General features: G+C 66.4%; 55 protein-coding genes (1 of these 55 running past the window's edge). 48 read left to right on the top strand and 7 right to left on the bottom strand.

Annotation, left to right across the window (positions count from 1 at the left end; all coding sequences use genetic code 11):
• The 14 genes from ffh to AD89_RS0103940 form a co-directional block, all read left to right on the top strand.
• A protein-coding gene (gene ffh / locus AD89_RS0104005) for a signal recognition particle protein (protein ID WP_025777322.1) crosses the window boundary here: on the top strand, positions 1-694 show its 3' portion. 920 nt of this gene lie to the left of the window's left edge; only the last 694 of its 1,614 coding nucleotides appear in the window; its start codon lies off the left edge, out of view; the stop codon is at positions 692-694.
• A 157-nt stretch (positions 695-851) separates the two neighbouring features.
• The gene (gene rpsP / locus AD89_RS0104000; protein WP_025777321.1) at positions 852-1,295 is read left to right on the top strand and encodes a 30S ribosomal protein S16; all 444 of its coding nucleotides are present in this window, start codon (positions 852-854) and stop codon (positions 1,293-1,295) included.
• 1 nt (position 1,296) lies between these two features.
• Positions 1,297-1,527 carry an RNA-binding protein gene (locus AD89_RS0103995; protein WP_025777320.1) on the top strand — a complete coding sequence of 77 codons (231 nt, stop codon included), beginning with the start codon at positions 1,297-1,299 and terminating at the stop codon, positions 1,525-1,527.
• Between the two features lie 178 nt (positions 1,528-1,705).
• Positions 1,706-2,206, top strand: a complete 501-nt coding sequence (gene rimM, locus AD89_RS0103990; protein ID WP_025777319.1) for a ribosome maturation factor RimM — start codon at positions 1,706-1,708, stop codon at positions 2,204-2,206.
• A 101-nt stretch (positions 2,207-2,307) separates the two neighbouring features.
• Positions 2,308-3,123 (top strand): tRNA (guanosine(37)-N1)-methyltransferase TrmD, encoded by an 816-nt coding sequence (trmD, locus tag AD89_RS0103985; protein ID WP_025777318.1) that lies wholly within the window; start codon positions 2,308-2,310, stop codon positions 3,121-3,123.
• A gap of 173 nt (positions 3,124-3,296) precedes the next feature.
• Complete coding sequence (rplS, locus tag AD89_RS0103980; protein ID WP_025777317.1) at positions 3,297-3,638, top strand: 50S ribosomal protein L19; 342 nt, start codon at positions 3,297-3,299, stop codon at positions 3,636-3,638.
• A 31-nt stretch (positions 3,639-3,669) separates the two neighbouring features.
• Positions 3,670-4,293, top strand: a complete 624-nt coding sequence (gene lepB / locus AD89_RS0103975) for a signal peptidase I (RefSeq protein WP_025777316.1) — start codon at positions 3,670-3,672, stop codon at positions 4,291-4,293.
• 313 nt (positions 4,294-4,606) lie between these two features.
• Complete coding sequence (lepB, locus tag AD89_RS0103970) at positions 4,607-5,314, top strand: signal peptidase I (protein WP_025777315.1); 708 nt, start codon at positions 4,607-4,609, stop codon at positions 5,312-5,314.
• Positions 5,314-6,126, top strand: coding sequence for a ribonuclease HII (locus tag AD89_RS0103965; RefSeq protein ID WP_051505034.1), 813 nt, complete (start codon positions 5,314-5,316; stop codon positions 6,124-6,126). The genes lepB (AD89_RS0103970) and AD89_RS0103965 overlap by 1 nt, the downstream gene beginning before the upstream one ends.
• Entirely contained in the window at positions 6,123-6,440 is a 318-nt protein-coding gene (locus AD89_RS0103960; protein WP_025777313.1) for a DUF2469 domain-containing protein, read from the top strand. Before AD89_RS0103965 ends, AD89_RS0103960 begins: the two co-directional genes overlap by 4 nt.
• A 223-nt stretch (positions 6,441-6,663) precedes the next feature.
• Positions 6,664-7,029: a YraN family protein gene (locus AD89_RS0103955; protein ID WP_025777312.1), complete on the top strand. Its 366-nt coding sequence runs from the start codon at positions 6,664-6,666 to the stop codon at positions 7,027-7,029.
• Complete coding sequence (locus AD89_RS0103950) at positions 7,026-8,726, top strand: YifB family Mg chelatase-like AAA ATPase (RefSeq protein WP_081770323.1); 1,701 nt, start codon at positions 7,026-7,028, stop codon at positions 8,724-8,726. The genes AD89_RS0103955 and AD89_RS0103950 overlap by 4 nt, the downstream gene beginning before the upstream one ends.
• 2 nt (positions 8,727-8,728) lie before the next feature.
• Complete coding sequence (gene dprA / locus AD89_RS0103945; protein ID WP_025777310.1) at positions 8,729-9,973, top strand: DNA-processing protein DprA; 1,245 nt, start codon at positions 8,729-8,731, stop codon at positions 9,971-9,973.
• Positions 9,974-10,000: 27 nt separating this feature from the next.
• The gene (locus tag AD89_RS0103940; protein ID WP_025777309.1) at positions 10,001-11,089 is read left to right on the top strand and encodes a tyrosine recombinase XerC; all 1,089 of its coding nucleotides are present in this window, start codon (positions 10,001-10,003) and stop codon (positions 11,087-11,089) included.
• Positions 11,090-11,152: 63 nt separating this feature from the next.
• On the opposite strand, the gene AD89_RS18065 is transcribed toward AD89_RS0103940, so the two are convergent.
• Positions 11,153-12,223, bottom strand: coding sequence for a D-alanyl-D-alanine carboxypeptidase family protein (locus AD89_RS18065; protein ID WP_025777308.1), 1,071 nt, complete (start codon positions 12,221-12,223; stop codon positions 11,153-11,155).
• Positions 12,224-12,773: 550 nt separating this feature from the next.
• Here AD89_RS18065 and rpsB point away from each other — a divergent pair.
• The 9 genes from rpsB (at position 12,774) to AD89_RS0103885 (ending at position 21,124) form a co-directional block, all read left to right on the top strand.
• A complete protein-coding gene (rpsB, locus tag AD89_RS0103925; RefSeq protein WP_025777306.1) occupies positions 12,774-13,682 on the top strand; it encodes a 30S ribosomal protein S2 in 909 nt (302 codons plus the stop codon).
• Between the two features lie 33 nt (positions 13,683-13,715).
• On the top strand, positions 13,716-14,543 hold the full coding sequence (tsf, locus tag AD89_RS0103920) for a translation elongation factor Ts (RefSeq protein WP_025777305.1): 828 nt from the start codon (positions 13,716-13,718) through the stop codon (positions 14,541-14,543).
• Positions 14,544-14,755: 212 nt separating this feature from the next.
• Positions 14,756-15,508 (top strand): UMP kinase, encoded by a 753-nt coding sequence (gene pyrH, locus AD89_RS0103915; protein ID WP_025777304.1) that lies wholly within the window; start codon positions 14,756-14,758, stop codon positions 15,506-15,508.
• Positions 15,509-15,644: 136 nt separating this feature from the next.
• A complete protein-coding gene (gene frr, locus AD89_RS0103910) occupies positions 15,645-16,202 on the top strand; it encodes a ribosome recycling factor (protein ID WP_025777303.1) in 558 nt (185 codons plus the stop codon).
• A complete protein-coding gene (locus AD89_RS0103905; protein ID WP_025777302.1) occupies positions 16,202-17,224 on the top strand; it encodes a phosphatidate cytidylyltransferase in 1,023 nt (340 codons plus the stop codon). Before frr ends, AD89_RS0103905 begins: the two co-directional genes overlap by 1 nt.
• Before the next feature lie 168 nt (positions 17,225-17,392).
• Positions 17,393-18,697 (top strand): 23S rRNA (adenine(2503)-C(2))-methyltransferase RlmN, encoded by a 1,305-nt coding sequence (gene rlmN, locus AD89_RS0103900; RefSeq protein ID WP_308297929.1) that lies wholly within the window; start codon positions 17,393-17,395, stop codon positions 18,695-18,697.
• Positions 18,698-18,797: 100 nt separating this feature from the next.
• Positions 18,798-19,358, top strand: coding sequence for a DivIVA domain-containing protein (locus AD89_RS0103895; protein ID WP_025777300.1), 561 nt, complete (start codon positions 18,798-18,800; stop codon positions 19,356-19,358).
• Entirely contained in the window at positions 19,351-20,025 is a 675-nt protein-coding gene (locus tag AD89_RS0103890) for a hypothetical protein (RefSeq protein WP_025777299.1), read from the top strand. Before AD89_RS0103895 ends, AD89_RS0103890 begins: the two co-directional genes overlap by 8 nt.
• Positions 20,026-20,134: 109 nt before the next feature.
• Positions 20,135-21,124 carry a N5-glutamine methyltransferase family protein gene (locus AD89_RS0103885; protein ID WP_025777298.1) on the top strand — a complete coding sequence of 330 codons (990 nt, stop codon included), beginning with the start codon at positions 20,135-20,137 and terminating at the stop codon, positions 21,122-21,124.
• Positions 21,125-21,247: 123 nt separating this feature from the next.
• On the opposite strand, the gene AD89_RS0103880 is transcribed toward AD89_RS0103885, so the two are convergent.
• Positions 21,248-22,447, bottom strand: coding sequence for an acyl-CoA dehydrogenase family protein (locus AD89_RS0103880; protein ID WP_025777297.1), 1,200 nt, complete (start codon positions 22,445-22,447; stop codon positions 21,248-21,250).
• A 170-nt stretch (positions 22,448-22,617) separates the two neighbouring features.
• On the opposite strand from AD89_RS0103880, the gene dxr reads away from it, so the two are divergent.
• The gene (gene dxr, locus AD89_RS0103875; RefSeq protein ID WP_025777296.1) at positions 22,618-23,838 is read left to right on the top strand and encodes a 1-deoxy-D-xylulose-5-phosphate reductoisomerase; all 1,221 of its coding nucleotides are present in this window, start codon (positions 22,618-22,620) and stop codon (positions 23,836-23,838) included.
• Positions 23,835-25,370, top strand: a complete 1,536-nt coding sequence (locus AD89_RS0103870; RefSeq protein ID WP_025777295.1) for a M50 family metallopeptidase — start codon at positions 23,835-23,837, stop codon at positions 25,368-25,370. The genes dxr and AD89_RS0103870 overlap by 4 nt, the downstream gene beginning before the upstream one ends.
• A 30-nt stretch (positions 25,371-25,400) precedes the next feature.
• Here AD89_RS0103870 and AD89_RS0103865 read toward each other — a convergent pair whose 3' ends face one another.
• Complete coding sequence (locus tag AD89_RS0103865; RefSeq protein ID WP_025777294.1) at positions 25,401-26,801, bottom strand: serine hydrolase domain-containing protein; 1,401 nt, start codon at positions 26,799-26,801, stop codon at positions 25,401-25,403.
• A gap of 207 nt (positions 26,802-27,008) precedes the next feature.
• Here AD89_RS0103865 and ispG point away from each other — a divergent pair, with 207 nt between their 5' ends.
• Complete coding sequence (gene ispG, locus AD89_RS0103860; protein ID WP_025777293.1) at positions 27,009-28,172, top strand: flavodoxin-dependent (E)-4-hydroxy-3-methylbut-2-enyl-diphosphate synthase; 1,164 nt, start codon at positions 27,009-27,011, stop codon at positions 28,170-28,172.
• Positions 28,173-28,253: 81 nt separating this feature from the next.
• On the top strand, positions 28,254-29,135 hold the full coding sequence (locus AD89_RS0103855; protein WP_035319829.1) for a GNAT family N-acetyltransferase: 882 nt from the start codon (positions 28,254-28,256) through the stop codon (positions 29,133-29,135).
• Positions 29,136-29,292: 157 nt separating this feature from the next.
• Here AD89_RS0103855 and AD89_RS0103850 read toward each other — a convergent pair whose 3' ends face one another.
• Both AD89_RS0103850 and AD89_RS18060 read right to left on the bottom strand, forming a co-directional pair.
• Positions 29,293-29,709 (bottom strand): RNA-binding S4 domain-containing protein, encoded by a 417-nt coding sequence (locus AD89_RS0103850; protein WP_025777291.1) that lies wholly within the window; start codon positions 29,707-29,709, stop codon positions 29,293-29,295.
• On the bottom strand, positions 29,709-30,692 hold the full coding sequence (locus AD89_RS18060) for an NUDIX hydrolase (RefSeq protein WP_025777290.1): 984 nt from the start codon (positions 30,690-30,692) through the stop codon (positions 29,709-29,711). The genes AD89_RS0103850 and AD89_RS18060 overlap by 1 nt, the downstream gene beginning before the upstream one ends.
• Before the next feature lie 113 nt (positions 30,693-30,805).
• Between AD89_RS18060 and AD89_RS0103840 the strand changes: the two genes are divergently transcribed.
• Together AD89_RS0103840 and AD89_RS0103835 are read left to right on the top strand one after the other, a co-directional pair.
• Positions 30,806-32,653, top strand: coding sequence for a proline--tRNA ligase (locus AD89_RS0103840; protein WP_025777289.1), 1,848 nt, complete (start codon positions 30,806-30,808; stop codon positions 32,651-32,653).
• A 51-nt stretch (positions 32,654-32,704) separates the two neighbouring features.
• A complete protein-coding gene (locus AD89_RS0103835) occupies positions 32,705-33,472 on the top strand; it encodes a TSUP family transporter (RefSeq protein WP_035319841.1) in 768 nt (255 codons plus the stop codon).
• 68 nt (positions 33,473-33,540) lie between these two features.
• Here the strand turns inward: AD89_RS0103835 and AD89_RS0103830 are convergent, their stop codons facing one another.
• Positions 33,541-34,560, bottom strand: a complete 1,020-nt coding sequence (locus AD89_RS0103830) for an aminoglycoside phosphotransferase family protein (RefSeq protein ID WP_025777287.1) — start codon at positions 34,558-34,560, stop codon at positions 33,541-33,543.
• The gene (locus tag AD89_RS0103825; protein ID WP_025777286.1) at positions 34,557-35,552 is read right to left on the bottom strand and encodes a hypothetical protein; all 996 of its coding nucleotides are present in this window, start codon (positions 35,550-35,552) and stop codon (positions 34,557-34,559) included. The genes AD89_RS0103830 and AD89_RS0103825 overlap by 4 nt, the downstream gene beginning before the upstream one ends.
• 180 nt (positions 35,553-35,732) lie before the next feature.
• On the opposite strand from AD89_RS0103825, the gene rimP reads away from it, so the two are divergent.
• From rimP to AD89_RS0103730, 19 genes are all read left to right on the top strand, one after another.
• On the top strand, positions 35,733-36,197 hold the full coding sequence (rimP, locus tag AD89_RS0103820) for a ribosome maturation factor RimP (RefSeq protein WP_025777285.1): 465 nt from the start codon (positions 35,733-35,735) through the stop codon (positions 36,195-36,197).
• 137 nt (positions 36,198-36,334) lie between these two features.
• Positions 36,335-37,297, top strand: a complete 963-nt coding sequence (gene nusA, locus AD89_RS0103815) for a transcription termination factor NusA (RefSeq protein ID WP_025777284.1) — start codon at positions 36,335-36,337, stop codon at positions 37,295-37,297.
• Between the two features lie 9 nt (positions 37,298-37,306).
• Entirely contained in the window at positions 37,307-37,645 is a 339-nt protein-coding gene (locus AD89_RS0103810; protein WP_331279714.1) for a YlxR family protein, read from the top strand.
• A 130-nt stretch (positions 37,646-37,775) separates the two neighbouring features.
• Positions 37,776-40,691 carry a translation initiation factor IF-2 gene (infB, locus tag AD89_RS0103805; RefSeq protein WP_025777282.1) on the top strand — a complete coding sequence of 972 codons (2,916 nt, stop codon included), beginning with the start codon at positions 37,776-37,778 and terminating at the stop codon, positions 40,689-40,691.
• Between the two features lie 194 nt (positions 40,692-40,885).
• On the top strand, positions 40,886-41,320 hold the full coding sequence (gene rbfA, locus AD89_RS0103800) for a 30S ribosome-binding factor RbfA (RefSeq protein WP_025777281.1): 435 nt from the start codon (positions 40,886-40,888) through the stop codon (positions 41,318-41,320).
• A gap of 192 nt (positions 41,321-41,512) precedes the next feature.
• On the top strand, positions 41,513-42,388 hold the full coding sequence (locus tag AD89_RS0103795) for a hypothetical protein (protein WP_025777280.1): 876 nt from the start codon (positions 41,513-41,515) through the stop codon (positions 42,386-42,388).
• A gap of 12 nt (positions 42,389-42,400) precedes the next feature.
• Positions 42,401-43,369 carry a tRNA pseudouridine(55) synthase TruB gene (truB, locus tag AD89_RS0103790; protein ID WP_025777279.1) on the top strand — a complete coding sequence of 323 codons (969 nt, stop codon included), beginning with the start codon at positions 42,401-42,403 and terminating at the stop codon, positions 43,367-43,369.
• 100 nt (positions 43,370-43,469) lie between these two features.
• Entirely contained in the window at positions 43,470-44,090 is a 621-nt protein-coding gene (locus AD89_RS19195) for a hypothetical protein (protein ID WP_025777278.1), read from the top strand.
• The gene (locus AD89_RS0103780) at positions 44,080-44,451 is read left to right on the top strand and encodes a hypothetical protein (protein WP_025777277.1); all 372 of its coding nucleotides are present in this window, start codon (positions 44,080-44,082) and stop codon (positions 44,449-44,451) included. The genes AD89_RS19195 and AD89_RS0103780 overlap by 11 nt, the downstream gene beginning before the upstream one ends.
• Before the next feature lie 101 nt (positions 44,452-44,552).
• Positions 44,553-45,491, top strand: coding sequence for a bifunctional riboflavin kinase/FAD synthetase (locus AD89_RS0103775; RefSeq protein WP_025777276.1), 939 nt, complete (start codon positions 44,553-44,555; stop codon positions 45,489-45,491).
• A gap of 91 nt (positions 45,492-45,582) precedes the next feature.
• Positions 45,583-45,852 carry a 30S ribosomal protein S15 gene (gene rpsO, locus AD89_RS0103770; protein WP_025777275.1) on the top strand — a complete coding sequence of 90 codons (270 nt, stop codon included), beginning with the start codon at positions 45,583-45,585 and terminating at the stop codon, positions 45,850-45,852.
• A gap of 388 nt (positions 45,853-46,240) precedes the next feature.
• Complete coding sequence (locus AD89_RS0103765) at positions 46,241-48,463, top strand: polyribonucleotide nucleotidyltransferase (RefSeq protein ID WP_025777274.1); 2,223 nt, start codon at positions 46,241-46,243, stop codon at positions 48,461-48,463.
• Between the two features lie 62 nt (positions 48,464-48,525).
• Positions 48,526-49,839: a M16 family metallopeptidase gene (locus tag AD89_RS0103760; protein WP_025777273.1), complete on the top strand. Its 1,314-nt coding sequence runs from the start codon at positions 48,526-48,528 to the stop codon at positions 49,837-49,839.
• Between the two features lie 76 nt (positions 49,840-49,915).
• On the top strand, positions 49,916-50,521 hold the full coding sequence (locus AD89_RS0103755; protein ID WP_025777272.1) for a TetR/AcrR family transcriptional regulator: 606 nt from the start codon (positions 49,916-49,918) through the stop codon (positions 50,519-50,521).
• A 114-nt stretch (positions 50,522-50,635) separates the two neighbouring features.
• Positions 50,636-51,832 carry a Glu/Leu/Phe/Val dehydrogenase dimerization domain-containing protein gene (locus AD89_RS0103750; RefSeq protein ID WP_025777271.1) on the top strand — a complete coding sequence of 399 codons (1,197 nt, stop codon included), beginning with the start codon at positions 50,636-50,638 and terminating at the stop codon, positions 51,830-51,832.
• A gap of 4 nt (positions 51,833-51,836) precedes the next feature.
• Positions 51,837-53,939, top strand: a complete 2,103-nt coding sequence (locus AD89_RS0103745; RefSeq protein WP_025777270.1) for an acetate--CoA ligase family protein — start codon at positions 51,837-51,839, stop codon at positions 53,937-53,939.
• 2 nt (positions 53,940-53,941) lie between these two features.
• On the top strand, positions 53,942-55,576 hold the full coding sequence (locus AD89_RS0103740) for a thiamine pyrophosphate-binding protein (RefSeq protein WP_025777269.1): 1,635 nt from the start codon (positions 53,942-53,944) through the stop codon (positions 55,574-55,576).
• A gap of 70 nt (positions 55,577-55,646) precedes the next feature.
• A complete protein-coding gene (locus AD89_RS0103735) occupies positions 55,647-56,813 on the top strand; it encodes an acyl-CoA dehydrogenase family protein (protein WP_025777268.1) in 1,167 nt (388 codons plus the stop codon).
• A gap of 211 nt (positions 56,814-57,024) precedes the next feature.
• Positions 57,025-57,651: a superoxide dismutase gene (locus tag AD89_RS0103730; protein ID WP_025777267.1), complete on the top strand. Its 627-nt coding sequence runs from the start codon at positions 57,025-57,027 to the stop codon at positions 57,649-57,651.
• Positions 57,652-57,671 lie beyond the last annotated feature (20 nt).

The following is a 57,671-nucleotide window of genomic DNA, read 5'->3' as shown; positions in this document are numbered from 1 at the left end:
GCAGGCCGAGAAGAACTTCGACGAAAAAGAGACCGAGAAGCTCAAGAAGAAGGTCGAGTCCGGCGAGGACTTCGACCTCAACGACTTCCTCACGCAGATGGCGGGCCTGAAGAAGATGGGCTCGATGAAGAAGATGCTGGGCATGATGCCAGGCATGAGCCAGTACAAGGATCAGCTGGCGAACTTCGACGAGCGTGAGGTCGACCGGGTCGAAGCGATTGTGAGATCGATGACACCCCAGGAGCGCACCAACCCGAAGATCCTCAACGGCTCCCGTCGTGCCCGCGTCGCCAAGGGCGCCGGCACCACGGTCACCGCGGTCAACCAGCTCATGGAGCGCTTCACGCAGGCGCAGAAGATGATGCGGTCGATGACCCGTGGCGGCGGCGGAATGCCCGGAATGCCCGGTGGCGGCGGTATGCCGCAGATGCCCGGAATGGGCGGAATGCCTGGTGCCGTGGGTGGAAAGAAGAAGAAACCCGCGGGGAAGAAGAAGGGCCGCAAGGGCGGTCAGTCGGGCAACCCGGCCAAGCGTGCGCAGGAGGCGCAGGCGCTGGCCGATAAGAAGGCGGGCAAGACCCAGGACCCGGTCGGTTCGGCCTTCGGCGGTGTCGACCTCGGCGCCGATGAGGAATTCGACCCGGCGAACCTGCCCAAGGGCTTCGGGGGAATCTTCCCAGGTGGCAAGAAGTAGAGGCTTCTGGCACAATTGACTCTTGTACTTTTGCTCTCGGTCCGGGCCCTCTCATCCGCGCCGAAGTGATAGTCCGAGCCGCGGCTTCCAGCAGATCAACCCCACGATTCTTCTGGTACAGCTGTGCACACAGAACACAAAAGGAGACACCACTAAAGTGGCAGTCAAAATTCGTCTGACCCGCATGGGCAAGATCCGTGCACCCTTCTACCGCGTCGTCGTCGCTGATTCGAAGACTCGTCGTGACGGTAAGGCCATCGAGCAGATCGGCATCTACCACCCGACCCGTGAGCCTTCGGTCATCGAGATCGATTCCGAGCGCGCACAGTACTGGCTGTCGGTCGGCGCACAGCCGAGCGACCAGGTCAAGGCTCTGCTCAAGCTCACCGGTGACTGGCAGAAGTTCAAGGGCGAGGGTGAAGCGGTCAACACCGTCAAGCCGCAGCCGGAGAAGGAAGCCTACGTGGCCCCCAACGCCGAATCGGTGATCAAGGAAGCCATCACGCAGAAGGGCGGCAAGTCCGCTGACGCTGCCGAGGCTCCGGCCGAGGAAGCAGCCGAAGCCGCACCTGAGGCCGCTGAAGAAAGCGCTGAAGCCTGAGATGTTGCCTGATTCGCTCGAGCATCTGGTCCGCGGAATCGTCGATCATCCCGACGACGTCTCCGTTCGTTCGCGTTCGTCGCAGCGCGGCACGACCCTCGAGGTCCGGGTTCACCCCGACGACCTCGGCCGGGTCATCGGCCGTGCAGGCAGGACCGCCAAGGCCCTGCGCACCGTGATGAACTCGCTGGCCGGCCGTGAGTCGGTGCGAGTGGACCTCATCGAGGCGTAATTCCGACATCCGAGAGGGGATGCAGTGCAGATGCGCTGCATCCCCTCTCGTGCATTCATCCGCCGGTCGCCGACTACACTGGTGCCAGAGCACGGCGGTCCGCCGGCTGACCGCAAGAGAAGTCATCCGGACGCATGATCGGCCGGACAGGCAGTGACAGCACACTTCGAGGAGCAGTATGGACACGGTGATCGCCCGGCTGGGCAAGCCGCACGGAATCAAAGGCGAATTCACCGTCGAGGTGCGCACCGACCGACCCGAGGAACGGCTCAATCCCGGTGAGACCTTTGCCACCGATCCCGATATCGGAGTGCTGACGCTGAAGTCGGCGAGGTGGCACCGCGACCGCCTGCTCCTGGCCTTCGACGAGGTCCCCGATCGCAATCGTGCCGAGGAGATCCGCAATACCCTCATCCTCGCCGAGGCGGACGACGACGAGGACGAAGCCGATGCCTGGTACCTCGACGACCTCATCGGACTCCAGGTCTATGAGAACGACGCCCTCGTCGGCGAGATCGTCGACGTCACCAACGGCACCGCCCAGGATCTGCTCCATATGAAGCACGCGGACGGACACGTTGTGCTCATTCCCTTCGTCACCGAGATCGTGCCCGACGTCGATATCGACTCCGGCCGCATCAGCGTCACCCCGCCCGCCGGCCTCTTCGACGCCGAATGAGCGAATCGTCCCCGATGACCGACAGCGACACCCCCGCCGAAGCGACTGGATCGGACCCTGTGACCCAGGGTGCGACCCCCGCCGAGGCGGTCGGACCGCAGATGTCGATCGACGTCGTCTCGATCTTCCCCGAGTATCTTGCCGGTCTGCAGCTCTCGCTCATCGGCAAGGCCGTCGACCGCGGTCAGCTGAGCCTGGACGTCCACGACCTGCGGGACTTCACCTTCGACCGGCACAACACCGTCGATGACTCGCCCTACGGTGGGGGAGCGGGCATGGTCATGAAGGCCGAACCCTGGGCCCTGGCTCTCGAGCACATCCTGGCAGGTCGCAGCAGTGCGGAGGGCGAAGGCCCGGAAAGTGCTCAGAGTGCGGGTCCTGCAGCCGGAGGCAAGCCGACGCTCATCGTGCCCAGCCCTGCCGGGCAGGTGTTCGATCAGCGCATCGCCGAGGACCTCGCCGCCCGCGACCACCTCGTCTTCGCCTGCGGACGCTACGAAGGCATCGACCAGCGTGTCATCGATTGGGCGGGCGAGCACTTCGAACTGCTGCCCATGAGCATCGGCGACTACGTGCTCAACGGCGGCGAAGTCGCCTCGATGGTGATGATCGAAGCCGTCAGCCGCCTCATCCCCGGCGTCATCGGCAACCCCGAGTCGCTGACCGAGGAAAGCCACGAAGACGGACTGCTCGAATACCCGATCTACACGAAGCCGGCGAACTGGCGCGGACGTGACGTGCCCGAGATCCTGCTCAGCGGCAACCATGCCGCGATCGCCCGGTGGCGACGTGACCGACGTCTCGAACGCACCGCGGATGTCAGACCGGATCTGCTCGAGAGACTCGATGACCTGAGCAAGGACGACCTCGCGGCGCTTCAGCGGTTTGAGTCCGAGCGCTCAACCGTGACAGAATAGAGCGTCGCGTTTGTTGGCGCTCACCTGCTTCAGGGGGATGAGTGCCCACGGTGGCTCGCCGCAGAGATTCGGCGGGTCGACGGGGAGAGATCCCGACAGACGATCCAGCTACCGGTTCACCGGTCCGATATGCGTGTCCTCGACCTGAAGCAGAGGCCACAGGAGAAACCACAATGCAGAAGCTCGATGTTGTAGATGCAGCCTCGCTGAAGTCTGACGTTCCCGAATTCCGCCCGGGCGACACCCTCAACGTTCACGTCAAGGTGATCGAAGGTTCGCGCTCGCGTATCCAGGTCTTCAAGGGAATCGTCATCCGTCGCCAGGGCGACGGCGTTCGCGAGACCTTCACCGTTCGTAAGATCAGCTTCGGCGTCGGTGTGGAGCGTACCTTCCCGGTGCACTCGCCCAACGTCGACAAGATCGAGGTCCTCACCCGCGGTGCAGTGCGCCGTGCGAAGCTGTACTACCTGCGCGAACTGCGCGGCAAGGCTGCTCGCATCCGCGAAAAGGCCTGATTTGCCCGGCACTGTGGGCGATGATCACACGGTGCCGATCAGACATGAAGACGCGACCTTCGGGTCGCGTCTTCTGTCTTCGGCACGGTTCTGGAAGACGATTGCGGCGATCGTCGTCGTCATCATCGTCCTCGGCGGATCGGTCCGCGGGTTCGTCATCCAGCGCTTCACCATTCCGAGTGCTTCGATGGAGCCGACGCTCAAGGTCGACGATTCGATCACGGTGTGGCGTCCGGATGCGCTGCGCGGTGACCTCCAACGCGGAGACATCGTCGTCTTCGACGGTCGCGGATCGTTCGTCGACGATGCGCTGCCCACACCTCTGCAGAAGATCGGCTCCTGGGTCGGACTCGGCCCCCGGGACGTCTACTACGTCAAGCGCGTCATCGCCGTCGGCGGTGACAGCCTCGAATGCTGCGACGCGAAGGGGCGTCTGCTGCTCAACGGCAAACCTCTGCGCGAAGACTATGCCCCCACTCCCGCCTCGGCGGTGGAATTCTCCGTCGAAGTCCCCGACGGCACCATGTGGGTGATGGGCGACAACCGCAATGAATCCGCCGATTCCCGGTCGCTGCTGGGACGGCCCGGTGGGGGATTCATCCCCACCGATCGGGTCATCGGCCCCGTGATCGGGCACGGCTCCTCGATCGACTGAGCGCCGCCTCGGTGAGGGCGGGTCCAAAGTGCAAATGCAGTGATTTCGATCGGTGCGCATGATTTTCGAACCCGCGGGAGCTGACACGTGGTGCTCATACTCCCGTCCCGACCTCTCACACGCGAGGTCGGGGGCCCGCCTCGGTGAGGGGAATTCGGCGTCATCTGAGCCTTGCGCGGACGGCTGAGCGTTCGCACTCAACTGCACTGCGGCTGGGAGTGAGGCTCCGGTCGTGCTGATACGCTCGGTTCAGTCCACAGCCGCAGTGCTGGTCCGAACCGCCGCAGACCTGGTCCGATGTGAAAGCGAACGAATGACAAGCGAATCCGAAGCTTCCCCGCCGCCCGCCTCGAAACGGTTCGCGCGCGGGCTGCTGGAGACCCTGGCGATCATCGTCATCGCCCTGCTCATCTCGACGGCGCTGAAGACGTGGGTCGTCCGCGCGTTCTACATCCCGTCCGAATCGATGATGACCACCCTCCAGGTCGATGACCGGGTCCTCGTCAACCAGCTGGCTCACCGCTTCGGACCCGCCGACCGCGGCGACATCATCGTCTTCGACGACCCCGATCATTGGCTCTCGGCGGCCGAGACCGCCGAATACACGCCCAACCCGGTCCTCGAATTCATCGGCTTGGCACCCTCGGACGCGGGCAATCAGCTGATCAAACGCGTCATCGGCGTCGGCGGTGACACGATCAAGTGCTGCGACGCAGAAGGACGCCTGCTGGTCAACGGCGAACCGATCGACGAAACCTACCTCGATGAGGGCACTGCTCCCTCGGAGGTCGAATTCGAAGTCACCGTGCCCGAGGGCCACTACTGGGTGATGGGTGACAACCGCAGCAACTCCGCCGATTCCCGCTACCACATGGACACCGACCCCTATGTTGCCGAGGACGACGTGGTCGGCACCGTGTTCCTCATCAACTGGCCGTTCAAACACTTCAGCTGGGTCTCGACCCCCGACGAAGTCTTCGCGGACGTGCCGGACACCGCAGAGGGGATCACCGGGAACTGATGGCCGCACGTGGACTGACCGACCTCAGCGTCGAACGCCGACTGCTCAGCGAGGGATTCGACTACGTCATCGGGGTCGACGAAGTGGGCCGCGGCGCCCTGGCCGGGCCCGTCAGCGTCGGTGTCGCCCTGTTCGATCTGCGCGCTCTCACCGCCGCCGAGGTGCCCGCCGGCATCCATGATTCGAAGCAGCTGAGCGCACTGTCGAGGCAGGAGGCCACCGAGCGAGTGCGGTCGTGGGCGACCGCCGCGGCGGTGGGGTCGACGACTCCTGCCGAACTCGACGAGGTGGGGATGACGATGGCTCTCAACCTTGCCGGACGCCGCGCCATGATCTCGATGCTCAGCGATTGGGCGGACCCGCGTTCCGAGGGGCATGGTTCGGTCGGTTCCGAACAGAACGGTTCGGGCGGTGTCGATGTCGATGGCAGAGCCGCCTCGGTGGGCGAATTCCCCGACCGGACGATGGTGCTCCTCGACGGCCGCCACGATTGGCTCTCGGCCCCACTCACCCTCGATTGCCTGGGGATATTCGGAGACTGCGCCGACCTCGAACTGCCGCCGGTGCGCACCGTGATCAAGGGCGACGGCTCGGTACCGGCGATCGCGGCGGCAAGCATCGTGGCGAAAGTGGCACGTGACGAGACGATGATCACCCTCGCCGAGGCTCATCCGCACTATGGTTGGGAATCGAACGTGGGATACGGGACGGTGAAGCACCGACAGGGCATCGCCGAACTCGGCCCCAGCATCCACCACCGGAGAAGCTTCCGCCTGAGCGCGGACTCAAGAGCGAAGGAGGGCCTGTCATGAGTGCCGATGATCTTGACGACTACGAAGCGCAACTCGAGCTTGCGCTGTACAAGGAATACCGGGACGTCGTCGGTCTCTTCGCCTATGTCGTCGAGACCGAGCGTCGGTTCTACCTCGCCAACCATGTCGACCTCAAGGCCCACAACGACGCCGGCGACGTGTACTTCGAACTCACCCTGCGCGACGCCTGGGTGTGGGACAGCTACCGGTCGGCCCGGTTCATCAAGACCGTGCACGTGCTGACGTTCAAGGACGTCAACATCGAGGAGATCGCGAAGTCCGATCTCGAACCGCCGACGGCGATCCGCGGCTGAGGCGGCTTCCTCGCATCATCGTCGGCAGCTGGGCTCGACCACTCGCGCGCCGATCGCTGTGGACGCGGCTCTGACTTGACCGTCGTGGGCCTGTGGATGGTCGGGCACCGTCCACAGGCTCTTCTTCTGCTCTTCCGCAGAGCCATGGCGTCGTGGTCATCTGACGGACATGGGACGGATACGAACACCCGGTCGGACACGAGCGTCGAAGAGCACGCGGACCGTGAAGGGCCTGCGTAAGCGGGCGCTCGGCAGCAGGGGAGAGGACCTCGCGGTCGCGTTCTTGGAGGACGCCGGTCTGGTCGTTCTCGAACGCAACTTCCGGTGCGCACGAGGAGAGCTCGACATCATCGCCCGCGACGGTGACACTGCGGTCTTCGTCGAGGTCAAGACACGGCGCACCGCACTGCTGGGATCACCGCTGGAAGCCGTGACCCGAACCAAGCTCGCCCGCATCCGCACACTGGCCGGGATCTGGCTGAGCGGGCAGGACGAATATTTTCCGGCCACGCGCATCGATGCGCTCGGAATCATCATGGAACCGCGCGTCCAGTACTTCCACTGCCCGAACATCCAGGTCGACTCATGAGTGAGGAGACCCCGGGACAGGAGGAACCGGCGGTCGAGCCGGCCGAGCCGGACGAACCGCTCGAGCCGGACGAACCGCTCGAGCCGGCAGAACCGCGCGAGCCGGCAGAACCGCGCGATCCGGACGAGCGGGCCGTAGCCGACGATGTCGGACCCGCCGCCTCGGCGCAGATCATCGGACGGGCCTCCGCCGTGGCACTGTGGGGACTGATCGGGAAGATGGTGTCGATCGAAGCCGGCGTCAGCGCCGGACTGCCCGGAATCGACATCGTCGGACTGCCGGATGCCTCGGTGAGCGAATCGCGCAAACGACTTCGGGCAGCCCTGGCCTACCTCGGAGAACCCGTCGCCACAGAACACCTGACCATCAATCTCACCCCTGGGACAGTGCCGAAGATCGGCACCGCATTCGACCTCGGCATCGCCGTCGCCGTGCTCAGAGCGCTGTCGCTGATCACCACCGAGGACACCGGCAGCGTCATCCACTGCGGTGAGATCGGACTCGACGGCAGAATCCGTCCCGTCACCGGGGTGCTCCCGTCCCTGCACACAGCGCTGCAGGCCGGTTTCGACCGGTTCGTCGTCCCCATCGGCAACGCCGACGAGGCACGGCTCATCGGACGGGCCAGAGTCCTCCCGGTCGCCTCTCTGGCCGAGGTGGTCAATGCCTATGGCGGTTCGATGGCCGTACCCGCACTGCCGGCGGTCCTCGACATGGATCGGCCCGTCCCGGTGACCCCGGAGCTCCACGATCTCTGCGAAGTCCAAGGACAGGCCGAAGGGCGATTCGGCCTCGAAGTCGCCGCCGCGGGCGGCCACAACCTGCTCATGCGCGGCACACCGGGAGCGGGCAAGACCCTGCTCGCTCAATGTCTGCCCGGAATCCTGCCGCCGCTGAACGACGATGAAGCCGTCGAGCTCGCCGCTGTCCGCTCCCTGCGCGGGGAACTCGACGGCAGCGACGGACTCGACCACCGGCCCCCGTTCGAAGCACCCCACCACCGCAGCACCGCCTCGGCGCTCATCGGCGGACGCCGACCCGGAACGGTCGGAGTGCTCAGCCGTGCCCACCGCGGGGTGCTGTTCATGGACGAAGCTCCCGAATTCTCCCGCGATGTCCTCGAAGCCCTGCGGCAGCCGATGGAATCCCGTCGCGTCCACATCCACCGTGCGTGGGGATCGATGGTGCTTCCGGCGTCGTTCCAACTCATCATGGCCGCGAACCCCTGCCCCTGCGGGGTTGGGATGGCCGGGGTCGGTGCGGACTGTCGATGCACACCATTGGACAAACGCCGCTATCGCAATCGGCTGTCGGGGCCGCTGCTCGACCGAGTCGACCTGCAGCTCGAACTCTTTCCCGTCTCCCCGGCCGACCTCCGCCTCGGCGGGGATCAGGAGACGAGCGCCACAGTGGCGGCCCGCGTACTCGACGCGCGGAACCGGCAGGCCGAACGCTTCGCCGACTGCGACTGGAGGCTCAACGCCGAAGCGCCCGGAGCCTGGCTGCGCGACCACTTCGCACTCACACCGGCAGACCTGTCCGATCTCGACCGGGCGCTCGACACGGGCCGGATCACCATGCGCGGCTATGACAGGGTGCTGCGCGTCGCCACCACTCTGGCCGATCTGGCCGGGAAACCCGGACCCGACCCCGACACGATGAGAACGGCGCTCGCCCTGAGGACACAGGAGTCATAACCGTGAACACTGATGAGGACGTCCGCGCAGCCATCGCCTCACTGCTGCGCATCGGCGAGCCCGGCGACGGTCTGCTCAAACGGCTCGTCGACGGGATCGGCCCGGTCGCCGCCCGAGGGATCATCATGGCCGTCGGCCGCGGTGAGACCACGGCTCACGAAGCCGTCCACGGTCTGACAGTCACCGGCACCGAGGCAGCCGAACACGGGCAGATGCCCGAGGCCATCGACCGGTGGGCGGTGCGAGCCGGGGATGCCGCGACGAGAGGGAATGATCTGGACAGCATCGCGAGAATCGGCGGACGTCTGGTCATTCCCGATGACGATGAGTGGCCCCGAATGCTCGACGACCTCGGTCCCGCAGCACCCTTGGGTCTGTGGGTGCGCGGAGCTGCCTCCCTCAGCACCGTCCTGACTCGAGCCGCGGCCGTCGTCGGGGCCAGAGCCGCCAGCAGCTACGGAACCAAATGCGCCTCGGACCTCGCATGGGATCTTGCCGCTCGCGGAATCACCGTCGTGTCCGGAGGCGCCTTCGGCATCGACGCAGCCGCCCATCGAGCCGCCATCGCCAGGGAAGCGCCGACGGTGGCATTCATGGCCGGGGGAGTCGACCGCTTCTATCCGGCGGCGAACGCCGACCTGTTCGAACAGATCCTCGCCACCGGCGCCATCGTGTCCGAGACCGCACCGGGAATGACGCCGATGCGCCACCGATTCCTGCTGCGCAACCGACTCATCGCCGCCTCGTCGCAGGTCAGCGTCATCGTCGAAGCCGGTTGGCGCAGCGGAGCACTCAACACCGCGCGGCATGCCCTCGAACTCTCCCGGCAGGTCGCGGCCTTCCCCGGATCTGTGTATTCGGCGTCGTCGACCGGGGCCCACAAGCTCGTGCGCGAGCACGAAGCAGAACTCGTCACCTGCAGCGACGATGTCATCGCACTCATGGACGACGAGACTCCCGCGCTCTTCGACGAGACTCCGTCGCTCTTCGACGCGACCGGGGCGGGCGCCGCCGCAGAGAACGGAGAACGTCCGCCGCCTCCCGACCCCCGTGAAGCGCTTGATGAGCGGGAGAAGATCTGCCTGAATGCGCTGACCGTATCGAAACCGCTCGATGTCGGGACCATCGCCTCGCGGGCAGGACTGACGATCGCAGATGCGCTCAACTCGCTGACCGCACTCGACCTGGCCGGACTGGCCGAACGCCGCGACACCGGGTGGGTGAAACTGCGCACGTCCCGCGGCTGAGCCCGACCATCCACGTATCCTGGGGACGTGAGCACATCATCGACCGTCGCCGAGGTGGTGACAGGCTATGCCGACCACCTGCGGTCTCGTGACGTCTCCGAACACACCGCACGTGCCTACGTTGCCGACGTCTCCGACTTCCTCGACCACGCCGTGCACTCGACGAAGCTCCGGCGCGGAACCGAGGGAGGACACCGGTCGACGACGTCCGGCGCACGCATCGATCTCGCCTCCGTCGAACTCGATGACCTGCGTTCCTGGCTCATCGCCCTCGACGATGCCGGTGCCGCGAAATCGACGGTGGCTCGCAAGATCGCCGCCGTTCGCTCCTTCTTCGCCTACGGCGTGAGCAACCTGGGACTGTCGAACAACCCGGCCGCACGTCTGCGGACTCCGAAGAAGGACTCCCGGCTGCCCACGGTGCTCAAACCGCAGCAGGCCGCCGACCTCATCTCCGCTGCCGAAGGCCAGCGAACCGGCGACACCGGCGCGGGACGAAGGCCAGCGGACGCCGCACAGGGCGGCACGGACACGAGCGATTCGGCGGCTGGCGGCGCCACGACGGGCGACACCGCACAGGGCGACGCGGACACGAGCGACCCGTACGACGCGGCCAAACGCATTCGCGATGCCGCGATCCTCGAAATGCTCTACGCCACCGCGATCCGCGTCTCCGAACTGACCGGACTCGACCGCAGCGACATCGACGACCGCGCATCGATGATCACCGTGCTCGGCAAAGGCGACAAAGAACGTCGCGTCCCATTCGGCGCCCCGGCACGCAGAGCCCTCGACGACTGGCTCGCCACCCGCGACCTGTTCGCCGGTCCCCACAGCGGCGACGCACTGTTCCTCGGCGTCCGTGGGGGACGCATCGGTGCGCGACAGGTGCGCGAACTCGTTCACCGCTACGGCTCCGACGACCCCAGTGCTCCCGACATCGGACCGCACGGTCTGCGGCATTCGGCGGCCACCCATATGCTCGATCGCGGGGCCGACCTGCGACAGATCCAAGAGCTGCTCGGCCACTCCACGATGAGCAGCACGCAGATCTACACCCAGGTATCCATGCAACGTCTGCAGGACACCTACCGGCGAGCACACCCGCGAGCCTGAGACCCACCGTGACGCACTTGGCCGGCAGAGCCATGGCGGAAGCGTCGGCCTGACCGAGGCGCTCTACTTCCGGAATTCCCAATGCCACGGCTCGGGCAGCGACCCCGTTCGCCGCGCCCAACCGGGATGGATCCACCCGAACTTCGGCGCATTCGCCCGCATCCACTGATGCTGTGCGGTGCCGAAGGAATTGATCCCGCCGCCCAGGTCGACCGCCAGCGCCCACCCATGATTCGACGTCCCCGGTGTTGCCGCCATCCGCCCTTTCCGCCGTTTGAGGACCACCTGCGTGGCGTAGTCCCGGTAGGCGTCGGTGACCGAGATCGGGGCACCGAACCGAGCCTCGAACGCCGTCGAGAGCCGATCGAAAGCCGCTTGAGCATCGCAGCGCAGCATCTGCCCGGGAGCCGACTCCAACGCACACATCGCCGAGGCGGGAATCCGCCCATTGCTGTGACCACCCCACGCTCCGGCACCGGAGGCGGTCGAACCCCCACCTCCTCTCGGTTCTTTCGCAGGCTTCCGCGACAGCGGCAGCAGCGCCGACTTCTCCTGACCGAAGAACTTGCCCGGATCGACGTACCTCTTCTCGCTCGCGGCCGGCCATGCTCCGATATGCAAGCACGAACGCTGACAGTGGCCACCGCTGCCCACCGTGCCGATCTGCTCACCAGCTTTGAATTCTTCGCCCTTGACCAACGACGATTCGGCCGGTTGGAACGTGAGAACGTGATCGGATTCGGTGAGAATGCTGACGGTCGCAGTCCCCGCGACCGTGCCGGCGAAGCGGATCGTCCCTCCCGTCGGTGCCCGCAGCGGCTCGCCGACGACAGCGAGCACGTCGATTCCGCGATGGCCGGTCAGCCACGGCTGATCCGGAGGGTCGAAGGCTGTGATGATCTCCATCGCCGGCACCGGTGTGAGCCAATTGGTCGGTGCACTCCTGTGCGGGTCGTTGTGCGCAGGAATCGAGGCGGGTCCTGTGGCGGCGCTCGCCTCCGGGGGAGTGCCCGTGAGCACAAGAGCCGCTGCGACGATCACGGCAAGAAGCAGTGACTGCGGTGAGCCGAGGCTTGAGCGTCTCGCCCGGAGGCGGAACAGCAGGCGGAGGCGGTCGAGCGCGATGTGAGGCATGGGAGCATGCAACCCCGTCGTGCACGGTCGTGTCACCCGCGAGCATCACGCCTGTGGACGGGCCTTGTCCATCCACAAGGCGCCGACGTTCGAGTCGCACGCCAGTCCACAGGAAGCGGTGGTCGAGTGCACCGAGACCACTGTGATCCGGCGCCCCACGACGATCGGGACCGTGCGCTCCGGCGCTCGACTCGCCGAGCGATCCACACCCGTCGACGCACGAGTCGATGCGATGATCCGGATCGGTGGGCCGCCTCGGCGGGGGATCGATCGTGATTGGAAATGACTTGCCCAACCGGGATAGACTTAAGACCAGCAGAAGCGTGTCTTCTGACTACGCGTATCCGAATTCTTCTCCTTCCCGTGGTGCAGGCAACCGTCAGGTGTGCCTGTGGGGCGGACGAACCGGGTACCAGGAATCAACCGAAAATGTCATCGACGCATCCTGTCGATCGAATCGACGTGGACCATTCAAGGTTCGCTGTGAGAACGATCGACGCGCGCGTGACGTAAAAGCACCCCGAGGGTGCACAGAAAGGAGGGCGTCGGCATGGCCGTCGTCACCATCCGCCAGCTGCTCGACAGCGGCGTACACTTTGGACACCAGACCCGTCGTTGGAACCCGAAGATGAAGCGTTTCATCTTCACCGAACGCAACGGCATCTACATCATCGACCTGCAGAAGTCGCTGGGCTACATCGACAACGCCTTCGAGTTCGTCAAGGAGACCGTGGCCCACGGCGGCTCGATCCTCTTCGTCGGCACCAAGAAGCAGGCCCAGGAATCCATCGCTGAGCAGGCTCAGCGCGTGGGCCAGCCCTACGTCAACCAGCGTTGGCTCGGCGGTATGCTCACGAACTTCCAGACCATCTCGATGCGTCTGCGCCGGCTGAAGGAACTCGAAGAGATCGACTTCGACGACGTTGCAGGTTCCTCGCACACCAAGAAGGAACTGCTCATCCTGCGTCGCGAGAAGGACAAGCTCGAGAAGACCCTCGGCGGTATCCGCGACATGCAGCGCACCCCGTCGGCCGTCTGGATCGTCGACACCAAGAAGGAACACCTCGCGGTCGACGAAGCCAAGAAGCTGGGCATCCCGGTCATCGGCATCCTCGACACCAACTGCGACCCGGACGACGTCAACTACCCGATCCCGGGCAACGACGACGCCATCCGCTCGGTCTCGCTGCTGACCCGCGTGGTCGCCGACGCCGTGGCCGAGGGCCTCATCGCCCGCCACTCCTCGGACGACGCCAGCGGAGAGAAGAACGTCTCCGCCGTCGAGCCCATGCCCGAATGGGAGCGCGAGCTCCTCGAAGGCAAGACCGAAGAGAAGCCCGCCGAGGCTGCCGCTCCGGTTGCCGACGCCGCTGAGGCTGCTCCCGCGGCTGACGCCGAGAACGCTGAAGCTGCTCCTGCCACTGAAGCCGCCGACTCCACCGAGTCGACCGAGTCCTGATTTCGTTTAACTCCACCATCCTGAGGAGAAAGAATGGCAAACTACACTGCCGCTGATATCAAGGCACTGCGCGAGAAGACCGGCGCCGGAATGATGGACGTCAAGAAGGCTCTCGACGAGGCCGACGGCGACCAGACGAAGGCCATGGAGGCCCTGCGCATCAAGGGCCTCAAGGGCGCCACCAAGCGCGAAGGCCGCTCGACCTCCGACGGTCTGGTCGCGACCTCCGTCGAAGGCGGAGTCGGCACCATGATCGAGCTCAACTCGGAGACCGACTTCGTGGCGAAGTCCGAACCGTTCGTCAAGCTCTCCGAAGAGGTCCTCGAACTGGCCGTGGCGAACAAGGCCGATTCGGCCGAAGCGCTGCTCGCCGCCGAGACCGACGGCAAGCCCGTCTCCCAGTTCATCACCGAATCCGGTGCCTCGCTGGGCGAGAAGGTCGAACTGCGTCGCGTGGGCCGCGTCGAAGGCTCCAAGATCGCCTCCTACCTGCACCGCACCAACAAGGACCTGCCCCCGCAGGTCGGCGTACTGCTGGCATTCGAGGGTGACGACGAGACCGTGGCACACGATGTCGCCGTGCACATCGCCGCCATGGCTCCGAAGTACTTCTCCCGCGAAGACGTTCCCGCCGATCTCGTCGAGAACGAGCGTCGCATCGCCGAAGACACCGCGAAGAACGAAGGCAAGCCCGAACAGGCTCTGCCGAAGATCATCGAGGGTCGCGTCAACGGCTTCTTCAAGGAGAACTGCCTGCTCGACCAGGGATTCGCCAAGGATCCCAAGCAGTCCGTGGCCAAGGTGCTCGAGGCTGCCGGCGTCAAGGCCACCGCCTTCCTGCGCTTCCGCGTCGGAGCCTGATGCACCACTGACCGTGAAGCAGACTGATCTCTGCTTCCCAGGTTCACTGAGTGAGTGAGAACTCACCGGCGAAGCGGGGTCGGACCAATCGGTCCGACCCCGTTTTTCGCTAGACTGACCCAGACGCCCGAACACAGGCACCCGAAGACAGACGCCCGCACACAGTGACGATCCCACCGGGTACAGACCTGCCCGCACGGAAGAAGGACTCCATGACAAGCACCCCTGTTCACGAATCCAGCTATGCCAGCCGAGCCCTCCGGACGCACCGCCGCCGCGTTCTGCTCAAGCTCTCCGGCGAGGTCTTCGGCGGCGGCAAGATCGGCGTCGATCCCGACGTCGTGGCCGCAGTTGCCCGCGAGGTCGCACCCACCACCGAGGATGTCGAGGTCAGCATCGTCGTCGGCGGCGGCAACTTCTTCCGCGGAGCCGAACTCTCACAGCGCGGCATGGACCGCACCCGCGCCGACTACATGGGCATGCTCGGCACCGTGATGAACTGTCTGGCCCTGCAGGACTTCCTCGAACAGGCGGGCGTCGACACCCGCGTGCAGACCGCGATCCCGATGTCGCAGGTCGCCGAATCCTATATTCCCCGCCGCGCCATGCGGCACATGGAGAAGAACCGCGTCGTCATCTTCGGCGCCGGCGCCGGACTCCCGTACTTCTCCACCGACACCGTCGCCGCTCAGCGTGCACTCGAGGTGCACGCCGATGAGGTCCTCATCGCCAAGAACGGTGTCGACGGCGTCTACACGGCCGACCCCAAGGTCGACCCGAACGCCGAGAAGATCGCCGAGATCAGCTACCAGGACGCCCTGCAGCGCGGTCTCAAGGTCGTCGACGCGACCGCCTTCAGCCTGTGCATGGACAACAAGCTGCCGATGCACGTCTTCGGGATGGAAGGCGAGGCCAACCTGCGCAAAGCCATCATCGGTGAGAAGATCGGCACGGTCGTCCACTGACGCACGCCCCGATCGTGGCGGCAGGCCGACTGGCATCAACGCAGGTGAGAACATTCCTGTGATGGTGCGGTGCGGCATTTTTCAGTGTTGACCCATAGAATGAACCCAAAGCTTTAAGAGATGGAAAGAGGCAACCGTGATTGAAGAGACACTGGCCGAAGCCAGAGAGAAGATGGACAAGGCCGTCGAATTCACGCAGGAGGACTTCGCGTCGATCCGCACCGGCCGCGCCAATCCCGCACTGTTCGCCGATATCGAGATCGACTACTACGGTGCTCCGACGCCGCTGCAGCAGCTCGCCTCGTTCCAGACGCCCGAGGCTCGCACGATCCTCGTGACCCCCTACGACAAGGGCACGCTGACCGATATCGAGACCGCTCTGCGCAACTCCGACATCGGCGCGAACCCTGCCAACGACGGCAACGTCATCCGCGTCGTCCTCCCGGACCTCACCGAGGAACGCCGCAAGGAGTACGTCAAGATCGTCAAGGGCAAGGCCGAAGACGGCAAGGTCTCCATCCGCAACATCCGCCGTCACGCCAAGGAGGCGCTCGAACGCATCAAGAAGGACGGCGAGGCCGGTGAGGACGAGGTCACTCGCAGCATCTCCGAGCTCGACGATCTGACGAAGAGCAAGGTCGACAACGTCGACAAGCTGCTTGCGCAGAAGGAAGCAGAGCTGCTCGAGGTCTGATGATCGCCGTGACTGGGTCCGACAGCCCCGCGACTGATCCGGCTCCCCTCGGGGAGCCGGATCAGTCAGGCGAGGCCGCGCGGGTTGAGACCCCTTTCCCCAAACGACGAGACCTGCGCAATTCGGACAAGCCGTATTCGCCCGACGATCCGGAGTCGAATCCCACCGCCGAGGCGGCTGCCGCCGAAGCCGAACCGGAACCGAAGGACTACGGCCGGGCCGGACGCAACCTGCCGGCCGCAATCGGCATGGGACTGCTCATCGGCGGCGTGGTGCTCGCGTCCCTGATCTTCCTGCCGATCTCCTTCCTCTTCATCGTCCTCGTCGGCATCGTCGCCGCCATGTGGGAGCTGGCGAACGCGCTGTCACGGTCCGGCTCCCTGGTCTCCCGCGTACCCACCATGGTGTCGGCCGCCTGCATGGTCGTCGCCACCTTCATCGGCGGCCGTGAAGCACTCTGGGTCACCTTCGCCGCCAGCGCCGGAGCAGTCATGCTCTTCACGATGGTCGAGCGCCGGAAGAACGCAGTCAAAGACGTCTCGCTCTCCCTCTTCGCTCTCACCTACGTCGGCCTCATGGCCTGCTTCATCGTCTACATCCTCACCCAGCCGGACGGCAACTTCTACGTCATCATCTTCCTCGCCTCCGTCGTCGCCTCCGACACCGGCGGCTACGTCTTCGGCGTGCTGTGGGGCAGACACCCCATCGCTCCGCGGATCTCTCCGAAGAAGTCCTGGGAGGGCTACCTCGGCTCCACGGTCTTCGCCGCAGCGGTCGCGACGATCCTGGCGGTCACGGTCGTCGGCGCTCCGTTCTGGACCGGGCTGGTCATCGGCGCGGTGATTCCCGCGTTCGCCACCCTCGGCGACTTCAGCGAATCGATGATCAAGCGCGACCTCGAACTCAAGGACATGGGCACCCTGCTGCCCGGCCACGGCGGTGTGATGGACCGCCTCGACTCGATCCTGCCGACAGCCCCCGTCGCGCTCGTCCTCTTCTCGGTCCTGCCCGGCTACCTCTGAGCTGATCGCCGAGGCGGCTGATCGTGCAGGCGTCCTCCGGCCCGCTGGGTTCGGCACCGCCCGCCGAGGCGGCTGATCGACACCGCGCGAACCGAGCGATCCGAGCCGACCGCCCGACGTGGCGGCTCGCACACGACAGGCGCGCGGCGAACATGAGACAATGGCCGTGTGAGTTCTCAAGCAGGCAGAAGGCAGACCAGGCCCGTCGTCGAACATGCCGACGGCACGACATCGAAGACCCCGATGCGCGATGGCCGTCCCCTCCTCAACTTCAAGTCCGCACGGGTCAAGCAGCCGCCTCAGCATCTGGCCGATATGACGATGGACGAACGCATCGCCGCGGTCACAGAGATGGGGCTGCCCGCCTTCCGGGCCAAGCAGATCTCCACCCACTACTTCAGCCACTACGTCACCGACACCGAGGCGATGACGGACCTGCCCAAGGACAAGCGGGCAGAGATCCAGGAACGGTTCTTCCCGCACCTGCTCACCGAGGTGCGCCGCCTGCGCACCGAGAACGGCGACACCATCAAATTCCTGTGGCGGCTCTTCGACGGCGCTCTCGTCGAATCCGTGCTCATGCGCTATCGCAACCGTGTCACCCTGTGCGTGTCCAGCCAGTGCGGCTGCGGAATGAACTGCCCGTTCTGCGCCACCGGCCAGCAGGGCCTGACCAGGAACATGTCCACGGCCGAGATCGTCGAGCAGGTCGTCCGGGCCAACCAGGTCATCGCCGCCGGTGAGCTCTCCGAGGCTCCGACGTCGGATATGCCCGGTGCCGGCGAGACCGCGCTCGGTGCGGAAGCCGACGATGACGATGCGGCGGGGGAGTCCGCGTTCGACCCGGAGGCGACGGCCGCCTCGGCGAAGGGACCCGAACGGGTCTCGAACATCGTGTTCATGGGCATGGGCGAACCCCTGGCCAACTACAAGCGCGTGATGAACGCGGTTCGCCGGTTCGTCGGACCGAGCCCCGAAGGGCTGGGCATGTCGGCCAGGCGGATCACGATCTCCACGGTCGGGCTCGTGCCCGGCATCAACAAACTCGCCGCCGAGGACATCCCCGTCACCTTCGCACTCAGCCTGCACGCGCCCGATGACGAGCTGCGCGATGAGATGATCCCGGTCAACACACGGTGGAAGGCCGACGAGGCCATCGACGCCGCCTATAACTACTACCAGGTGACCGGACGGCGGGTGAGCATCGAATACGCGCTCATCAAGGATATGAACGATCACGCCTGGCGTGCCGAACTGCTGGCGAAGAAACTCAACGCCCGCGGACGCGGCTGGGTCCACGTCAACCCGATCCCGCTCAACCCGACCCCGGGGTCGGTGTGGACGGCCTCCGAACCGGACGTCGCCGACGAATTCGTCCACCGCCTCATCGATCAGGGCATTCCGACGACGATCCGCGATACCCGCGGCTCCGACATCGACGGCGCCTGCGGACAGCTCGCCGCAGCCGACTGATCGACGCCCGGATCGGCACCCGCCGACCGCGGCCACGCAATTTCTGCGGCTTCCATCTATCATGGTGGAAACACCACAGCCACTCGCTTCTGGAGGAGACATGGCGGACACGACTTTCCCTCGAATGTCCGGATGGAAGAACGGATACGACCCCAAGCAGGTCGACAGCTTCTTCAAACGTGCACGTGAGTCCTTCGAACGGCCGACGCCGCAGCCCGGCGACCTCGACTCCCGGGCGGTGCGCACGGTCGGCTTCGACCTCGTCCGCAAGGGCTATCACGTCGCCGTCGTCGATGCCGCGCTCGATCGTCTCGAAGACGCATTCGCCAAGCAGGCCCGCGACCGCCTCATCGCGCAGTCCGGTCAGGACGCCTGGGTCTCCGAACTCACCCGTGTGGCCGCGTCCCTGCGGGGACGCCTGGTCCGTGAGCCCGGGGAGCGCTTCGACAACCCGCCTCCCGGAGTCATCGGCTACGACATCACCCAGGTCGACGACATGTGCGACAAGGTCAATTCGTACTTCACGCAGGGCGTGGCGATGAGCGTCGACCAGGTCCGCCGCGTGCTGTTCAAGACCGCGAAAGGCAAGAAGGCGTACAACGAGGACCAGGTCGATGCGTTCATCGACCGTGTCGTCGAAGTGATGGCCTCCGTTGACTGATTTCCACTACTTCGCGGTTCCGACCGCGACCGATCCCGGCACGCTCAACCCGGTGTACGAACTCCTCGACTTCCCGATCGCAATGGGCCGGGCCGAGGACGTCGTGCTGACCGGTCCGGCACCGGAGAAACCGCTCGTCGACGGTCGTGAAGTCACCGATCCCCGCCTGATCAAGGCCCTGTCCGTTCCGGTCGAGCTCGACCGCGCCGAGGTGCTCGACCGCAGTTCGAAGCTCGCCGGAGTGCTGCGCGCCATGGGTGTCGTTCCCGAATCCGGAACCCGGCTCACCTTCGCCGAGGATGTCCCGCCGCTGGCGCGGGCGCTCGGTGTTCTTGCCGCCGCCCGGATCGGGCTCGTCGTGGATCTGCGGGCAGGGGCTGTGTCTGACTCTGCTTCAGACCTGGTGGTTCTCCACGCCATCGAAGACACACCGATCGAACCGGGGCGTGCCTCCGTGCGGGTCACCCGGTCGCGCTTCGAAGGCGTCGGAGTCACGATCGGGTCTGAAACCGCGAACCTCGACCAGGCGATGCGCGACTCCCGCGTCGAATTCGCCGCCGTGGTGCCGCTCGACCCGCAGCGCACGCTGGTGCTCACCGACGACGGTGATCTTGAGGCGAGTTCGAGCCTCGACTGGTACCGCACCGAGGTCCTCTCTGCTTCCTGAGCCCCGGACGTCTGGGGGCTTCGACACCGATGATGGTGTCGACGATCCGAACTCTGCGGACCCGCGGCCTGCGGACCCGCGGTCTGCTGATCTGCGTTCGGCTGAGACGGTGGCTGCCCAGACGGTGGCTGCCCTGCGCGCGGCCGGCTGTGTCTTCGCCGAAGACGAAGCGGCGATCCTCCTCGAGGCAGCGACCGCGTCTGCTGTCGACTCGCCCACGGTCGACGGGCCTGTCGGCGACGGGCCCGCTGTCGACGGGTCTGCTGGCGCTCATGCTGCGCCGAGACTCGGTGAGCTGGTGGCTCGTCGCGTTGCCGGCGAACCCCTCGAGCAGATCGTCGGTTGGGTCGATTTTGCGGGCTTGCGATTGAACGTTGAGCCCGGAGTGTTCGTGCCGCGGCAGCGGACCGCTCTGCTCGCGACGGACGCGGTGTCCGCGGTTCAGCGGATGGTGGACTCGCGAGGGAACAGGCCGGAGACCAACCGAGGGAACGGGGCAGAAGCAGAAGCCGGCGTCGCGGCAGTGCGACCTGTTGTGCTCGAAGCGTTCTGCGGGGTCGGACCGGTCGCCTCGGCGGTGGCCGCGTCCGTGCCGGGAGTCGATATTCACCTCGGTGATGCGCAGGCGGAGGCTGTGGGTTGTGCGGTGGGGAATGCCGAAAGCTGTGTTCACACGGGGGAGTTCGGCCGGGCAGGCGAATCAGTGCCGGCACTGGGGTCCGGCACCACCGTGACGGGGCATGTCCTCGACTGTCTGCACGGACTGCCCGACACACTGCACCGGTCGATCTCGGTGATCGCGGCCGTCCCGCCCTACGTTCCTGAAACGGCGGCCGATTTTCTGCCCCATGAGGCACTCGACTTCGAACCGCGCACCGCTCTTTTCGGCGGACCCGACGGACTCGGCCCCGTGCGCCGACTCATCACGGAGTCACTCGACTGGCTGGCCCCTTACGGTGTGCTGCTCATCGAACTCGGGCAGGATCAGGCTGCCGAGGCCACAGGGTTCGCCACCGAGCGGGGGCTGGCAGCCCGGAGCCACCTCGGCGAGGATGACCACACGGCCGTCCTCGAACTGCGCCGGGGCCACTGGAACTGACAACGGCCGGCTGCGTACCGACTGGCTCAAAGTGTCCGTGCAGTGCATTAGGGCCGCGCGCGCACTTTGAGCCAGTCGGTGGGTGGGTGCCGCCGGTACCCGGCCCACCCCAGGAGCTGAAGCTCAGTTCGCGAAGGCGTTGATTCCGGTCATCGTCCGACCCAGGGTCAGCTGGTGCACCTCATGGGTGCCTTCGTAGGTGAGCACGGTCTCGAGGTTCACCGCGTGACGCAGCGGCGGGTACTCGCTTGTGATGCCCGACCCGCCGAACAGGGCGCGCAGGTCACGGCAGACGTTCATCGCGGTATCGACATTGACCATCTTGCCCAGGCTGATCTGCTCCGGACGGACACCCTTCTCCGAGTCCTTGAGCTTGCCCAGATGCGCGGCGAGCAGAGTGATCTGCGAATACTGGCCGAAGGCCTTCGCCAGCTTCTGCTGAGTGATCTGGAACGAGGCCAGCGGACGATCGAACTGCACGCGGGTGCCGGTGTACTCCAGTGCGGAGAGCAGGGCATCACGGGCCGCGCCGGTGACACCGAAGACGATTCCGTAGCGAGCCTCGGACAGGCAGGACAGGGGGCCCTTGAGTCCCTTGGCCTTCGGCAGCATCGCATCCTCGGGCAGGCGGACGTTGTCGAGGACGATCTCACCCGTGATGGATGCGCGCAGCGAGATCTTGCGGTGGATCTCCGGGGTCTGCACACCCTCGGTGTTCGAGGGGACGACGAAGCCGCGGACGACGTTCTTACCCAAGCCATCGACCTCCTCGGTCTTGGCCCACACGACCATGACGTCGGAGACCGGGGAGTTCGTGATCCACATCTTCGCGCCGTTGAGGATCCAGTCGGATCCGTCCTTCTTCGCGGTCGTCTTCATCCCCGACGGGTCGGAGCCGACATCGGGTTCGGTCAGACCGAAGCAGCCGATGGCCTTGCCGGCGGCCATCTTCGGCAGCCATTCTTCCTTCTGCGCCTCCGAACCCCAATGGTGGATGGCGAACATGGCCAGCGACCCCTGCACGGACACGAGCGACCGCAGACCGGAGTCGACGGCTTCGAGCTCCCGGCAGGCCAGTCCGTACTGAGTCGCCGTCGAACCGCCGCAGCCGTAGCCGTCGAGGTGCATGCCGAGCAGACCGAGCTCGCCGAGTCCTTCGGCCAGTTCGCGAGCGGGGATGGTGGCGTCGAGGAAGTAGTCGCCGATCTTCTCCCGGACGTTCTCGTCCAGCCACTTCTTCACGATCGATGCGAATTCGAGGTCATCGGGTTCGAAGACCGAATCCAGTCCAAGAATGTCGTCAGGGCTCAGCGTTGTGCTCATATCCATCTCTTTCGCCATTGATTCTTCTCACTCACTGTTTTCACCGGAGCGCGGTGGACAACCGACGCATCCGAACCACAAGATTTCCGCGGCTCCCTGGGCGGAGATCGAAGCGACACACACGAACGTGTCGAGTCATTTCCCAGAGAACTTTGGCATCATCGGTTGGCGTGAGTAAACGTGGTTTCATTGTAGTCGGCTCAACCGGTTCGGTCGGCACCCAGGCCCTTGACGTCCTTGCCGAACACCGGGACGAGCACGCGATCGTCGGCTTGGCCGCCGGTTCCCAGCTCGACCTTCTGCTCGAGCAGGCCCTCGATTTCCACGTTCCCGTCATCGGGCTCACCACTCCTCCTGCCGGCGGCGAGACCGAGGTGCGTGCGCGACTGACCGAGTTGGCTGCCGAGCGGGGGATCACCGATCCCGTCGACGCCATCCACCTCGGTGACGACGCCGCCGAGGCGGTCGCACGTTTGGCCGCGGACATGGTCCTCAACGCGATCACCGGTGCCGCCGGTCTCGGCGCGACCCTGGCCGCCCTCGAACGCGGCACGGATGTGGCCCTGGCGAACAAGGAATCCCTCATCATCGGCGGGTCCATCGTCCTCGACGCCGCTCGTGCCTCCGGGGCGCGGCTGGTGCCGGTCGACAGTGAGCATTCCGCCATCGCCCAGGCGCTGCGCGCCGGCACGCACGGGGAAGTCAGCAAGCTCATCATCACCGCGTCGGGCGGACCGTTCCGCGGAATGACCCGCGATGCCCTGCGTCGGGTCACTCCCGCCCAGGCGCTCAACCACCCCACATGGTCGATGGGGGCGATGATCACCATCAACTCGGCGACCCTGGTCAACAAAGGCCTCGAAGTCATCGAAGCCCACCTGCTCTTCGACATCGACTTCGACCACATCGAAGTCGTCGTCCATCCGCAGTCGCAGATCCATTCGATGGTCGAGTTCAGCGATGCCTCGACGATCGCGCAGATCTCACCACCGGATATGCGCCTGCCGATCTCCTATGCTCTGGGCACCCAGGACGACGGGACGACGAAGCGACTGACCTCGGGAGCCGTCCCGCACAATTGGGGTCAGCCCATGCACTGGTCGTTCGAACCGGTCAACCATCTCGCCTTTCCCGCGCTCGGCCTGGCCATCGACGCCGGTAAGAAGGGGCGCAGCTACCCGGCGGTGCTCAACGCCGCCAATGAGGAACTCGTCGCCGCGTTCATCGCCGGTGACATCGCCTTCACCGGAATCGATAAAGGTCTGGCCCGGGCCCTGGCAGCCCACGAACCTGCGGCCGAACACACGGTGGAGACCGTGTTGGCCGCCGACGCCTGGGCCAGGGACTTCGCTCGCACTGATGTCGCCGAACAGAAGGGGGACCGCCGATGACCGTTGTGCTCTACATCGTCGGGATCATCCTGTTCCTCATCGGCATCTCGATCTCGATTGCGCTGCACGAACTCGGCCACCTCACTCCGGCGAAGAAGTTCGGGGTGAAAGTCACGCACTATATGGTCGGCTTCGGACCGACCCTGTTCTCCTTCCGGCGCGGTGAGACCGAATACGGCATCAAAGCGTTCCCCCTCGGCGGGTTCATTGCGATGCCGGGAATGTACCCGCCGGAAGAGGCCACGAAAGCTCGCCATGAGACAGCCGCCGCTGGAGGGAAAGGCGGTGCCGCCGGCATCGTCGCCGACGGCGGAGTCAACGGCGGAGTCAACGGCGGAGTCGACGGCGGGGTCGACGGAACGTCGGGCCGCCTCGGCGGGGGGATGGATGACGGTGATGCCGCACCGCTGCGCCGGGACCGGAAGAAACGGAAGGGGCGGCTGTTCGAGGACACGATGGCCGATGCCCGGGAGTTCTCGAATCAGGAGATCGAGCCGGGGGAGGAGCACCGGACGTTCTATGCGCTCAGCGTGCCCAAACGGCTCGTCGTCATGTTCTCGGGTCCCTTCGTCAACCTCGTTCTGGGCATCCTCATCATGGCGATCTCGCTGCTGGGCATCGGTGTGATCACTCCGACGACGACCGTCCAGACCGTCGTCGAATGTGCGGTGCCCGCTTCCGAAGCGCAGCAGCGTCCCGCCTCGGAACAGAACACCTGCCGTGACGACGATCAGCTCACTCCCGCGTGGGAGGCCGGGATCAAACCGGGTGACGAGATCACCGCGATTGCCGGCGTCGAGACGAAGGACTGGGACCAGCTGTCCTCGGTCATCAAGGACCATGCCGGTGAACGCGTCGACGTCGACTTCATCCGCGACGGTCAGGCCCAGACGGTGACGGTGCCGATCATCGCCACCGAACGGCCGAAGGTCGACGACGCGGGCAAGACCGTGCTCAACCCGGACGGGACCCCGCAGACCGAGACCCAGGGATTCTTCGGCGTCGGACCGGTCCAGGAACGTCAGTCCCTGCCGCTCAATGAGTTCCCCGGCGCCGTGTGGGACCAAGTCTCGGGAGTCTTCCATGCGATCCTGACGCTGCCGGTCAAACTCGTCGATATCGGCGAGGTGGCCGTCGGGACGAAGGACCGCGATGCCGAGGGACTCGTCGGCATGGTCGGCGTCGGCCGCATCGCCGGCGAGATCGTGTCCACCGACCAGATCGACGTCGTCGACAAGGCGCAGATGGGGCTGGGCATGCTCGGCTCGCTCAACATCTTCCTCTTCGCGTTCAACATGATCCCGCTGCTGCCGCTCGACGGCGGACACATCGCCGTGGGCCTCTACGAAGGCGCCCGCCGCCGGATCAACCGGTGGCGCGGGCGCGGGCTGGTCGGTCCCTTCGACACCGCGAAGCTGCTGCCGCTGACGTACGCGTGCATCGGACTGATGCTGTGCATGACGGCGCTGCTCGTCTACGTCGATCTCGTCAAGCCCATCACCCTCGACGCGATCTTCAACTCCGGCGGGTAGGTCGGGCCGTTCCGACGCGGGCTGTCGAACTCAGGAACTGAGGGTGATCGCCTGGACCTCGCCGAGGTGATTGAGCCCGACCATGATCGTGGACTTCGCCTCGGCTGTGCCCGGCACCGTGACCACTCCGCGCAGTGGGGAGACCATCTCGAGGTCCGCCTCGGCGAAGGGACGGTCGAGCTGCTTCTCCGCCCGCCACCGGGCGAAGCGCTCCCGCCGCTCGTCACGGGGTTCGTCGAGGTCCACGTTCACCCCGAAGATCTCCTCGGCGACGGTGTCGTCGAAGTCATTGACGAGGTTGGCCGCGGCCATCACGGTGTCGATCTGGGCTCGGCCCGCAGAGTAGCGGGGCACCGGCGCCGAGGTGGTCCGCCGTTCCAGCCGTATGCCCTGTTGTCCCGTGGCCGCCGCCCACCCGAGGTCGAGCGCATTTTGGACCACACGCTGCGCCGGATAGTACGTGGTGTTGCCGAGGACGACGAGGCTCAGCCCCAGGTCGGGGAACCAGCGCATATGTGAGCCGTACCCGGGGTAGCCGCCGGAATGGCAGACGACTCGGCCGAAGCGCGTGTCCAGTCGAGTCTCGAGCCCGTGCCCGTAGCTGAGCGACTCCGCGTGATGGTCGCTCGTCTGGATCTCCATGGTCCTTCGTGGCTGCTGGTCGTCGGTCAGTATCCGTGACAGGGACCCGGGAGCGTCGGAGTCAATGCGTTCGAGGGCGTCGAGATGCGCGCCCATCCATGTGCCGATGTCGTTGACGGTGGAGATGATCCCGCCGATGGGGGAGAAGACCCCGGGCCCGGTGAGTTCGGCCGGGTGGAGGCCACCGCCCAGATCGACTCGGTGACCGGGCGCCAGGTCCGGGAAGTCGGTGTGGTCGAAACCCGTGCGCGTGAGCGTCAGGGGTCCGACGATCTCCGCGGCCACGAGTTCGGTGAACGGTCTGCCCGTGACCGCCTCGGCGACCATGCCGAGAAGCGCATAGCCGAGGTTCGAATACTCATAGCCGGTGTCGGCTGGGGCGCAGGCGATGGCGCCGCGGTGCAGCCAGTCGGTGAGCTCGGCCGGAGTCATCGCCTCCATCCTGTCGGCCCACGGGTCGTCCTTGGTGAAACCGGTGCTCATCGTCAGGGCCTGCCGGCAGGTGCGGTCGGCGATGGCCGTACCTGCCAATTCGGGGAGCAGGGCAGAGAAGGGAGCGTCGAGGTCGAGTCCGTCGGCGGCGAGGCCCCCGATGGCCGCGGCGGTGAAGGACTTCGTCATCGAGGCGATCCGGTACGGCACGTCGGCGTTGACGGTTTGGGCAGGGCCGCCTCGGCGAAAGATTCCCCACGCCAGGGATCCACCCTGGTCGTCGAGCTGCTGTGCTGCGGCATCGAGAGCCGCAGACATCGCCTCGACATCGGGTTCGACGAATCCGGGTGTGCTCACAGGGCTGCTCCTTCGTGCCGATGGCAGGTCACCTTCACACTACCGTCAGCCGGTGACACGAAGGCGATTTCCGATTGCGCTCCGCGGACAGACAGCCGTGTGTCAGTGCGAGGTCCTACAATGGTGATGGTTCGCACAATCCGGGTCCCGCATCGGCGCCGGCTCGGACATTGTGGCTGGTCACCAGCCTGACTGAAGGGATCCTTCGTGACATCGGTCAATCTCGGAATGCCCGCGCCACCGCCTCCCGTGCTCGCTCCGCGGAGGAAGACGAGGCAGATCAACGTCGGAAAAGTGGGGGTGGGGTCCGAATCCCCGGTGAGCGTGCAGTCGATGACGACGACGCAGACGACGGACATCAACGGCACCCTGCAGCAGATCGCCGAACTCACCGCCGCCGGCTGCGATATCGTGCGCGTGGCCTGCCCGACCGCCGACGACGCCGCGGCGCTGCCGATCATCGCCGGCAAGTCCCAGATCCCCGTCATCGCCGACATCCACTTCCAACCCAAATACGTCTTCGCCGCCATCGACGCCGGCTGTGCGGGCGTGCGCGTCAACCCCGGCAACATCCGCAAGTTCGACGACCAGGTCAGAGAGATCTCGAAGGCTGCCGCCGCGGCGGGCGTGTCCATCCGCATCGGCGTCAACGCCGGCTCCCTCGACAAACGGCTGATGGACAGATACGGCAAGGCCACGCCCGAAGCGCTCGTCGAATCCGCCTTGTGGGAGGCGTCCCTGTTCGAAGAACACGGATTCTATGACTTCAAGATCTCCGTCAAACACCACGACCCGGTGATCATGGTCCGCGCCTACGAGCTGCTCGCCGAGCGCGGCGATTGGCCGTTGCACCTCGGCGTCACCGAGGCGGGGCCGGCCTTCCAGGGCACGATCAAATCCGCCACCGCCTTCGGCCACCTGCTGGCCGAGGGGATCGGGGACACCATCCGCGTTTCCCTGTCGGCTCCTCCGGCCGAGGAGGTCAAGGTCGGCAACCAGATCCTCGAATCCCTCAACCTGCGGCCCCGGAAGCTCGAGATCGTCTCCTGCCCGTCCTGTGGGCGTGCGCAGGTCGACGTGTACACGCTGGCCGAACGCGTCACCGCCGGACTCGAAGGCATGGAGGTGCCGCTGCGGGTGGCCGTCATGGGCTGCGTGGTCAACGGCCCCGGTGAGGCCCGAGACGCCGACCTCGGTGTGGCCAGCGGCAACGGCAAAGGGCAGATCTTCGTCAAGGGTGAGGTCATCCGAACCGTGCCCGAATCCGAGATCGTCGAGACCCTCATCCACGAGGCCAACCGCATCGCCGAGGAGGCCGCGGGGCAGCCATCCGGTGCTGCGTCGGGGCCGCCTGAAGTCACCGTCGGGTAGGTGCGATACCTTGTGAGGACGAACAGATACATGGTCCACTCATCGGCCCATGCTGACGGCTGAGAAAGAGTTCAGGGGCACATGGCGCTGAGGATCGCACGACTGGAACATCAGCACACCCGGTGGCTGACGGACCTGCTTGCGCGCAATCCCTGTGAGAACGTCTACCTCATCTCCCTGCTCGAAGTCACAGGTACCGCCCGTCTGGGCTCTCCGGCCGGCACGCTGTACGGAATCTTCGACGGTGACCGGCCAGTCGCCGCCTACTGGGTGGGCGGCAACATCATCCCGGTCGCGGCGACTCCGGCGACGAACGAAGTGCTTGCCCGCAAGCTCAATGCCGACGGTCGTGTGTCCTGCTCGCTCATCGGCAACCGGTCGGTCATCCTCGACCTCCAGCAGCGACTCAATTGGGGGCGTCCGCGGGGAGTGCGCGAACGGCAGCCTCTGCTGGCCATCAGTTCCGACCCGCAGGTCACCCCCGACGAGCATGTGCATCGGGTGACCCTCGACGACCTGGGCGCGGTGTTTCCCGCCAGTGTGGACATGTTCACCAAAGAGGTCGGATTCTCACCGATCGAGGACGGCACCGCCGGGTACCTGTCGCGAGTGCGCGGGATCATCCGCGGCAAGAACTGCTATGCCCGGATCTCTGCGCGCCTGCCCCAAGGAGGCGCGGTGCCGAGGTGGCCGGCGAGGGAGCAGGACGAACAGGTGCTGTTCAAGGCCGATATCGGCATCCGCGCTCGCCGCATCGTCCAGGTCCAAGGGGTGTGGGTCCATCCTGCAGTGCGCAATCAGGGGCTCGGGGCTGCGGGCATGGCCGCGGTCGTCCAGCGCACCCGCGACAAAGGCCATTCCACGGTGAGCCTGTATGCCAATGACTACAACGAGACGGCGCTGCGCATGTACGCCCGCGTCGGCTTCGAACAGGTCGGCACCTTCGCCACCGTCATGTACTGAGCGCTCGGACGTTCAGGTATTGGAAGATCTCACCGACCGCTCGAGTTGCCGTCGCTGTATCACGTTATGCGGTGAGCGGTCGGCGGCAACGTGAGCTCTCGGCGGGCAGGGGGAGTTCTGCAGTGAACGGTCGGCGGTGACGTGAGCGCTCGGCGAATCAGTCGCGGCGGTTGCGCGACCGGGGCTTGGCCAGATCGCCGAGGAACTTCTCCATCTCCCGGCGGTCCTTCTTCGTCGGACGCCCCAGCCCTTTGTCGCGCCGGGGCACGAAGCCGCGCAGCGCGGGATCGGGCGGGGGAGTGAGGTCCTCATAGCACTGTACGGCCACACTGGCCTGCATCCGGGTGGGGATGAACCCGGTGATCCTCCAGATGAACTCGGACCCGGCCTTGCGCACCCGCACCTCTTGGCCGATCGTCACTTTCTGCGCGGCCTTGACCCGCTGACCGTCGACCTGCACATGCCCGCCACGACACGCCTGAGTGGCGAGGTTGCGGGTCTTGAACATCCGCGTCGTCCACAGCCACACGTCGACGCGCATGTGCTTGGCCGCATCTCGGTTGATCTCGGTCATCAGCGATGACCGTCCGGAGAATTCGGGCCGGCAGGGCGGGTATCGGCAGTGTGCGTGCCCGATGAGTGCACGCCCGCATCGGCCCCATCGGGCGCCTGGATCCGGGTGTCGGCGCGCAGCGCCAGAGCCGAGCGCCGGGTGAATGTCTGCGCCGGACGACCTCGTCCCTGGCTGACGGCCTCCCCGGTGGGATCGAGCAGAGGCAGCATGGTGCGACGGAACGTATCGGCCTGCAGGCTCTCCCCGGCGACGATCTCATGGAGTTCGCGCAGCTGCCGCAGCGAGAACTCCTGCTCCAGCAGCCCGAAGGGATCCGGGGTGCGCTCGTGAAAGGCCCGCAGGCGGTGCACGGCCACGCGCACGATCTCCTGATGTTCGGCACTGAGCTCACCGACATCGTGGACGGGCACGAGCTTCCGGCTGTGGACGGGGGAGTCCGGGTGATCGGAATCCGACTCCGCAGACTCAGGGTCGGCGGCCTCGGGGAGGGCTGCCTCGGTGGGGGACGTCTGGGCTCCCTCGGTCGCAGCATCCGGCACGGCCGCCTCGGTGGGATCGCCCTCCTCGGCGAGTCCGACATCGGAGGCGGAGAGCACGTCGAGATGAGCCACGGAGATCACCCAGCCGCGATCATCGCGGTCGGGCTGGTCGAACACGTGCAGCTGGACGGGGGCGCGGTCGACCAACCGGGCCTTCTCGCGCAGACAGCGGGCGACCGCCTCGGCGAGGCGTTCCTGCGGACGCAGAATCGACCCGGGCAGCTGCCACACCCCGTCGCCGGGATGGGTCATGAGAACATGCAGGCCACGGCCGGGCACGGGGCAGAGGACCGCGGTGTCGACCGCGACCGAGGGCCGCGGGAACTGCGTGAGTTGGCTGGGATCAGGCATGCTCTTCGTATCGTTCGGACTCGTCTTCTCAGCGGGGACCGGGCGGGGGACAGGATGACCCCGCCCGATGCCGAGCTTCGGTGCTGCAGCCACCAGTCTAATTCTCTTCCCGCAGGTGACGAATCCGCACCCGCTCGGATTCCCTCCGGCTCGCCCGCGTGCGATAGTGTTCGATCTGAGTCTTGACAAGTTGAGGAGATTTACCCATGGCCCTGCGCATGTCGTCCCTGTTCGTGCGAACCCAGAAGGAGGACCCGGTCGGCGCCGAGGTGGCCAGCCACAAACTGCTCCACCGTGCCGGATACATCCGCAGGTCAGCACCGGGAATCTACACGTGGCTGCCGCTGGGACTGGCCGTGCTGGGCAAGATCGAAGCGATCGTGCGCGAAGAGATGGCGCTCGCCGGCTCCCAGGAAGTCCACTTCCCGGGGCTGCTGCCGGCCGACCCGTACAAGAAGTCCGGCCGGTGGGAGGCCTTCGGGCCCGACCTCTTCCATCTCAAGGACCGCCGCGAGAATGACTACATCCTCGCGCCCACCCATGAGGAGGTCTTCACCCTCCTGGTCAAGGACCTCTACTCCTCGTACAAAGACCTGCCGCTGTCGATCTACCAGATCCAGACGAAATACCGCGACGAAGCCCGCCCCCGCGCCGGCCTGCTGCGTGGACGCGAATTCATCATGAAGGACGCCTACTCCTTCGACATCGACGACGCCGGACTCGACGCCTCCTACGAGGCCATGCGTGTGGCCTACCTGCGTGCCTTCGCCCGCCTCGGCCTACCGTGCCTGCCGGTCAAGGCGACCCCGGGCGCCATGGGCGGCTCCGGAACCGAAGAATTCATCTACCCCTCCGAGGTCGGTGAAGACACGTTCGTGCGCTCCCCTGGCGGCTACGCCGCGAACGTCGAGGCCGTGACCTCGATCGTGCCCGAGGCGATTCCCTACTCGCAGTCGCCGGCCGCGCATGTCGAGGACACCCCGGACACCCCGACGATCGAGACCCTCGTGGCAGCGGCGAACGCCTCGCACCCGCGCTCCGATCGTGAGTGGACCGCCGCAGATACGCTGAAGAACGTCGTCTGCGCCGTCACCCATCCCGACGGCACCCGCGAGATCATCGTCATCGGCCTGCCCGGTGACCGCGAAGTCGACCTCGACCGGGCCGCCGGCACCGGAATGCTCGGCGACGGTGAGGTCGACCTCGAAGCCGCGACCGCCGAGGATCTCGCCGCCCACCCGGAGCTCGTCAAGGGCTACATCGGACCCGGCAACTCCCTCGATGCCCCGGTGCTCGGCATCGAATCGCCCTCGAAGATCCGCTACCTCCTCGACCCTCGCGTCGTCGATGGCACCCGCTGGATCACCGGCGCCAATGAGCCCGGCCGTCACGTCTTCGACCTCGTCGCCGGACGCGACTTCACCGCCGACGGCACCATCGAAGCCGCCCAGGTCGTCCTCGGCGATCCGGCACCGGACGGCTCCGGTCCGCTGGAACTGGCCCGCGGTGTCGAGATCGGTCAGATCTTCAAGCTCGGCCGCAAGTACGCCGAATCCCTCGACCTCAAGGTGCTCGACCAGAACGGCAAGGCGACCACCGTGACCATGGGTTCCTACGGCCTCGGCGTCACCCGTGTCATGGCCTGCATCGCCGAGGAGTACCATTCCGAGGACGGACTCCTGTGGCCGCAGCACCTGGCCCCGGCCGATGTGCACATCATCGTCGCCGGCAAGGGCGAGGAGATCGCCGCAGCCGCCGAGAAGATGACGACCGAACTCGAAGCCGACGGTGTCAGCGTCCTGCTCGATGACCGCAACAAGGTCTCGCCCGGGTTCAAGTTCGCCGATGCCGAGCTCATCGGCATTCCCACCGTCATCGTCGCCGGCCGCGGACTGGCCGACGGCGTCGTCGAGGTGCGTGACCGTCTGGCCGGGGAGAAGTCCGATCAGCCCGTCGCCGAGGTGGTCCCCGCCACCGTGGCACGGGTACGTGAGGCGTACGCGAAGGCCGCAGCCGCAGCCGATGCGGCGGTCAGCGCCGACCGGAACGCTTGAGCCGCCTCGGTGTTCGACGCCCTCGCCGGAGGCATCGACGTCACCTGGACGATGGTCCTGTGGCTGCTCGCCGCGGGAGTCCTGGCCGGCTGGATCGATGCCGTCGTCGGCGGGGGCGGACTGATCCAGCTGCCCGCGCTGCTGCTCGTGCCGGGGATGAGCCCCGTCCAAGCAGTCGCGACGAACAAGATCGGGTCGATTGCGGGCACGACCGCCTCGGCGATCACCTATCTGCGCACGATCACCCCGGACCGGTCGGCGACGATCCCGGCCGCGGCCTCGGCGTTCTTAGGCGCCGTGCTCGGGGCGAAGCTCGCGACCCTGGTGCCGGCTGAGGCGTTCACCCCGATCATCCTGGTCGCGCTCATCGGGGTCGGGATCTTCACGGTGCTCAACCCGAGCCTCGGGGCCGACGCCACCCTGCGGTTCGGGGAAACGTCGAAACGCCACCACGCGCTGTCGTGGCTGATCGGGTTCGTCATCGGCATCTACGACGGGGTGCTCGGACCAGGCACGGGATCGTTCCTCGTCATCGCCTTCGTCTCGATCATCGGATTCTCATTCCTGCAGGCCTCGGCGACGGCGAAGGTCATCAACTGGGCGACGAACTTCGGAGCGCTCGTCTACTTCATCCCCGACGGTCAGGTCGTCTGGCTGCTGGGCGTGATCGTGGCCATCGGCAACGTCACCGGTGGAATCTTCGGTGCCCGCACCGCGCTGGCGAGGGGCTCCGGGTTCGTCCGTGTCATCTTCGTCATCGTCGTCTCCGTGCTGATCCTCAAGCTCGGCTTCGACGTCATCGCCACCCTCATCCACTAATTGCTACCTGACGGGGGCCCAGCAACCTCGCGCGAGGTTGCTGGGCCCCCGTCAGGTAGCAAGTGGGGTCAGCCGATGGGTTTGAGGGCGTGGGCGTTGACTCCGGCGACATCGGCGCCGGACAGGGCGCGGGCCACCCACAGGGAACGAGCAGCATCGGCCAGGCTCGAATTCGACCCACCGGAGGCTGCGCGCAGGTACCAGAACATGTTCGTGATCTCACGAGCCACGGTCGCGCCCATCCCGTACTGCGGATCGACCCCGGCACACAGCGCCAGGTCCGTGGCGAAGCCGCGCAGCCACGCCGCCTGCGCCTGCGGATGGTCCGAGGGGATCTCGGCCAGACGGTTCCACAGGATCGGGGCCAAGGTGTACGCGGTCGGACCGGCCAAGGGCTGCGGATCGATGGCCTTCCATGTCGAGACGCCCGTCGGGTCGGGGTTGCCGGCGAGGATGTTGTAGTAGTGCAGATCGGCATGGATGAGCCAGTTCTCATCCGACGAGGCCAGGGTCTGCATCCAGTTGCGGGCGAACGACAACAGCAGGGAATCGTGCGGACCCGCCTCCGACCACCCGGTCAGCAGCGCAGCATCGGCATCGAACGAGTTCAGCCACCCGGCCACGACATCCTGGACGCGCAGGAACTCCGAGGTCGCCGGAATCTCCAGGGACCGCTGCAGGGCACCCCAGATCGGTGGCACATCGCCCAGAGGCAGCACGGAGAGATTGTCCTTCGTGCGCAGCCGCTCCTGCAGAGTGACCCGGAAGCTGCGATCATCCCGAATGACCCGCACGGCCCCGTGCCCGTTCCACATCTTCAGCGCCCGCAGCACCTGCGCATGCGCTGCCGTATGCGCCGAGGTGGGAGCCGCGAACCGCAGCACCCCCTGATAGTTCTCCTGCGTGAGCACCGGAATCACCAAGGACTCGCAGCCGGCCCATGGGGCCCCGGGCACATCGTCGAAGCGCAGCTTCCACCGGTCGAGGAGCTCATTGGCCATATAGTCGAGTGCTGCAACCCACGAATCGGTGCGGTATTCGCCGATGATCTCGCGCGTCGCACGGTAGAGAACCGGTGGAACCTTCACTTCTGCACCTCCGCCTGCCCGGGTTCGTCATAGGTGAATCGCAGCGGCTGCGGGTCGGCGAAGTCCGATCGGGTCCGGGCCGATTCCCACAGCCGCAGAATCGCCGAGGCGTCCGCCTTTAACCAGGGCAGAAGTGCCGACGCGATGCCGTCCTCGAGGGAGAGCGCGAGGTCCTTCGCGGAGTCCGCGTCCGTCGGGGTGGGGTCGAGCTTCCACGCCGAGGCGGCCGGATCGGCCGTGTGCTCACCGAGGCGTTCGAGCATCTCCCCGGACAGAGCACCCAGGGATTCGAGCCGAGCCAGCGCAGCCGTGCGTTCGCGTGACTTCGAGCCGAAGTTCACGGCGAGCCGCTCATAGCCGTACGCGGCCGCTCGCGACTGGTTGAGGATCGCGTTGTACATGTCTGCCTGCCCCGCGGTCTCCTCGCTTCCGGAGTCGTTCGACCCGGCATCCGCGTCGGCCTTGCCGGTGGCGCTGGGCGACGCCGTCGACTCAGCGCCGCGGTCCGAGCCGTCGAGCTCCTCACGCCCGGCACGGATGAGTTCGGCGGCGGTGGTGATGATCTCCGGCTTCTTCGCCCCGGCCACCAGGGCCAGCCCTGTGGCCACATCGGCCAGGACGGGAATGAGACCCGATCCCAGGGACGCCGAGGCCTCGAAGACGGCGCGGGAGGCCACCTCGGCGGCTTCGACGAAGGTCCGTTCATCCTCGGTCGGGGGTGCCTCGGTGGCGAACTCTGTCGGCGGATTCCACACCGGTCCGACCGCCGCAGCGAAAGCAGCGAGGTCCTCACCAGCGGTTTCGGGATCCCCTGTGCCGGGGGAGGCGAAGTCGAGGATGCGGGCGAGACGATTGCGCAGCTGCTGGGTCGCATCCAGCGTGGGGATCTCCGGATCCTGATCGAGTCGCAGACCGCAGGCGGTGAGCAGACCCACGCTCAGCCCGCCGACGCCGGCAGTCAACAGGCCGCGGCGACTGACGGGAAAACGCATACGGCAATCCTATCGGATGCCCGGTCAGCGCCGAGGTACGCCCGAACCGGGTCGAATGCTTAACCTCGACGGCGCCTGTCGCTTAGGGTGGGTGAGAACACGGCGGTCGCACACGGGCACGGTGCGCCTGCCCCCTCGCCCCGCCTCGGCGACGGGGACGCACAAGGATATGGAGGAGACATGGACGAAGACGTCGAGCGGATCAAGGGCCTGCTCGCCCTGCCCCTGCAGGAGGCGGGATTCCACCTCGAGACCGTCAAAGCGGTCGCGGCCGGTCCGCGGCGCACGCTCACCGTCGTCGTCGACCTCGACGAATCGAGCACCGACCCGATGTCGATGGAGAAGATCGCCGAATCGACGAAGATCGTCGGCGACGCCCTCGACGAGGTCGAGATCTTCCGGGACAAGCCCTACCAGCTCGAGGTCACGAGCCCCGGCGCCACCCGAAAGCTCGAGACCCCACGCCACTTCCGACGCGTCATCGGCCGGCGCCTGGAGATCACGACGAAGAAGGACACCTTCAAGCTCGACCTCGCCGAGGTGGGGGAGAGTTCGATCACGGGCACGGACCCCCAGCGCAAGGAATCGAAGACGGTCGACCTCGGTGAGATCCGCAAGGCTCAGGTGGAACTGAAGTTCCGCTGAGGCGAACCTCACGCTCGGACGGCAGCGAGATCGCCCCAGCACGGACAGAGTGCGGGCGCGGACTGGGATAGACTGTTACGCCTGCATAAGTGAACACAGACAATTCAATGCTCGGTTGAGCGAGAGAGGATTTAGACATGGACATCGACCTCAATGTTCTGCGCGTGATCGAACGAGAGCGTGAGATTCCACTGGAAACCCTCATCGAACTCATCGAACAGGCGCTCTACCTCGCCTACCAGAAGACCGAAGGAGCCTGGCCCGACGCCCGCGCCGAACTCGACAAGTCCACCGGCGAGGTGCGCATCCTGGCCGTGGAGTTCGACAACGACGACAACCCGATCGGCGAATTCGACGACACCCCCACCGGCTTCGGCCGCATTGCCGCCCAGACCGCCCGACAGGTCATCCACCAGCGGCTGCGCGATGTCGAGGACGAGACCCTGCTCGGCACGTTCAAGGGACGCGAGGGCGAGATCGTCTCGGGCATCATCCAGCAGGGCCGGGACCCGCAGATGATTCAGGTCGACATCGGCGACGTCGAGGCGGTGCTGCCGCCGCACGAACAGGTCCCCGGCGAGACCTACGCCCACGGCACCAGACTGCGCGTCTACATCGCCGATGTGCACAAGGGCACGAAGGGCACCTCGGTCACCGTCTCCCGCACCCATCCGAACCTCGTGCGCCGACTCTTCGCCCATGAGGCCCCGGAGATCGCCGACGGCACCGTCGAGATCGTGTCCCTGGCCCGTGAGGCCGGCCACCGGACGAAACTCGCCGTGCGCGCCACGAAGCCGGGAGTCAACGCGAAGGGATCGTGCATCGGCGAGCTCGGCTCACGTGTGCGGGCGGTGATGAACGAACTCGGCCAGGAGAAGATCGACATCGTCGACTACTCCGACGACCCGGCGAAGTTCATCGCCCACGCCCTGTCCCCGGCCAAGGCCAAGAGCGTCGAGATCCTCGACGCCGCCGCGCAGGAATCCCGTGCCGTCGTCCCCATCGACCAGCTGTCCCTGGCCATCGGCAAGGAAGGGCAGAACGCCCGCCTGGCGGCCAAGCTCACCGGGTGGAAGATCGACATCGTCGCAGGCGAGTAGCCTGTCGCAGTGATTCGCACCACTGGCCCCCTTGGCGCGAGCGGGGGTGCCGGTGCTGTAGAATCATTCATTGTGAATGTTGGTGATGGACCCGTAAGGACGTGCATCGCCTGTAGGCAGAGGGCCGGTCGGGACGAGCTGACACGCTTCGTGTTCCGCCCCGACCAGCATCCCGCCGTCGTCCACGACGTGTCAGCGACACTGCCGGGACGTGGTGCGTGGGTGCATCCCGATGAGAAGTGCCTGAACAGGGCCCTGACCACTGCCGCCTTCGCTCGATCCTTTCGAACGAAGATCACCGCCTCGGACCTCCCGAGGCCGGATACCGAACCCAACGAGAACGGGTAGCCGAATGGATGACAAGTTGTGAGTGTCGCACGATGACACCCAGACGGAATTCGAGAGAGCAGTGAAATGAGTACTGCTCTTCATTGATGAGGTTCTTTCCTGACCGGGAAAGAACCCGGACAGGAGAACTGTGGCAAAGCCCCGTGTCCATGAGCTCGCGAAAGAGCTCGGCACAACAAGTAAGAACGTCCTCGAAAAGCTCCAGGACATGGGCGAATTCGTTCGCTCCGCCTCTTCGACGCTCGAAGCGCCCGTCGTGCGCCGCGTGAAGGAGGCATTCGCCGATTCCGCTTCCGCCGACGGTGGGAAGTCGACCGGCGCGAAGAAGGCCGCCAAGCCGGCCGCGAAGCCCGGAGCCCCGAAGCCCGGTGCGAAGCCCGCACCCAAGCCCGCCGCGAAGTCGGCTGCGAAACCGGGTGCTGCCAAGCCCGGTGCTGCCAAGCCCGCCGGAGCGGCGAAGTCGGCCCCCGCCGAGGATGCCGCCCCCGCGGCGAAGTCCGCACCGAAGCCCGGCGCCAAGCCGGCCGCACCGAAGGCCGATCCGACCGAGGCTCCCGCAGCCAAGCCGGCTGCCTCCTCGGCGCCGAAGCCCGGTGCCCCGAAGCCGTCTGCCGCGCCCAAGCCCGGCGCCCCGAAGCCCGGAGCACCCAAGCCGGGTGCGGCAAAGCCCGGCGGTCGCGGTGCCGGACGTCCCGGAAACAACCCCTTCGCCTCCTCGCAGGGAATGCCGAAGCCCGGCCGCGGACCCAAGCCCGGCGGTCGCTCCGGCGGTCAGGGTGGCCAGGGCGGTCAGGGAGGCCAGGGCGGACGCCCCGGCAACAACCCGTTCGCGCCCTCGCAGGGAATGCCGAAGCCCGGTCAGAAGCAGCGCTCCGGCAGTGACGAGACCTCCGGCTCGCGTCCGGCACCTCGCCCGGGCGCACCTCGCCCGAACCCGTCGATGCTGAAGAACTCGGCACTGAACAAGCCCGCTCCCGGCCGCGGTCGCGGCGGCGGACGCGGAAATGCCCCCGGCGGTGCACCCGGTGCACCGGGCGGCGGTCCCGGCGGACCGCGTCGCGGACCCGGCGGCGGTCCCGGTGGTCGCGGTTCAGGTCGCGGTCGCGGAAGCACACAGGGTGCATTCGGCCGCGGCGGCGGTCCCCGTCAGAAGGGACGCAAGTCGAAGCGGGCGAAGCGCGCAGAGCTCGAGCAGATGCAGGCTCCGTCGGTCGGCGGCGTCACCGTTCCGCGCGGAGACGGCAACACTCCGCTGCGTCTGCGTCGCGGCTCCTCGCTGGCTGACTTCGCCGAGAAGATCAACACCGATCCGACGAACCTCGTGACCGTGCTCTTCCACCTCGGTGAGATGGCCACGATCACCCAGTCCCTCGACGAGGCGACCTTCGAGGTCCTCGGCGAAGAGCTCGGCTACAAGATCGAGATCGTCTCGCCCGAAGACGAAGACCGTGAGCTGCTGGAGACCTTCGACATCGACCTCGATGCCGAAGCCGCAGAAGAAGACGATGAAGACCTGCAGGCGCGTCCGCCGGTCATCACCGTCATGGGTCACGTCGACCACGGTAAGACCAAGCTGCTCGATGCGATCCGCTCGGCCAATGTCGCTTCCCGCGAGGCCGGCGGAATCACCCAGCACATCGGTGCCTACCAGGTCGAGGTCGACCACGAGGGCCAGGAGCGCAAGCTCACCTTCCTCGACACCCCCGGTCACGAGGCGTTCACCGCCATGCGTGCCCGTGGTGCGAAGTCGACGGACCTCGCGATCCTCGTGGTCGCCGCCGACGACGGCGTGATGCCGCAGACGATCGAAGCTCTCAACCACGCTCAGGCGGCCGATGTGCCGATCGTCGTGGCCGTGAACAAGGTCGACAAGGACGGCGCCAACCCCGCCAAGGTGATGCAGCAGCTGACCGAGTACAACCTCGTGGCCGAAGAATACGGCGGCGAGACCATGTTCGTGCCGATCTCCGCGCTCAAGCGCGAGGGCATCGACCAGCTGCTCGAGTCCGTGCTGCTGACGACCGATGCTGCGCTGGACCTGCGGGCGAACCCCGACAAGTCCGCTCGCGGCATCGCGATCGAAGCCAAGCTGGACAAGGGCCGCGGTGCGGTCGCCACCGTCCTCGTCGAGTCCGGCACGCTGCGTCAGGGTGACGCCATCGTCTGCGGCACCGCCTACGGACGTGTGCGTGCGATGTTCGATGAGAACGGCAACGTCGTCGAGGAGGCCGGACCCTCCCGCCCCGTGCAGGTGCTCGGTCTGTCGTCCGTCCCGCGTGCCGGTGATTCGTTCATCTCCACCGATGACGATCGCACGGCCCGTCAGATCGCTGAGAAGCGTGACGCCATCGAGCGCAACGCCGCTCAGGCTCGCGGTCGCAAGCGCATCAGCCTCGAAGACTTCACGAAGGCTCTGGCCGAGGGCAAAGTCGACATGCTCAACCTCATCCTCAAGGGTGACGTCTCCGGTGCCGTCGAAGCACTCGAGGATTCGCTGCTCAAGATCGATGTGGGCGACGACGTCGACCTGCGGATCATCCACCGCGGCGTCGGTGCGATCACGGAGAACGACATCAACCTGGCCACGGTCGACAACGCGATCGTCCTCGGCTTCAACGTCCGTCCGGAAGCGAAGGCTCGCGACCTGGCCGACCGCGAAGGCGTCGACGTCCGCTACTACTCGGTCATCTACCAGGCGATCGACGACATCGAGTCCTCGCTCAAGGGCATGCTCAAGCCCGAGTACGAAGAGGTCCAGATCGGTACCGCGGAGATCCGCGAGGTCTTCCGCTCGTCGAAGTTCGGCAACATCGCCGGTTCGATCGTCCGCGACGGCCTCATCAAGCGGAACTCGACCGCTCGCGTCACCCGCGACGGAATCGTCATCGGCGACAACGTCCACATCGAATCGCTGCGCCGGTTCAAGGACGATGCGACCGAGGTCCGCGAGGGCTACGAGTGCGGTATCGGACTCGGCAAGTTCAACGACCTGCGCGTCGGCGACATCATCGAGACCTTCGAGATGCAGGAGAAGCCGCGCGACTGATCGGTCGCACCGCGAGTCGCATCCGCCTGATCGGAGCGCAGCAGCAGCGCACCCGAGGAGACGGATGGGACTGACACCATGAGTCGACGGCTCCGGTCGGCCCCCGGACGGGGGACCGGCCGGAGCCGGTTCGATTCCACCGCTAATATAGGGCCGGAAGAGTTGTTCCGGCCCCGAACAGAAGGACACGCACCATGGCAGACTCGACACGGGCCCGCAAGATCGCCGACCAGATCAAGGTCATCGTCGCCAGCACCATCGAGCGCAAGCTCAAGGACCCCCGCCTCGGCTTCGTCACCGTCACTGATGTGCGCGTGACCGGCGATCTGCAGCACGCCACCATCTTCTACACCGTCTACGGCGACGACCAGGACCTCGTCGGCACCGGTCACGCCCTCGAATCGGCCAAGGGCTTCATCCGCTCCGAGGTCGGCAAGGGACTGACGATCCGTCTGACTCCGAGCCTCGAATTCATCGCCGATGCCGTCCCCGAGGCGGCCGCCCGTCTCGACGGTCTGCTCGCTCAGGCCGCCGCCGACGATGCCCGCGTGGCCGGGCTGGCCAAGAACGCGCAGCATGCAGGTGAATCCGACCCGTACAAGAAGACCGACGACGCCGACGAAGACTGATGGCCGCATCCGGCCGGCCCGATCATCGCTCCTGGTCATCGGCGGAGAACGGCAGTACGGCGGCTGAGAGGCGGATTTGAGCTTCGTCACGTCGCGAAAAAAAGTTCTCGTAACAGTTTTGTTATCTTTCCGAGATGTCGTAGACTTCTTGCGGTAACGAAATGATTACGACTCTGTTAAGGGATTTCTGCATTGGGTAAGCACTCCTCACCGAAGCCGTCGTTCGCGAAGCAGCTGGTCCGGGACCTCGCTCCCGGCAAGCGCCCCGCCGGTCGTCGCGCAGCGAATGCGCCGTCCTCGGCGACTTCCGTGCTGGCGACTGTCAAGCAGCGTCCCGTCGTCGCCGCGATCGCCGTCCCGGCAGCCGCGACCGCCGCCGTCGTCGGTTCGACCGTTGTCATGGGACCGCCGGAGTCCGGCAATGTCACCACCGAGGCCGCGTCGACGACCCCCGAGGAGTCGACCACTGCCTCGACCCCGAGCCAGAAGGAACTCGACGCCGAACGCAAGAAGGCCGGCGAAGAGTACCTGGAGAAGGTCAAGGACGACCCGAAGTACAAGAACAAGACGTCGAAGACCGACCTTGAGGTCAAGGCTCCGCCGAAGCCCGAGCCGACCGCCGAATCCACGGCCGCTGAGAAGAAGAGCGACGATTCGTCCTCCGATGAGAAGTCGGGCGATGAGAAGTCCTCCGGCGGCGGCACCTCCTCGGACACCTCGGCTCCGGCCTGCAGCGTGTCGTCGTCGATCGAGTCTGGTTTGCTGCCGAACGCCGTCAACGGCTACCGTGCCGTCTGCGCGAAGTTCCCCGAGGTCAAGACCTTCGGCGGACGTCGACCCGGCACCGGTTCGGACCACAACACCGGAGAAGCCGTCGACATCATGATCACCGGCTCCACCGGCGACCGCATCGCCGACTACCTCATCCAGAACCAGGGCGCCCTCAACGTCAAATACGTCATCTGGGAGCAGCGCATCTGGATGCCCGGACGGGGCTGGAAGGGCATGGAGGACCGCGGAGGCGCGACCGCCAACCACTTCGACCACGTGCACGTGTCCTTCAACTGATCGCCGAACCCAGTGAGCGATTCTTCCCCACAGGGCGTCCTCGTCTGCGACAAGCCGCAGGGACTGAGCTCCCACGGTGTGGTCTCCCGCATCCGCCGCTGGTTCGGGACGAAGAAGGTCGGCCACGCCGGCACTCTCGACCCGATGGCCACGGGCGTGCTCGTCCTCGGCCTCGGCCGCGGCACCAAGCTGCTCACCTATATCACCGGGGTCTCGAAGACCTATTTCGCCACCATCCGTCTGGGGTCGTCGACCCCGACCGATGATGCCGATTCCGAGCCCGATCGCTTCGCGGACCCAGCCGACCTCGCCCGTGTCGACACCGCGGCCATCGAGGCCGCCGTGGCCGAGCTGCGCGGCCCCATCGATCAGGTCCCCAGCGCCGTCTCGGCGATCAAGGTCGACGGCAAGCGCTCCTATGCCCGGGTCCGCGCCGGCGAGGACGTCGCACTCAAGGCCCGTCGCGTCGAGGTCTCGGAGTTCCAGATCATCGACATCCGCTTCGCCGCCGAGGAGGGGCACATCGACGTCGACGTCGAAGTCGACTGCTCGTCCGGGACGTATGTGCGCGCACTGGCCCGCGATATCGGCACCGACCTCGGGATCTTCGGCCACCTCACCGCGCTCAGGCGGACGCGCGTCGGTGATTTCCACATCGACCAGGCCGCGACCCTGCCCGCGGACCTCGACGTTCCCGCCCCCACCCTCATCTCCCTCGCCGAGGCGGCCCGCACCCTGCTGCCGGTCGTCACCGTCGACGCCGGTCAGGCCAGGGCGCTCATGCAGGGGAAGACTGTTCCTGCCGGCGACTGGCATGCCGACCCCGCCCCCGACGCTGTTGGCCGGGCCGCCGCCGACACCGGCGGCTCAGAGAATCGCGAAGTGGCCGTCGTCTGCGACGATGCGCTCGTCTCCGTGGCCGAAGTTCGTCGCAGCGGCGGGCTGAAGTCACTGACCGCCTTCGCCATCGACCTCGCCTGAACGGGACCCGGCCACCTCACTGACACAACGAAAAATGTTGTACTAGATAAATACAATCAAAATGCTTGTATCTCTCGGTGCCATCTGATCTACTTGTCCTATGTTCGTCTTGACCATCGACCAGCAGGATTCGCGCTCACACGCCGACGCCGTGCCCCGAATCCTCGAGGCGCTGGCGCCGATCGAGACGATCGTCCCCTTCGCCCGCACCATCGGTGACGAGGTTCAGGGGGTCCTCGACGACCCTGATGCCGTCGCCGAGGCGGTCCGCCGCATCGGCGTCGACGCCGGCTGGCATATCGGGATCGGAATCGGCGAGGTCGAACGGCCCCTGCCCGAGACCACCACGGAGGGCAGGGGAGCGGCCTTCTACGCCGCGCGCCAGGCTGTCGAAGCGGCGAAGTCCGCACCTGCAAACCTCGTCGTCGGTGCCGACGCGGACAGTGACCATCGCGGCCTGGCTGAGGCGGCCCTGCGGCTGCTCATCAGTACGCTGAGCGAGCTGCGCAGCCACGCCCGCGGCTACGTCGGCTTCCGCCTCGACCACCCCGAGGCGACTCAGGCTGAGATCGCCGCAGAGTTCGACGTCTCCCAGCAGGCCGTCTCCCGGGTGCTGTCGGCCGGTCCCGCCGACATCGTCGCCGGCGCCGAGCACCTGGCTCGGCACCACCTCGCCCGCCTCCAACGAGCCCTGTCGGAAGGAGCCGCACATGTGGACTGAGGTGCTCGTCGCCATCGCCGCCGCCCTCGTCGCGGCACTCATCGGCTGGCCGCTCGTGCCGCTCCTCCTTCGCCTGACCCATGCGGGCCCGGGAACCAGGCCCGCACACACCGGGGCCGAGGACGTCGAAGTCCTACGCGGCGGACTGTGGATCGGCATCGTCGAACGCGCACTCATCGCCGGAGCCATCGTGCTCGGACGACCCGAGCTCATGGCCGTGGTCATCGCGGTCAAAGGACTCGGTCGCTTCGCGGAGATCAAATCCTCGGCGGCCGCGGGGGAGCGGTTCATCATCGGCACCTTCGTCTCCATCGCCCTGGCCTCCCTCCTCGGCGTCATCGGCTGGGCGATCGTGGCCTGACCGGGGTCTCCCGGGTCTTCCCCGCCTCGGCGAGGTCCGGGTTAGGAGGCGGAAGATGTCTGCGATAATCTGAATCGGTGCACGGAAGGAGCGAATGTCTGGTGGAGCTGTATCACGGACTCGGTGAGGTCGAGGTCGACGCTGTCGGCACCGTCGTCACCCTCGGCAACTTCGACGGCGTGCACCGCGGACACCAGACGGTTCTTGCCACCGTCGCCGCCCGGGCCAGGCAGGAGGGCCTGCGCTCGATCGCGATGACCTTCGACCCGCACCCGCGCACGGTCCACCGCCCCGACGACCCGACCGTGATGATCACCTCGACCCGGCAGCGCGCCGAGCTCATCGCCGCCACCGGAATCGACGGCCTGCTCATCCAGCCCTACGACCTCGACTTCGCCGCCCAGTCGGCCGAGGAGTTCGTGCGCAGATATTTCGTCGAAGCCCTGCACGCGAAGATCGTCGTCGTCGGCGACGACGTCCGCTTCGGGCGTGACAACGAAGGCACGATCGAGACCCTGCGCAGCCTCGGCGAGAAATTCGGCTTCCGGACCGAGACGATCGACGAGGTCGGGCGCGGGGGCCGGTATTCGTCCTCGCGGATCCGGGAACAGCTCACCGCCGGTGATGTCGCCGAGGTGGCCGATCAGCTCGGTCGCTACCACGCACTTCACGGCACCGTCGTCCACGGCGATGCCCGCGGACGCGACCTCGGATTCCCGACGGCGAACCTCTCGGCGAATCCCGACGGGCTCGTCCCCGCCGACGGCGTCTATGCCGGATGGGCGACGTTCAACGGTGAGGACCAGGCGTACCCGGCGGCGATCTCCGTGGGCACGAACCCGACCTTCCAGGGGCAGGTCCGACGGGTCGAGGCGTACGTGCTCGACAAGGAATTCGGCGAATTCGACGTCTACGACCGTGAGATGACTCTCGAATTCGTCTCCCGCATCCGCGGGCAGGTCGCGTTCACCGGGATGGACGACCTCATCGTGCAGATGCATGAGGACATCGCCGATGTGCGCGAAGTCCTGCACACCTGATAAGCTGATCTCTGCCGTTTTCACCGGCCGCGGTCCCATAGTGCAGAGACTTCAGGTCCCTGCGCCGCGCAACGACACGAAGGAGAACTCCATGGCTCTCGATACCGCTGTGAAGCAAGAGATCATCAAGGAATATGCAACTCATGAGGGCGACACCGGTTCTCCCGAGGTCCAGGTTGCCCTGCTGACCCGCCGGATCATCGACCTGACCGAGCACTTCAAGGATCACAAGCACGACCACCACTCGCGTCGTGGCCTGCTGCTGCTCGTCGGCCAGCGTCGCCGCATGCTCAAGTACCTGCAGAACGTCGACATCGAGCGTTACCGTTCGCTCATCAAGCGCCTCGGCCTGCGCCGCTGATTCGACTCTGCTGATCAGCACCGTCTGATCGGACCGTCTCGAACTGTTCGGAAGCGTCCCACCACTCGGTGGGGCGCTTTCGTGCTTCTGCGGTAGACTCATGAGTGGACGCACATGCCATGGACGTTTCGGTCTTCGGTAGTGGCCTCCGGAGGAACGCGCGCTGACACAGGCTTGCAGATGCAGGTGGCTGCCGGCACCGGTTCCGTGGGCCCCGATCGATGACCGGCGTGGATCCATGCATCGTCCACTGCCAATATCCCGCCGGAAGGGCGCGGGGCTTCGCACTGTGCAATGCAGAGCGCTGCCTCTTCGCGCCGAGGGGCCTCCCTCGAGCGCTGCAGGTCTTGCGATGACCGCCGCGCACCGGCACAAACTAGGAGACTACGTGGGACTCAACCCTGAATCCGCCGTTGCCCATATCGACAACGGCAGCTTCGGCAAACACACCATTCGCTTCGAAACCGGTCGGCTGGCCCAGCAGGCCGCCGGCTCCGCCGTCGCCTACCTCGACGACGACACCATGCTGTTCTCGGCCACCTCGGCAGGAAAGAACCCCCGTGAGGGCTTCGACTTCTTCCCCCTGACCGTCGACGTCGAAGAGCGCATGTACGCCGCCGGCCGCATCCCCGGCTCGTTCTTCCGCCGCGAGGGACGCCCCTCGACCGACGCGATCCTCACCTGCCGCCTCATCGACCGCCCGCTGCGCCCGTCCTTCGTCAAGGGCCTGCGCAACGAGGTCCAGGTCGTCGTCACCGTGATGTCGGTCAACCCCGACCACATCTACGACGCCCTGGCCATCAACGCCGCCTCGATGTCGACCCAGCTGTCCGGTCTGCCGTTCTCCGGCCCCATCGGCGGTGTGCGCATCGCGCTCATCGACGGCCAGTGGGTCGCGTTCCCGAACCATTCGCAGCTTCAGGACGCCGTGTTCAACATGGTCGTCGCCGGTCGCGTGGTCGGCGACGACGTCGCCATCATGATGGTCGAGGCCGAAGCCACCGACAACGCCATCGACAAGATCAAGACCGGCGCGCAGGCCCCCACCGAGGAGGTTGTGTCCGAAGGTCTCGAAGCCGCGAAGCCGTTCATCGCCGAGCTCTGCCGCGCGCAGTCCGAACTCGCCGATCGTGCCGCGAAGCCGACCGTCGAATTCCCCGTCTTCCGCGACTACGAGGACGACGTCTACGAGGCCGTGAAGGAACTCGCCGAGGCGAAGCAGACCGAGAACTTCACCATCGCCGACAAGCAGGAGCGCGAAGCCGCCGGCGCCGCACTCCTCGACGAGCTCTTCGAGAAGCTCGGTGAGCGCTTCGAAGGCCGTGAGAAGGAGATCGCGAACGCGCTCAACGCGCTGACCAAGCAGGTCGTGCGCAAGCGCATCCTCACCGAGCAGGTCCGCATCGACGGTCGTGGGCTCAAGGACATCCGTCCGCTCACCGCCGAGACCAACGTCGTCCCGCGCGTGCACGGTTCGGCCATCTTCGAACGCGGCGAGACCCAGATCCTGGGTATCACCACGCTCAACATGCTCAAGCTCGAGCAGACGATCGATTCGCTCTCACCCGAGACCTCGAAGCGCTACATGCACCACTACAACTTCCCGCCCTATTCGGTCGGTGAGACCGGTCGTGTGGGCAGCCCGAAGCGTCGCGAGATCGGCCACGGAGCGCTGGCCGAGCGCGCCCTCGTGCCCGTTCTGCCTAAGCGCGAGGACTTCCCGTACGCGATCCGCGAGGTCTCCGAGGCCCTCGGTTCGAACGGTTCGACCTCGATGGGTTCGGTCTGCGCCTCGACGCTGGCCATGCTCTCGGCCGGTGTGCCGCTGCAGGCGCCCGTCGCCGGCATCGCCATGGGACTCGTCTCCGATGTCATCTCCACCGACCAGGGCGAGCAGACCGCGTACGCGGCTCTGACCGACATCCTCGGTGCCGAAGATGCCTTCGGCGATATGGACTTCAAGGTCGCCGGTACGCGTGACTTCATCACCGCGATCCAGCTCGACACCAAGCTCGACGGCCTTCCCGCCTCGGTGCTCGGTGCCGCACTCAAGCAGGCCCGCGAAGCACGCATGGTCATCCTCGACGTCATCGCTGAAGCCATCGACGCCCCGGCCGAGATGGCACCGACGGCACCGCGGATCATCTCCGTGAACATCCCCGTCGACAAGATCGGTGAGGTCATCGGGCCCAAGGGCAAGATGATCAACCAGATCCAGGAGGACACCGGCGCGGACATCAGCATCGAAGATGACGGAACCGTCCTCATCGGTGCCACCGACGGACCGGCCGCCGAGGCCGCCCGGTCGATGATCAACGCGATCGCAAACCCGCAGGTTCCCGAGGTCGGCGAACGCTACCTGGGCACCGTGGTCAAGACGATGAGCTTCGGCGCATTCGTCTCACTGACCCCGGGCAAGGACGGCCTGCTGCACATCTCCGAGCTGCGTAAGCTCAACGACGGCAAGCGCGTCGAGGATGTCGAGGACGTCGTCGGCGTGGGCCAGAAGGTCCAGGTCGAGATCACGAAGATCGATGACCGCGGCAAGCTCTCGCTGGCTCCGGTCACCGACGAAGACGAGAAGTCGGACGAAGAGGGATCAGACAACTGATACTGGATAGTTCGCACACCGGGGAGGGCAGCCGAATCGATCGGTCTGTCCTCCCCGGTGGTTTGACGCTGACCACCGAACACATGCCGGGCCTGGCCTCGGAGACGATCGGGATCTGGGTCGCAGCCGGGTCCCGCGACGAATCCGCCGAGACCGCCGGATCGACGCATTTCCTCGAGCACATGCTGTTCAAGGGCACCGGGTCGAGGGATGCGAAGTCCATCGCCGCGGCCTTCGACCGCACCGGCGGGGATTCGAATGCGATCACCGCCAAGGAGCTCACCTGCTACTACTCCCGGTGCCTGGTGACAGACCTGCCGAACATCACCGGGCTGCTCGTCGACATGGTCTCGAACTCCCAGCTCGATACCGAAGAGTTCGAACGCGAGCGCGGAGTCATCATCGAAGAGCTCGCCATGTCCGCCGATGATCCCGGAGACGTCCTCTTCGACGACTTCGATTCCCTGGTCTTCGGTTCGCACTCGCTGGCCCGGCCCGTGGGTGCGACGAAGGATCAGATCCGCGTGCTCGGCCACCACACGGTCATCGACCACTATCAGTCGACGTACATTCCGCCTCGCCTGGTCATCGCCGCCGCGGGCGGTGCTACCCATGAAGAGGTCCTCGCGATGGTTGAGGATGCCCTCGCCGAGGCGGGGCTCGGATCTCGTGCCGATGTCTGGTCGGGTGCGGGGAACGGTAGTCACGGTGGGGACTCGGTGGACACCGGCGACGCGGACGGCGGGGCCGCCTCGGTGGCGAAAGGCTCGCACCTCGGTGGGGCGGCCCGGGTGCGTCCTGAGTTCCACTCTGGGAAGTCGCATACGGTCAAGGACATCGAACAGCTGGGCATCATGCTCGGCTGCGAAGGTCTGGAAGAAGGCCATGACGACCGGTTCATCTACTCGGTCATGCTCACGATGCTCGGCGGCGGGATGTCGTCGCGGCTGTTCCAGAGCGTGCGCGAGGAGCGCGGACTGGCCTATGCCGTGAACTGTGTGGCCAGTCAGTTCACGGATACCGGCACCTTCGGCATCTACGCCGGCTGTACGGCCGAGAACACTCAGGCCGTCGTCGACCTGGCCATGAGCGAATGGGACCGGTTGGCGCAGGAGACGCCGAGCCAGTTCGAGCTCGACGAGATCGTGTCCCAGCTCTCAGGCTCGATGGTGCTCGGTCTCGAGTCCTCTGCGGCGCGGATGAACCGTCTCGCGCGGTCGGAGATCTTCGGGCTGCCGCTCGAATCGCCGATGGACCTCATCGAACGTGTCCGCTCGGTCACGGCCGAGGACGTCAGCGAGATGGCCGGGCGGCTGCTGTCGCGGCCCAAGGCTCTGGCCCTGGTCGGACCGGCCGCCGAGGTCGAAATGCCCTGAGCGCGTCGCCGCGTCCAGAGCTTCGGCTCTCGGACGCGGGACGCCCGTCAGCAGGAACGTAGAGGGGACAGGCGAGATGGCGAGGAAGAACGCAGCGGTCCGTCGGGAGGAGATTCTGGCGGCCACGGTCGAGGAGATCGAGGCGACGGGTCTGCGCGGGCTGCGCGTCTCCGACGTCGCTGCCCGTCTGGGTTTGAGCGCCAGCCTCGTCATCTACCACTTCGAGACGAAGGAAGCCCTCGTGGCCGAGGCCTTCGACTTCGCCGGGCGCCAGGACATCGACCACGCCAGGGAACTGGCAGCTGGGGCTGCCTTGGCGAGGGGGAGTGCTTCGGCTCTCCAACGATTGCGGGACGTCGTCGGCTGGTACCTGCCCCGCGGATCCTCGCGCAGCTGGAAGATCTGGATCGACGGCTGGTCGGCCGGACTCGTCGACGACGCTCTGCGGTCGACATTCGCCGCTCTCGACCAGGAGTGGAAGTCGATCCTCGTGGGCCTCATGGACGAGGCCATCGCGGCAGGCGAATGCTCGGCCCCGGACGGCGGCACCGAGGCGTGTGCGACCCGGGTACTGGCCTTCCTCGACGGTCTGGCGATCCAGGTGATGATCAATTCGCAGGCCGTCGACACTGAGGCGCTGAGCGCCTGGGTCGACGACTTCCTCCACCGCGAACTCGGGTGACCGCGCCCCTTGACGTGGTGGGCATCGCGCCGTCAGACTTGAGTCGTACACGTTACTGAATAGCGATTCAGTAAGGCTTGGACGTCATCTGCTCCCGACTCTCCTGGAGGCCCCATGTTCATGGACATCACCTGGCAGGACTCTGTCACCGGCGCGGCAGGCTATGTCGTCATCGACACCCTCGTGCGCGGCACCGCGTCGGGCGGACTGCGCATGCGCAAGGGCTGCTCGCTCGACGAAGTGCGCGGACTCGCCCAGGGGATGACCCGCAAGGAAGCCATCCACCTCCGCGAGGGCCGACACTATGTGCCCGTCGGCGGTGCCAAGGGCGGCATCGACTTCGACCCCCGCGCACCCGGAGCCAAGGACGTCCTCGAACGCTTCCTCGTCGACATCAATCCGATCATGCGCGCCTACTGGGCTCTCGGCGAAGACCTCGGTGTCCGCCAGGACGACATCGACGAGATCCTCGACCGCAGCGCACTCGGCTCAGGACTGTCCGCCGTCGACAAGCTCGTCGACGATCCGGCCGCCGTCGAAGCCCGCGCGGACAAGGCGTTCTCCACCATCGTCGACGGCCTCGCCCAGGACGAACTCGTCGGCGGTCTCGGCGTGGCCACCTCGGTGCTCGCCGCCCTGCGCGACGCCGGCCGCGACCCCGGCGAATCCACAGCCGTCATCCAGGGATTCGGCTCCATGGGCGGAGCCACCGCCCGCTACCTCGCCGAGGCGGGATTGCGCATCGTCGGCATCGCCGATGCCGACGGACTCGTCACCAACCCCGCGGGACTCGACGTCGAAGCGCTGCTGACCACCCGCGACCAGTTCGGCGGCATCGATCGCGCAGCACTGCGCCCCGAGGACCGCGTCGGCGATCGTGACGACTGGCTCGCCGCCGACGCCGACGTCCTGATCCCTGCTGCCGTGAGCTACTCGATCACGCCGGACAACTGCGACCGCATCACCGCCTCACTCATCGTCGAGGCCGCGAACATGCCCGTCCTGCCCGCAGCCGAAGAGACGCTGCTGGCCCGCGGCGTCACCGTCATCCCGGACTTCCTCGCGAACTCGGCGACGAACGCCTGGTGGTGGTGGGTGACCTTCGGCGACGTCGACGGCAGTTGGGACGACAGTCGCGCCATCGTCACCACCACCCTGTACGACCTCACCGCCGAAGTCCTCATCGCCGCCCGCGACCAGGGCATCAGCCCCCGGGCGGCAGCCCAGGCGAAGGTCGATGCGAACCTCGCCGCGCTCCACGCGGCCTCTGCCGAAAACACCGCCGCCCCCGCCTCAGCGCTGGAAAGCTAGCGACATGGACGCTTTCTTCGATCCCGGCAGCGTCGCCGTCCTCGGGGCCTCGAACGATTCCAGCAAATGGGGTTTCTGGCTCGCCGCCGGAGCCCTGCGCGGATCCGAGCGCCGCCGCGTCTACCTCATCAACGCCACAGCCGCCTCGATCCAGGGTCGGCCGACATTCGCCCGCCTCAGCGACCTGCCGGAGACCCCGGAGCTGCTCGTCATCTCCGTGCCCGGCCCGACCGTCGCGGGAGTCGTCGCCGAAGCACTCGAGAACGGAGTGCGCGCCTTCCTCATCATCTCCGCCCGCGTCCCCGACGCCGACGCATTGGCTGCCACGATCCGTCAAGCCGGCGGTCGCCTCATCGGCCCGAACTCCTTGGGTCTCGTCGACTCACACTCTGATCTGCTCCTGGCCTGGGGCAATTTCACCCCCGGAAGTCTCGCCGTGGTCACCCAGAGCGGACAGCTCGGCACGGAGATCGCCACCCTCGCGGCCCGCAGCGGACTCGGCATCTCCCGGTTCGCGTCGATCGGCGGCCAATCCGACGTCCGCGCCGCCGAGGTGCTCACCACCCTCGTCGACGACCCCGCCACCGCTCAGGTCGCGCTCTACCTCGAATCCTTCACCGGCGGTGCCGCCCTCGTCTCCGCCCTCAAGGCCCTGCGCGCCGCCGGGAAGCCGACGATGATCCTGACCACCGGAGCCTCCAGTGCAGGAGCGCGACTGGCACGATCCCACACCGGGTCGATGACCACGGCCATGGACACCATCGACGCCGCCTGCCGGGCCGCCGGCTCCATTCGCCTGACCACCCCCGGCCAGCTCGTCGAGCTCGCCGGATTCTTCGCCTCGGCCTGGCTGCCGAACGGCCGGCGCATCGGTGTGCTCTCCGACTCCGGCGGGCAGGGAGCGATCGCCGCCGACACGGCCGAGAGCTGGGGACTCGATGTCACCGAACTGACACCGGCCATGCGAGACCGTGCCGCCGGGATACTCACCGACGCCGACCACATCGACAACCCCATCGACCTCGACGGTGCGGGGGAGAAGAACCTCGACGTCTACGCGGACCTCGCCGAGGTGCTGCTGACCGACGCGGACATCGACGCCGTCGTCCTGTCCGGATACTTCGGCTGCTACGGCGAGGACGTCCCCGACCTCATCGACCGGGAACTGGCCGTCGTCGATCGGTTGGGTGGCCTCGTCGCCGAGGCGAAGAAACCCGTCATCGTCCACTCGATGAGCGCATCCTCGCCGGCCGTCACCCGTCTTTGGGAGCTCGGCGTCCCCGTCTGCACCTCCATCGAAGCGGCCATGCGCGTGCTCGCCCGTGCCGGCTTCTACGCCGCCCATGCGGGCCGGCTCACCGAATCACTCGAACTCACCGGCCCCGTCACCCCGTGGGGCACCGGATATGCGGCCGCTCGTGCAGTGATCGCGGGCGCTGGGATTCCCGTTCCTGCCGCTGTCACCGTGGGTAGCGTGGGCCCGGGGGAGACCCGCGCACCCGCCGAGGCGGTCCCGGACTCCGGACTCAATCCGCCGTTCGCGCTCAAGGCCGGATGGCCTGCCCACAAGACCGAGGTCGGGGGCATCGCACTGGGGCTGAACGACCTGCCCGCAGTCGAAACGGCGTATGCGGACATGGTGGGCCGCCTCGGCGAGGGTGAGTACATCCTCGAGGAGATGGACACACGTGACCATGTCGTCGAGATCCTCGTCGGGGGTCGGCAGGACGAGAACTTCGGGCCGCTCGTCATCGTCGCCGCCGGCGGGACGGAGACCGAACTCTTCGCCGATACGTGGCTCGAACTCGCCCCCGTCACCCATGCCGAAGCCGGTGACATGATCGCGCGGCTGAGCTGCTCGCGGCTGCTCACCGGATGGCGGGGCAGGCCCGCCGCAGACATCGACGCCCTGGCCGAGGTCATCGTCGCGGTGTCCCGACTGGTGGCCGGGAACAACGCCATCGCCGAAATCGAGATCAACCCGGTGCGAGTCGCCCCGGACGGCTGCCTGGCTGTCGACGCACTCGTCGTGACAACGGACAACCCGCCAGCGGAGAACGTGTCAGCAGGGAATGTGTCAGCAGAGAACCCGAACAGCGAGGACTGAGAATGGACCAGACGACCACCACCGGCGGGGCGCATCTGGCGCGCGCACTCCAGGCCGAAGGGATCACCCGTGTCTTCGGGATCCCCGGCACCCACAACCTCGAGATCTTCGCGCAGTTGAGTGCCGCCGGAATCGCCATCGTCTCACCCCGCCACGAACAGGGCGCGGGCTACATGGCCGACGGCGCCGCCCGCGTCACCGGTGAGGTGCAGGTCGTCGTCACGACCACCGGACCGGCCGCGCTCAACGCACTCACCGCCCTGCTGCAGTCCTTCACCGACTCCGTACCCGTCCTCCTCATCACGCCGGGCATGCCGCTGACCCACCCCGGCCGCGGCAACGGGCTCCTCCACGAAGTCCGCGATCAGTCTGCTGCCCTGTCAGCCGTCCTCACCGAGGTCATGCGGGTCACGAGTCCCGGCGAGGTGTCGCTGGCGGTGGGGCAGACACTGTCGGCGATGCGTTCGGGGCGGACCCGTCCGGCCGCAATCGAGATCCCGCTCGATCTCATCGAAGACGCCGGCCCCGGAACACTCCACCTGTCCGTGACCCGGGCACTGCCGGCCCTCGTGCCCTCAGCGATCGATGCCGCCGCCGAGGCGATCGCCGGTTCGACGCGACCGCTCATCATCGCCGGCGCCGGAGCTCACGGAGCAGGAGAGGAGGTCGCAGCGCTGGCGGAGACGCTCGGAGCGGGAATCGTCCTGTCGTCGAATGCGAAGGGACTCGTCGATGACCGCGCCGAGACCACCATCGGCGCCATCGGGGTCCTCGAACTGCTCCCAGAGCTCACGGGCGATGCCGATGCGGTCATCGCGATCGGCACCGAACTGGCACCCAGCGACTTCTGGCCGGAACCGCTGCCGCTGCCCGACACCGTCGTGCGCATCGACATCGACGAGGTGCAGATGCTCACGAACGCTGACGTCAGCCATCCGATCCTCGCCGCCGCGAAGGACGCGACAGCCGCCCTGAACGAGCGGATGTCCATGCTGCGCACGGAGTCCGCGACCATCGCCGCACGGGACTGGACGGGCGGCTGGAAGGCAAGGGCCGCCTCGGCGATGGAATCCGACGGCCGCCCCTGGGCCGATCTCTCGACGGCACTCACCGCGTTCGCGGAGACCGACGACTCTCCGCTCATCCTCGCGGCGGACTCGACGATGGCCTGCTACTACGGGGTGCAGACCGGATGGAAGGCCCGCCCCGGTGACCGGTTCCTCTACCCTGCAGGGGCGGGCACGCTCGGCTTCGGTCTGCCCGCCGGAATCGGTGCGAAACTCGCGGCTCCGCAGGCCAGAGTGGTCGCGGTCGAAGGCGACGGGGGAGCGATGTTCACGATCGCCGAACTCGCCGCAGCCGTCCAGGCAGGCGTGCGGATGAGCCTCATCATCGTCGACAACGGCGGGTACGGGGAGATCCGCAACGAGATGGACGACCGCGGGGACACCCCGTCCGGGGTGAGGCTGACCGGACCGGACTTCCCGGCGCTGGCGCAGGCGATGGGGGCACGCGGGGTCCATGTCGACGGGGCAGATGCGCTGCTGGCCGCTCTCACCGTGGCGGAGGCAGCGGATGGTCCGACACTCATCCACATCACCGAGGATTCCCGGGCCGGAGCGGACATGCTCGACTGATTGGGGACGAGGGACGTCGGTCGGGCGCAATGGGGCGCCCGACCTCCACCGACATTGCGAAGGAGAACCGATGAACTACACACCGTGGCCGCTGACCGATGAACAGCACGACATACTCGACCTCGTGCGCGGATTCGCTCACGACACGATCCGACCGGCCGGTCGCCGCGTCGACGAGGCCGACACCGAATCGCCGGTCGACATCTTCACCGCCGCCGCGAAGCTCGGGATCACCGACTTCATGATCCCCGAGGAATTCGGCGGCGGCGGATTCACCGATGTCTTCACCCAATGCCTCGTCCAGGAGCAGCTGTGCTTCGGGGATCCGGGCATCGGGAACTTCGTGTGCTCGAACGGCTTCTTCGCCGACCCGATCCTCGCATTGGGCACGCCGGAGCAGAAGGAGGAGTGGCTGCGACCTCTCACGGGTCCGGAGCCGACGATCACGGCGCTGGCGACGACGGAACCCGGCTCCGGATCGGACTCGGCGTCGATCATCACCCGGGCGGATGCCGTCGACGGCGGGTACGTGCTCAACGGGCAGAAGGCCTGGATCTCGAACGCGGGGCTCGCCGACTTCTACGTCGTCTTCGCCAAAACCGACACCTCGCAGCGTTCGCGTGGGATCAGCGCATTCCTGCTGCCCCGGGAGACCGAGGGGATGGAGTTCGGGGCGCCGATGAAGAAGATGGGACAGCGGGCCATCGTGTGTCGGGAGATCTTCCTCTCCGACGCCTTCGTGCCCACTTCGGGCCGCCTCGGCGAGGAAGGGCAGGGCTTCTACGGACTCATGCGCACCTTCGACATCTCACGGGTGGTGCTCGGGGCTGCGGCGCTCGGCACGGCACGGGCGGCCTTCGAATATGCGCGTGACTATGCGCGGGAGCGCACACAGTTCGGGACGAGGATCATCGATCATCAGGCCGTGGCGTTCCGGCTGGCGGATATGTCCTCGCGGATCGACGCCGCGTGGCTGCAGGTGCTCAACGCGGCGCGGATGCTCGACGCCGGTGACGCCGTGGGCCGGGAGAAGACGACGGCCGCGGCGGCCATGGCGAAGCTGAACGCCTCGGAGACGGCGATGTTCTGCACCTGGGCGGCCGTGCAGACCCTCGGCGGATGGGGGTATTCGCGAGAGCACCCGGTCGAGCAGTGGATGCGCGATGCTAAGCTCGAGGAGATCGAGGAGGGCACCTCGGACATCATGCGGCTGCTCATCTCACGCAACCTCGGGTGAAACCGTCACCGGCACGCAGGTGACGGTGGCAGGCTGACGTCGGGGCCGCCTCGGTGAGGGAGTCAGCCTTTCCGGACGGGTGTCGAGGTGTCACCTCGCGTCATATGGAATAGGTTGCCGAATCCCCTTGTTGTCCGAGATGAGACCCTGGGATAGGGTCGAAATGAAGCCACCGATGTGGTGGTCATCAAATCTGATCAGGAGGAATCTCATGGCTGAGCAGTACACACTTCCGGAACTGCCCTACGACTACTCCGCTCTTGAGCCGCACATCTCGGCTCGCATCATGGAGCTGCACCACGACAAGCACCACGCCACCTACGTCAAGGGTGCCAACACCGCCGCTGAGCAGCTGGCCGAAGCCCGCGAGTCCGGCAATCTCGCGAATGTGCCGAAGCTGACCCGCGACCTGGCGTTCAACCTGGGCGGTCACGTCAACCACTCGATCTTCTGGAACAACATGTCCCCGGACGGTGGAGACAAGCCGGTCGGTGAACTCGCCGCAGCCATCGACGACCAGTTCGGTTCGTTCGACAAGTTCCGTGAGCACTTCACCACCGCGGCCACCACGATCCAGGGCTCCGGCTGGGCCGTCCTCGTCTACGACCAGCTCGGCGGGAACCTCTTCATCGAGCAGCTCAAGGACCAGCAGTCCGACATCCAGCTCGGCGGCACCCCGGTTCTGCAGCTGGACATGTGGGAGCACGCCTTCTACCTCGATTACCAGAACGTCAAGCCCGACTACGTCAAGGCTTGGTGGAACATCGTGAACTGGGCAGACGCCGGCGCACGCTTCGACCGCGCAGTCGCACAGACCAAGGGCCTCCTCCTCGGCTGACACTAATTGCTACCTGACGG

It is taken from the genome of Brevibacterium sp. VCM10, assembly GCF_000583215.1.
GTDB classification, from domain to species: Bacteria; Actinomycetota; Actinomycetes; order Actinomycetales; family Brevibacteriaceae; genus Brevibacterium; species Brevibacterium linens.
This window is presented reverse-complemented; position numbering and strand designations above follow the sequence as displayed.

What these genes read in the sequence shown, in the direction of transcription:
- AD89_RS0103895 (WP_025777300.1), top strand. Translation starts at nt 18,798, where the DNA reads ATGGCGGACACGACTTTCCCTCGAATGTCCGGATGGAAGAACGGATAC.
- AD89_RS0103950 (WP_081770323.1), top strand. Translation starts at nt 7,026, where the DNA reads ATGAGTGAGGAGACCCCGGGACAGGAGGAACCGGCGGTCGAGCCGGCC.
- AD89_RS0103880 (WP_025777297.1), bottom strand. Translation starts at nt 22,447, where the DNA reads ATGAGCACAACGCTGAGCCCTGACGACATTCTTGGACTGGATTCGGTC.
- rimM (WP_025777319.1), top strand. Translation starts at nt 1,706, where the DNA reads ATGGACACGGTGATCGCCCGGCTGGGCAAGCCGCACGGAATCAAAGGC.
- AD89_RS0103740 (WP_025777269.1), top strand. Translation starts at nt 53,942, where the DNA reads ATGGACCAGACGACCACCACCGGCGGGGCGCATCTGGCGCGCGCACTC.
- tsf (WP_025777305.1), top strand. Translation starts at nt 13,716, where the DNA reads ATGGCAAACTACACTGCCGCTGATATCAAGGCACTGCGCGAGAAGACC.
- AD89_RS0103965 (WP_051505034.1), top strand. Translation starts at nt 5,314, where the DNA reads ATGGCCGCACGTGGACTGACCGACCTCAGCGTCGAACGCCGACTGCTC.
- rplS (WP_025777317.1), top strand. Translation starts at nt 3,297, where the DNA reads ATGCAGAAGCTCGATGTTGTAGATGCAGCCTCGCTGAAGTCTGACGTT.
- AD89_RS0103840 (WP_025777289.1), top strand. Translation starts at nt 30,806, where the DNA reads ATGGCCCTGCGCATGTCGTCCCTGTTCGTGCGAACCCAGAAGGAGGAC.
- rimP (WP_025777285.1), top strand. Translation starts at nt 35,733, where the DNA reads ATGGACGAAGACGTCGAGCGGATCAAGGGCCTGCTCGCCCTGCCCCTG.
- rbfA (WP_025777281.1), top strand. Translation starts at nt 40,886, where the DNA reads ATGGCAGACTCGACACGGGCCCGCAAGATCGCCGACCAGATCAAGGTC.
- nusA (WP_025777284.1), top strand. Translation starts at nt 36,335, where the DNA reads ATGGACATCGACCTCAATGTTCTGCGCGTGATCGAACGAGAGCGTGAG.
- AD89_RS0103780 (WP_025777277.1), top strand. Translation starts at nt 44,080, where the DNA reads ATGTGGACTGAGGTGCTCGTCGCCATCGCCGCCGCCCTCGTCGCGGCA.
- rpsB (WP_025777306.1), top strand. Translation starts at nt 12,774, where the DNA reads ATGGCCGTCGTCACCATCCGCCAGCTGCTCGACAGCGGCGTACACTTT.
- AD89_RS0103755 (WP_025777272.1), top strand. Translation starts at nt 49,916, where the DNA reads ATGGCGAGGAAGAACGCAGCGGTCCGTCGGGAGGAGATTCTGGCGGCC.
- AD89_RS0103870 (WP_025777295.1), top strand. Translation starts at nt 23,835, where the DNA reads ATGACCGTTGTGCTCTACATCGTCGGGATCATCCTGTTCCTCATCGGC.
- AD89_RS0103835 (WP_035319841.1), top strand. Translation starts at nt 32,705, where the DNA reads ATGGTCCTGTGGCTGCTCGCCGCGGGAGTCCTGGCCGGCTGGATCGAT.
- AD89_RS0103750 (WP_025777271.1), top strand. Translation starts at nt 50,636, where the DNA reads ATGTTCATGGACATCACCTGGCAGGACTCTGTCACCGGCGCGGCAGGC.
- AD89_RS0103995 (WP_025777320.1), top strand. Translation starts at nt 1,297, where the DNA reads ATGTTGCCTGATTCGCTCGAGCATCTGGTCCGCGGAATCGTCGATCAT.
- pyrH (WP_025777304.1), top strand. Translation starts at nt 14,756, where the DNA reads ATGACAAGCACCCCTGTTCACGAATCCAGCTATGCCAGCCGAGCCCTC.
- AD89_RS0103745 (WP_025777270.1), top strand. Translation starts at nt 51,837, where the DNA reads ATGGACGCTTTCTTCGATCCCGGCAGCGTCGCCGTCCTCGGGGCCTCG.
- AD89_RS19195 (WP_025777278.1), top strand. Translation starts at nt 43,470, where the DNA reads ATGTTCGTCTTGACCATCGACCAGCAGGATTCGCGCTCACACGCCGAC.
- AD89_RS0103730 (WP_025777267.1), top strand. Translation starts at nt 57,025, where the DNA reads ATGGCTGAGCAGTACACACTTCCGGAACTGCCCTACGACTACTCCGCT.
- AD89_RS0103735 (WP_025777268.1), top strand. Translation starts at nt 55,647, where the DNA reads ATGAACTACACACCGTGGCCGCTGACCGATGAACAGCACGACATACTC.
- AD89_RS18065 (WP_025777308.1), bottom strand. Translation starts at nt 12,223, where the DNA reads ATGCCTCACATCGCGCTCGACCGCCTCCGCCTGCTGTTCCGCCTCCGG.
- AD89_RS0103960 (WP_025777313.1), top strand. Translation starts at nt 6,123, where the DNA reads ATGAGTGCCGATGATCTTGACGACTACGAAGCGCAACTCGAGCTTGCG.
- AD89_RS0103850 (WP_025777291.1), bottom strand. Translation starts at nt 29,709, where the DNA reads ATGACCGAGATCAACCGAGATGCGGCCAAGCACATGCGCGTCGACGTG.
- AD89_RS0103825 (WP_025777286.1), bottom strand. Translation starts at nt 35,552, where the DNA reads ATGCGTTTTCCCGTCAGTCGCCGCGGCCTGTTGACTGCCGGCGTCGGC.
- lepB (WP_025777315.1), top strand. Translation starts at nt 4,607, where the DNA reads ATGACAAGCGAATCCGAAGCTTCCCCGCCGCCCGCCTCGAAACGGTTC.
- AD89_RS0103855 (WP_035319829.1), top strand. Translation starts at nt 28,254, where the DNA reads ATGGCGCTGAGGATCGCACGACTGGAACATCAGCACACCCGGTGGCTG.
- trmD (WP_025777318.1), top strand. Translation starts at nt 2,308, where the DNA reads ATGTCGATCGACGTCGTCTCGATCTTCCCCGAGTATCTTGCCGGTCTG.
- rpsO (WP_025777275.1), top strand. Translation starts at nt 45,583, where the DNA reads ATGGCTCTCGATACCGCTGTGAAGCAAGAGATCATCAAGGAATATGCA.
- AD89_RS0103905 (WP_025777302.1), top strand. Translation starts at nt 16,202, where the DNA reads ATGATCGCCGTGACTGGGTCCGACAGCCCCGCGACTGATCCGGCTCCC.